Origin of the sequence: Haloactinopolyspora alba (assembly GCF_003014555.1) — a bacterium.
Taxonomy (GTDB): domain Bacteria; phylum Actinomycetota; class Actinomycetes; order Jiangellales; family Jiangellaceae; genus Haloactinopolyspora; species Haloactinopolyspora alba.
The window spans coordinates 403,453-461,123 of sequence record NZ_PYGE01000002.1 but is presented as its reverse complement, the minus strand read 5'-3'; the positions used below and the strand labels follow the sequence as shown (position 1 = coordinate 461,123).

The window sequence follows — 57,671 nt, the reverse complement described above, 5'->3', positions numbered from 1 at the left end:
GCCCGGCCGAGCGAGCGGGGCATCCTCTCCGACTTCGACCGGGCCCGGCCCCGCACCCGGTGGGCGATGCGCACGGCACAGGGCCTGGTGCTGGTCATGCTGTTGGTCGCCGCTATCGGGCCGATGCTGTGGCTGGCCAAGGCGGCAGTGACCACCACGCAGGACACGCTGCGCACTCCCCTGGCGCTGTGGCCGAACGGGATCGACTGGGCGAACCTGTCGACGGCGTGGAACGAGGCGGAGATCAGCAGGTACTTCACCAACACGGTGTGGGTCGCCCTGGGCTCGTGGTTCTGCCAGCTGCTGGTCGCGACCACCGGAGGATACGTGCTGTCCGTGCTGCGGCCGAGGTTCTCGCGGCTGCTCACCGGCGCTGTGCTGGCGACGCTGTTCGTGCCCGGTGTCGTCGTTCTCGTGCCGCTGTTCCTCACCGTGCTGGAGCTGCCGGTGCTGGGAACGTCGCTGCTCAACACCTACTGGGCGGTGTGGCTGCCCGCCGGGGCGAACGCGTTCAACCTGCTGCTGGTCAAGCGGTTCATGGACAGCCTGCCGCGGGACGTCTTCGAGGCCGCCCGGATGGACGGGGCCGGTCCGTTCCGGATGCTCGTCGCCGTGGTCCTGCCGATGTCCAAGCCGATCCTCGGCGTCGTGTCGATCTTCGCCGTGCTGAACGCGTGGAAGGACTTCCTCTGGCCGCTGATCGTACTGCCGGAGCCGACGATCCAGCCGCTGTCGGTGCGGCTGCCGATCATCCGCGACACCGTCGAGCTGGACGTGTTCCTCGCCGCGCTGCTCATCTCGATGGCACTGCCGATCGCGATCTTCCTCGCGTTCCAGCGGCTGTTCCTCCGCAACGCCGGCCTCGGCGGCGCCGTCAAAGGCTGACCCCTCCCGAAAATGATCACGTTCCGCATGGAATTCCATGCGTCACCACCCCTGCAAGCCTGGTGATGCGTGCACACGCCTCGTGATGGCCCGACCTCCGCGGCGACGGAGACGCAGGCCACTCACGGCTCGACCAGGTTCAGCCCTCGAGCAGCGCACATCACACACAGCCGTCGCCCGCCGACACATCGGCATACAACTCAGCGTCGGATATACAACTGAGCGTCGGATACCGGCACTTTCGCGGCTGTGTTCGTCGCTCAGTTGTATATCCGACGCTCATATGTACATCCAGCACGCACGTATACCTCCGGCCCACGAGCACTCGACGTTCGTCGCCACGCCGACGGTGGTCTACGGACGGCAGGCCGGACGATCCGGACGCGGCAGGCCGAACACCCAGGACGGTGGACAGGCAGATCACAAGGTCGAGGTTCATCGGTGCGACCATGGGTCCGTAGTCCCCGGAGCCAAGTGCGGACGGCCGGTGGCCGCGGTTCCGCATACCGGTTGAGCACGTCCGACTCGACGTGATCCGAGACGGCGAGATGCGTTCGCCGGTCGCGGCAAGCTGAGCCACCGCGGCCGGCGAACGCTCCACCCGGCTTACCCGGGCTACTCGTTGATGACGAGCTCGAAGGTGGACGTGGTGTTCTTGATGTCCTGGTGGTTGTCGATCAACGTCAGGTTGTCGAACACCGCCGAGCCGACAGCCGGACCCTGTCCCTGCTCGGGCATCTCGTTCACCCAGATGCCGAAGCCCGACTTCGCGTCGAACTCGTCGCCGCTCTTCCGTGCCCCACGGATGGTGACGTCGGTGAACACGGTGTCGGTCACCGGGTTCAGCGGCTGCCCACCCTCGTAGCCGGTCTGGAACATGATCCCCGAGTACGTCGGGTCGACGATGTCGACGTTGTTCACCCGGATGCCCTGGAACTCCTCCGACGCCGAGAAGATCCAGATCCCGGGGAACGTCTGGGCTCCCCAGAAGTGGCCACCGGCACGTACCACGGAGATGTTCTCGAACCGGGTGGGCGGGTCCGCTCCGAACCCGTCCATCGGGATGCCGAAGTCCAGCGAGCTGATCGTGATGCCGGAGTAGACCAGCGTGTCGGCGATGTGGATGTCGCGGAACGTGTTGCCGTAGCCGCCGTACACGGCCAGTCCCGCGGCCCGCCAGGTCAGGATCGAGGTCAGGTTCTCGTAGACGTTGCCGGTCTGGTCACCGCCGCCGCTGTCGGTGGCGGCGAACAGCGCGAAGCTGTCGTCGCCGGAAGCACGCGACTCGATGTTGGTGACCAGGTTGTTCGTGCTGCCGTTGGTCATGTTCAGCACGTCGGCGAACAGGTTCCGCGCCCGCGAGTTCTTGATCGTCATGTTGTCGGTGTTGGTGCCCCAGTACATGCAGACCATGTGCTCGACCCAGATGTCGTCGATGGTGATGTCCGAGACGTCGTGGAAGTCGAACACCTTGCCCGGGCCGTCGATGCGCGACGTGTAGTTGCCGAAGTAGGCGAACCCGGAGAACGTCGACCCGTTGACCGACGAGTCGGCGCGGAACCCCACGTCGGTGTTGTTCTGCGTGGCGGGTGCGTTGAACCGGGTGTACCAGGGGCCCGCGCCGATCACCTCGATCGGCTTGCCGTAGACCTGGAACTTCCGCCCGGTCCGGTAGTCGCCCGGCGGCAGGTAGACACCGAGCAGTTCGCCGGACGTGTCCATGCGGAACTCGTCCAGGACGTCCTGCACGTCGGCGTGGGTGAACCCGTCGGGCTCGATGTAGCGCTGCGGGTCCGGGTTCGGTTCCGGGGCGACCTGTTCGAGGCTGACGAAGTCGATCGCGTAGGTCGACGTGTTCTCCGCGTCCTTCTGCAGCCGGATGGTGCTTCCGGCGGGCACCGTGGTGTCCAGCAGGATGTTCGCCTCGTCGTAGATGTGCCGCGGCTCACCGAGGCCGGGCGAGTTGCCGGGGCTGGCCTCGTTGCCGTAGAGCCAGGCGAACCTCGAGGTCAGCGGCATCGACCGCAGATACTCGCCGTCGACGTAGACGTTCAGGGTGGCCTCGATCCCGCCGCCGCCCGCGGCGTCCGGGATGGAGAAGCGGGTGACCAGCGTGTTCGTGCTCTGCGTCGTGGTGAACTCGACGTACTCGCCGGTGCGGTCCAGCGTCACGGCCTGCCGTCCGGACGCCTCCCCCGCGAGGTCGCCGATGGTCCGGTTCGGGGCCAGCACCTGCGCCCCGCCGCCGACGACGGCGTCCTCCGCCTCGAGCATCACGTACGGCATGTCGGCGCCGCGGCCGATGAACAGCGACCGGTTCGCGGTGTTGTTGTCTTGAGCGACGGGCAGTTCGTTCGCGTCCGCGTCGGCCTCGACCGCCACCGTGAACTGCCCGTCCGCCGCGGTCCACGAGCCGACGTCGACCGGTGCGGAGCCCGCGCCCGGCTCGAGGACGCCGTCGTGCGACCCGCTCAGGGTTCGTACGACGTTCTCGGAACCGTCGGTCACGGTCAGCGTGACGCCGTGCGCACCGCTGGCGGACGCGACGGTGCCCCGGTTCTCTAGCGCGACGGTGAAATCGACGGTCTCGCCCGCAGCCGGGTTCTGCGGCGTCCATGACAACACCGGGACCAGGTCCGAGGTCGCCGCCGGCGCGACGACCAGCGCGTCCGGATGCGTCTCGGTGTTGTTGGTGTCGTCTCGTTCCACCACCGATCCAGCCGGGTCGACCTCGGCGCTCAGCTCGTACGAGGCCGCGTCGAGCGCTCCGACGTCCGCCGACACGCTGGCCGACGCGCCGGCGTCGAGCGGTCCGACCTCGGTCGATCCCACCGTGGCCGCGTCCAGCGAGAAGTCGACCGACGTCGCGGGCGCTGCCAGTTCACCGGTGTTGCGCACGGTTGCCGACAACGTCACGTCGTCGCTCGCGGACGGCGCGCCCGGGCTCCACGCCAGGTCGGCGACCACGAGGTCCGGGTTCGGCGCCGACTCGCCGATCACCTGGAACTCCGCGACCTGACCATTCGGCGCGCCGGTGTTCGCAGTGAACTCGAGGCGGAAGTCGGCCGCGGTCGCGGACACCGGGATGGTCACGGTGTTGCCGGACGCCGGGTCGAACGCGTACTCCCGCTCCGGCACGATGCTCTGGAACGAGCTCGAGCCCTGCGCACGACCGAGGACCTCCAGCGTCTGTGTCCGCGGCCCCCAGACGGGGTCCGGGTTCAGCTGCACGACGACGGCGTTGGCCTCGGCGTTCGCGCCCAGCTCGACAGTGAGTGTGCTCGGGTACGCTCCGGGCGCCCCTTCCCAGTAGGTGCCGGTGTCGTCGTCGTTGGCGTTGGCCGCGACATAGGTGTGCACGGTCGACGACGCGCTGATCGGCCGCCCGGCCGCCAGGTTCCGGCCGGGTCCGTCACCTGCGCCCTCGCGGGTGACGGCGTTGCTGTCGGGCGACTGGTTGCCCACGGCATCACGCGCCCGGACGTGGTAGGTGACTGTCTCGTGCGCGGGACGCGTGTCCGTGTACGACAACGCCGAGCCGTCGACGCTGGTCAGCAGCTCGCCGTTGGCGTACACGTCGTAGCCGGTCACGCCGACGTCGTCGCTCGCGGCGTCCCACGTCAGCTCGATCTCGTCGGCTGACGGCCGGCTGTAGGCCAGGTTCGCCGGGGCGCTCGGCGCCTCGGTGTCGCCTCCGGACGGGCCGTACACCTCGAGCTCGGACAGCTGACCGGCCGGCCACGCGGTGTTCGCGGTGAACCGGAGCCGCAGGTACCGGGCCGTGACGGCGTCGAACGTGACGGTCACGGTGTTGGAGCCCTCCGGTCGGAACGTGTACCGGTCCTCGGCGACCAGGGTGGAGAACGACGAGCCGTCGGAGCTGCCCAGAACCTCGATGGCCTGGGTGCGCGCCTCCCAGCCGCCGGTAGGCAGGCGCAGCACCAGGCTGTCGACCGGGACGGACACGCCGAGGTCGACCTGGAGCCACTCTGGGAACTCGTGGTTCGCGCTCTCCCAGTAACTGCCCGGATCGCCGTCGTTGGCGTTCGCCGCGACGTAGACGTCGGTGTGGCTGCTCGCGCTCATCGGGCGGTCCGCGGCGAGGTCGTCCCCGGCGGGGGTGGAGGCGGGGACGTGCGCGGCCTGCCCGGGCGAACTCGGCAAACCGGCCATGACCAGCACTGCCGCCGGTAGCACGGCCGTCAGGCCTCGCCCGATGCGGCGAGGGAGCGCGCTCGGTGATCTTGGAACCGACATGACGGACACCTCTTTCTTTGTGGGGACAAAGGGCAAGAGTGGATCGATCCGTCGGACTTTGCGGCGGTAACACTCCACTAGAACGTTAAACAGTTCCAGTTTTGCGTAAGTTTGCCGAGATATTACACACACGCCTCTGGGGCGTCAACGGCTCGCCCGAGTGCGTGGTCGGCACCGTTCGCAGCGCCGGACAGATGTGGCTTCACCGCACCGGCATGGACGACGTTCGTCGCGCAGCCGACATCTGTTAACGGACAATCTTCACCCACCGGACACACTGGGCAGGCTCTGCCCACTCAGAGGAGGTCCAACCAGTGTTCAGCTCCGCAACCGGCCGGGGGCGCAGACGCCGGCCGGCGTACGCACTGCTCACCGCGGTCGCGCTGGTGACGCCCGGCGTGGCCGCGTCGTCCGCCGTGTCCAGCGCCGCGCCGTCCACGACCGCCGCCCCACCGGACGTGATCGAGACCGACACGCGCACGCGTCCGGTCACCGCCGGCGTCACCGCCGAGGAGACGGAGACGATCGACGACCGGGGCTGGCAGGTCACCGATGCCGTCACGGTCGACGTCGACGAGGGCGCCTCGGTCGGCTACCTCGCGGCTGGCAGCCTCACCGACGTCGCCCCCGTCACCGAGCAGGCCGAGGCGGCCGGTGCGGTCGCGGCCGTGAACGGCGACTTCTACGACATCAACAACTCCAACGCGCCGAACGGCGCCGTCGTGCGCGACGGTGAGTTGCTCAAGTCGCCGTCCGGAGGCGACGGCCGGATCGTCGCGTTCGACGACGACAGCACCGGCCGGGTCACCGGCCTCGAGTTCACCGGCTCCGTGGACCTGCCTGGCGACGACGCCACACTCGACCGGCTGAACACCTCCACCCTGCCCGCCGACGGCATCGGCGCCTACACGCCGGCGTGGGGTGCGCACCCGCGGACCCGCGCGGTCCAGAACGCCGCGGACGTCACCGAGGTGATCGTCGCCGACGACGTGGTGCGCTCGGTCAGCGACGCCGCCGGCACGGGCACCCTGCCGGAAGGCTCCGTCGCGCTCGTCGGTCGCGGCGACGGCGCGAGCCTGCTCGGCGCGCTGGAGCCCGGCGACCCCGTCACTGTGTCGTGGGAGGCCACCACGGCCGACGGCGAGCCGGTGCACACCGCGATCGGCACCGGCGCGCTGCTGGTCGACGACGGCACGGCACGGCCGGTGAACGACAGCATCTACGCCGCGCGCACCGCGATCGGCTTCTCCGCCGACGGCTCCGAGATCACCATCCTGAGCGCCGACGGCGACAACCACAGCCACAGCCGCGGAGCCACCCTCGGCGAGATGGCTCGCCTGATGGCCGACCGCGGCGTGCACACCGCCGTGGAGATCGACGGCGGCGGCTCGTCGACGATGGTGACGCGCGAGCCGGGCACCGACACGCTCACCGTGGACAACGAGCTCAGCGACGGCGGACTGCGCAGCGTCCCGAACGGCCTGGGCGTCTTCGCCCCCGAGGCCGACGGCGCCACGGCCGGTGTCCGGGCCTCGACCGCCCTCTCGTCCGCGACCGCGCCGGGTGACGCGCCCGTGCCCGGCGGGCGGCCCGACCGGGTGTTCGCGGGGCTCGGCCGCACCATCACCGCCCGTCCGCACGACTCGTCGTTCGCCCCGGCCACCGACGATCCGCAGCTCAGCTGGGAGAGCACCAACGGGACCGTGACCGGGGACGGGACCACCGCCGTCGCGGTGCCGGACGAGCCCGGCACCGCCACCGTGACCGCGGCGGCCGGCGACGCGTCCGACGACGTCACGCTCGAGGTGCTGGAGGCGCCGGAACGGGTCACCACCACCGAGCGCTCGGTGAACGTCGCCTCGGTGGACGACACCGCCACCTTCGGCGTCATCGGACACGACGCGCACGGGAACACCGCACCGATCGAGCCGGCCGATGTCGAGCTGGACTACGACCCGGCGCTGTTCGAGGTCGTCCCGGACGGGGCCCGCGGCTTCCGGGTGGAGCCGGTCCGCGAAGGCGTCGCCGGCCGGGTCGCGGTACGGGTCGGCGGCGCCGAGACGGTCGTCGCGGTGAGCGTCGGCGTGCAACGCCACGTCCTGGACACGTTCGACGACCCGGCGGCGTGGTACGCGTACGGCACCCGCGCCACCGCGGAGGTGGCGCCCACCCCGGACGGTGAGGACGGCGCCGGACTACAGCTCTCGTACGACTTCACCCAGGCCACGGCCACCCGGCTGGGGGTCGCGTCGCTCGAGGAGCCGCTGGGCGTCGAGGGCCGGTCGCGTTCGTTCGGGCTGTCCATCCGCGGCAGCGGCCAGGGCGAGTGGACCGCGTTCACGTTCGTCGACGGTGACGGCAACACCCTGCCCGCGGTCTACGGCCCGTACGTCACCTGGGAGGGCTGGCGCACCGTGGAGCTGGCCGTGCCGGAGGGCTATCCGGACGATCTCGCGTTCAAGCGGTTGACGATCATCGAGACGAAGGCCTCCGCGCAGTACACCGGCGAGGTCGCCATCGACAACCTGTACGTCGAGGCCGCGCCGTCCGTCGAGGTGCCAGCCCCGTCCGAGCCACAGGACCCGGTGGTCGCGCAGAACGCCTCCGCCGGCGACGAGGAATGGACCTTCGCGGTCATGAGCGACGCGCAGTTCGTGGCTCGGAACCCCGACTCCGCACTGGTGCGGGGCGCGCGCCGCACGCTCCGTGAGATCAGGGCAGCCGACCCGGACTTCTTCGTCATCGCCGGCGACTTCGTCGACGAGGCGTCCGAGGCGGACTTCCGGCTCGCGCGGCGGATCCTGGACGAGGAGATCGGCGACTCCGTCCCCTACTACTACGTTCCCGGCAATCACGAGGTCATGGGCGCGGACATCGCCAACTTCGAGCAGCACTTCGGCGAGACCCATCGCGTCTTCGATCACCAGGGCACCCGGTTCGTGACCATGAACACGGCGCTGGGCACCTGGAACGGCAGCGGCTTCGACCAGATCGCGATGCTGCGCCAGGCACTGGACTCCGCCGCCGAGGACCCGGCGGTGAACTCGGTCGTCGTCATCCAGCACCACCCGCCGCGTGACCCGACGCCGTCCGACAACAGCCAGCTCGCCGACCGGCACGAAGCGGCACTCCTGGAGCAGTGGCTCGCCGAGTTCCAGCACGACACCGGCAAGGGCGTGGCCTTCGTCGGCGGGCACGTCGGACTGTTCCACGCCGAGTCGGTGGACGGCGTGCCGTACGTGATCAACGGCAACGCGGCCAAGACCCCGTCCACCGGCGCGGCCGACGGCGGGTTCAGTGGCTGGTCGATGTTCGGCGTGGACCCGGTGACACCGCCGGAGCAGGACGAGGCGGCCGCCGCCCCGCACGAGGGCGGGCCGGACTGGATCACCGCCGAGCTGCGCCCGCACGTGGACGAGCTGACGGTGTCGACGCCCGATCCACTGCCGGTCGGCGCGACGACGACGCTGACCGCCACGGTCGCCCAGGGCGGGCGCAGCGTTCCGGTCGACTACCCGGTCAGCTCCGACTGGGACCCCGCGCCCAACGTGTACGTGGGCGAGCCCGCAGACGCGGGACGACGGCACGTCGCGGCCTTCGACCCGTCGACCAGGGAGCTCACGGCGCTGCGTCCGGGGGTGGCGACGGTCCGGGTCACCGTCAACGACGCGACCGAGACCGTTCGCGTACACCTCACGCGCCGAGAGCGCTGAGCAGGGCACGGATCAGGCGCCGGAGCCGGGCGGTGGACAGCTCCTCCGTCCCGGCTCGGGCGACCTGGTCGAACAGCAGCCCGTCGACGAACGCGATGAACTCCCGTGCCCGTCGTTCGGGCTCGGCGACACCGGCGGCACCGAGCTGCGCGGCGATCATGCCGCGGACCCGTGCCCCGGTCTCGATCAGCACTTCCCGGAGCTCCGGGTGGCGGGTGGCTTCGAGGGTGAGCTCGTAGCGGGCGAGCTCGCGCTCACGTTCGACGGTGAGCCGCCGTACCAGCACCCCGGCGACGTGGTCGGCGAAGCCGTCGAGGTCCCGGTTCGCGGGTGGCAGCTCCGCCGCGTCGCGCTCGACGAGGCGCTCCAGCATGCCTTGCAGCAGTGCGTCCCGGGTGCGGAAGTAGTACGACGTCGATCCCTCGGGCAGGCCCGCGGCGCGGTCCACGGCACGGTGGGTCAGCCCGCGCATGCCGGCACGGGCGGCCGTCGTGATCGCGGCGTCGGTGATCTCGGACCGGCGCGTCATCGGCATATCCTCTACAGCTGTAGTATGTCCACTACTGATGTAGAGGAGAATACCGATGAAAGCACTCATCGTGGGCGGCGGCATCGGCGGGCTCGCGGCGGCGGTGGCATTCGATCGGCACGGCTGGCAGGTGGAGGTCCTGGAGCGCGCGGACGAGTTCACCGAGGTCGGCGCCGGCATATCGCTGTGGCCGAACGCGCTGCGCGCCCTGGACACGCTGGGTGTGGGTTCGGTGGTGCGGAGTCGGGCGCTGCTGAGCATGCAGGCCGGGATCCGCGACCGCACCGGCCGGTGGCTGTCGCGCACCGACACCGACGAGCTCGAGCGCCGGTTCGGCCAGATGGCCATGCTGCACCGCGCCGACCTGCTGGACACGCTGCGCTCGAACGTGCCGCCCGGTGCGCTGCACCCGGGCGTGACCGTGCACGAGGTGACGCCGGACGGCACCGTGCGGCACTCGGACGGCACCTCGGGCGGTGACGTCGTGGTCGGCGCCGACGGCATCGGCAGCGTGGTCCGGCGCTCGGTCGTGCCGGACGCGCCGGCACCGCGCTACGCCGGCTACACCGCCTGGCGCATGGTCACCTCACCGGTCGACCTGGAGGACGGCGGCGAGACGTGGGGACGCGGCACCCGCTTCGGGTACGCGCCGTTGCCGGACGGACGCGCCTACTGCTTCGCCACCGTGAACGCGCCGCAGGGTGGCGTGGAGGCGGACGTGAGTGCGCTGCGGACACGGTTCGCGTCGTGGCACGAGCCGATCCCGCGACTACTCGCGGCCACCGAGCCGCACGCCGTCGCGCGGCACGACATCCACCACCTGCCGCCGCTGCGGACCTTCACGGCCGGCCGCGTCGCCCTGCTCGGCGACGCCGCGCACGCGATGACCCCTGATCTCGGCCAGGGCGCCTGCCAGGCGCTCGAGGACTCGGTGGTACTCGCCGCGTCGGCGGCCGGCGGTCGCCACATGGACGACGCGCTGGCCGCCTACGATCGGTCACGGCGGCCGCGCACCCGGATGATCGCGCGGCGCGCCCGCCGGATCGGCCGGGTGGCGCAATGGTCGGCGGCGCCAGCGGTGGCGCTGCGCGACGCGGTGATGGCCCGCACGCCCCGATCGGCGCTCGTACGTTCACTCACACCGGTGCTCGACTGGACGCCTCCCGGCTGAGTCCGCATCGCCCCCGGCGGCGAGCCCTTCCACCAGCGCGACGAACCGCTCCATCGCGGCGTCCACGCCGGCGCGGTCACCGGTCGCGAGCAGGTCGAGCAGCAGTCCGCGCGCGACCGCCACGCCGAGGCGTGCCTGCGCCCGGGCGTCGTCGCCGGTCAGTCCCCAGCGCTGCATCGAGACCGCCAGCGGGTCGACCCACGCGTCGACGATGCCGTCGAGCAGCGGCGTCGCCGCCGGGTCGCCGTGCAGCGCACGCCCGTAGACCTCGAAGAACAACCGCTCGTACGGCCACAGCTGCGGATCGGACACCCTGGCCCAGGACCTGCGTGCGACCTCGCCAGGCGGCGCGTCGTCGACCTCCAGCTCGGCCAGCGAGTCGCGCTGGCGCTGCTCCATGAGCCGCACCACCTCGACGAGCAGCCCTTCCTTCGAGCCGAAGTGGTAGATCAGCATCCGATGGCTGGTGCCCAGCGCCGACGCGATCTGCCGGAGGCTGCGTTCACCCACGCCGTGCGCCGCGACGTATTCCACCGCGGTCTCGAGCAGGCGCTGCCTGCCGCCCTCCTCGGTCACCCCGACATCGTATCTGTACCATTTGGTACAACCGTTGGGGAGGTTCCACCATGGCTGTTCAGGACATCGACGTCAGCGCGACGACAGCCGCGTCGCCACACACCGTGCACGCGTTGCTGGTCGACGGCGCGACCTGGCCGACGTGGTCGCCACTGGGCTCGTTCGAGCTGGAGCGACCGGCCGACGACGGCAGCGAGGGCGCCGGCGCCATCCGGATCTTCCGGACCGGTCGGCTGCGCAACCGCGAGCGGATCGTCGAGTGCGTCCCCGGGCGCCGGTTGAGCTACGTCCTGCTCGAGGGCATGGCCGTCCGGGGCTACCGGGCCGACATCGATCTCACCGAGACGGCCGACGGCACGCGGATCCGCTGGCACTCGACGTTCCGCGCGAAGATGCCGGGCATGGGCGGCGTCTACCGCCGGAGCCTGACGACGTTCCTGCAACGCTCGGTCGACGGGCTCGCCGAGCGCGCCGCAGCGCTCGAGGGCCGCGCCGCCGGGAACGGCTGACCCCCCGTCTCCCCATGAATGTCAGGGGTGGGACGCTCACTCCACCTCGTTGCGGACCTGTGACACCGCGGCTTCGACCTGTTCGCGGACGTCCGGGTCGTTCACGTCCACTCCCGCGTCGAGCTGCGCGGACCACACGATCTTGTCGTCGGCGGTGCGGCGTCCGGTCACCCGCACGCCACGACCGCCGGTGACCGGCACGTGCCGGCTGATGAGGACGCTGGCCGTGACCTGCTCGCGGACGATGTCGACCAGCGGCCCCGGCTCCTGCAGCGCCACCCGGTGCCGGCGGCGCCCGCCCGCGGCGTCGGGCACCTCGCGCACGTCGAGCCGGTTGTCGTCACCATCCCACGAGGCCGACTCGATGCTGCTCCACTCGACCTCCTCGGAGCCTTCCGGTCCTCCGGGCAGGCGCAGGCCCCGGCTCGTGGCCACCACGTCGCCACCGTCGGTGCTCTCCGCCTTCGCGAGCAGCCGTTCGCCGGGCCGCAGCCCCTCGACATCGCGGTTTCGCCGTAGACGCACACGGCCACCATAGACGAGTGGCTCCGCCCCGTTACACGAGATAGTCGCGCAGCTCGCCCGCCCACTCGTTCCGCCGCAGCTTGGTCAGCGTGCGGTGCTCGATCTGGCGGACCCGCTCGCGGGTGACGCCGAACTCCTGGCCGACCTCCTCGAGCGTGCGCGCCCGGCCGTCGTCCAGCCCGTACCGCAGCCGCACGACCCGACGTTCGCGCTCGCTGAGGCCGTCCAGCACCTGCTCGACCTGGTCGCGTAACATCAGCCGGGCCACCAGCTCGTCCGGCGTGAGGGCGTCGTTGTCCTCGACGAAATCGCCGAACGAGGTGTCGGCGGCCTCGCCCACCGGCGACTGCAGGCTCACCGGCTCGTCGGCGTACGACAGCAGCTCGGCGACCCGCTCCGGGTCGAGCGACGTCGCCTCCGCGATCTCGTCGACGCTGAGGTCGCGTGCCTGGATCTGCGCGGCCGAACGCACCGCCCGCAGCACCCGGTTCAGCTCGTCGACCACGTGCACCGGCAGCCGGATGGTCCGCCCCTGCTCGGCCAGCGCGCGGCTGATGGCCTGGCGGATCCACCAGGTGGCGTAGGTCGAGAACTTGAAACCCTTGGCGTAGTCGAACCGTTCGACCGCGCGCATCAGGCCGACGTTGCCCTCCTGCACCAGGTCGAGCAGCGGCAGGCCACGGCGGGTGTAGCGGCGAGCGACCGAGACCACCAGCCGCAGGTTCGCCTCGACCAGCTCGGCCTTCGCCTGCCGGCCCCGGCGGACCAGCTCGACCAGGGCGTCGTGGTCGGGATCGCGTCCGTTCGACGACGACAGCCGCTCCTCGGCCAGCACGCCGACCTCGATGGCCCGCGCCAGCGCCACCTCGTCGGCCGCCGACAACAGCGGCACCCGTCCGATCTCGCGCAGGTATCGCCTGGTGAGATCGGCGCCGTCGTCACGGCCACTGCCGGCCTCGGCCGCTGCCGTCTCCGCGGCCACGGCACCCGCATGTCCACCGTGCTCGTGCCGCCCGCGTTGGGACGGCACCGCATGATCGTCCACCCTCGATCGAACCACCGGCACCACCTCGGCTCGCCACCAAGTGTGCCCTGCGGGACTGGCTCACATCTACCCTTCCGAGCCGATTCGACGATCATCGTTCACCTGAACATCGTCGCGGATGACGTGCACAGCCACGCGCACGCTCGCTCGCACGAGCATCCGCACGGCCGCCGCTCACCGAGGATCCCGCACCGAGAACGACGACGGCCGGCCGCGCGCCCCTCCTTTCGGGACGTGCGACCGGCCGCAAGCCGGGTGCGTCAGCGCATCCGCACGTTGCGCAGGTAGTCGTAGCCGACCCGCGCGGTCTGCAGCGGCGTGACGTCCGGTGTGTCGTTCTCCATGATGTACTCGAGCACCCGGTGCCCGCGGAAGATCCGCGGGAAGTCGATGTGCCCCGTGCCGAGGTCGGCCATGTCGCCGGTGTCGGCGTGCCGGTCCTTCACGTGGTACTGCAGCACCTTCTGCGGAGCGCGGCGGATGACGTCGAGCGTGAAGCCCTCCGGGTCGTCCACACCCTCGCCGCTGTTGATACCGCCGGTGACCACCCAGTAGATGTCGATCTCCAGGTGCACCAGCCCCGGGTCCAGCTCGGAGGTGAGGACGTCCCACGGCGTGCGGCCACCGCCGAGGTCGATGGTGAACTCGTGCGCGTGGTTGTGATAGCCGTACCGCAGTCCGGCGGCCTTGGCCTGCTCGGCCTCGACGTTCATCCGCTCGGCCCATGCCTGCCAGTCGCTGAGGCTCGACGAGTTCAGGTACGGGACGACCATGTAGCCCTGGCCGAGGGTGAGCGCGTTCTCGATCTTCTGGTCGAGCCCTGCCTGATCACCGCTGATGCCGTCGTGGCTGGACGTGCACTTCACGCCGATCTCGTCGTAGAACGCACGCAGCTCGGCGGCCGTACGGCCGTAATAGCCGGCCTGCTCCACCTTCGGGTAGCCGAAGTCCGCGATCGCGCGCAGTGTGGCGTCGAAGCCCGGCTCGCCGCCCAGCGCCTCGCGGACCGAGTACAGCTGGATGCTGATCAGCCCCGGCGGCACGATCGGGCGGTTCGGCGCGGGCCGGGCCGTCGCCTGCGCGGCGGCCGTTGCACCCGCACCGGCGAGCGCCACGCCACCGGCCGTGGCCGCCGCGCCCTTCAGGAAGCCGCGGCGGTCGAGGCCCCGCTCGGACAGCGACTGGCGCAGCGCGCCGTGGCCGTCATACCCGTAACACATGGTGTTCCCCTCTCCGTAGGGTGATGCGTGGATCGAGCACTGACCGACACCCCGATGATCATCGGCAGTTAGACGTCTGTATGGCCGCCAAGTGCCGATGATCATGGGGTGGGGTTGGGTGGGTCTCGGGTGGGTCGGGTCAGGAGGAGCTGAACGCGGCGTCGAAGGCCGCCTCCGGGGGCTCGAAGAAGTGCGAGCGGACGTACTGCACGGCCTCAGCCGCTCCGCGCAGCCGGTCCATGCCCGCGTCCTCCCACTCCACCGAGATCGGGCCCTCGTAGCCGATGGCGCCGAGCACGCGGAAACACTGCTCCCACGGCACGTCGCCGTGCCCGGTGGACACGAAGTCCCACCCACGGCGCGGATCGGCCCAGGCCAGGTGCGACCCGAGCCGGCCGGCCCGGCCGTTGGGCACCTGCAGCTTCGTGTCCTTGCAGTCGACGTGGTAGATCCGGTCCTGGAAGTCCCACAGGAACCCGGCCGGGTCGATGCCCTGCCACACCATGTGGCTGGGGTCCCAGTTCAGGCCGAACGTCGGACGGTGGCCGATGGCCTCCAGCGTGCGCACCGTCGTCCAGTAGTCGTAGGCGATCTCCGACGGGTGCACCTCGTGCGCGAACCGCACGCCCACCTCGTCGAACACGTCCAGGATCGGGTTCCAGCGGTCGACGAAGTCCTGGTAGCCGGCGTCGATCAGGTCCTGCGAGACCGGCGGGAACATCGCGACGTACTTCCAGATGGCCGAGCCGGTGAACCCGACCACCGTCGAGACACCGAGCCGCGCCGCCGCGCGCGCGGTCACCTTCATCTCCTCGGCGGCGCGCTGCCGGACACCCTCGGGGTCGCCGTCACCCCAGATCGCGTCCGGCAGGATCGCCCGGTGCCGCGCGTCGATGGGATCGTCGCAGACCGCCTGCCCCTTCAGGTGGTTGGAGATCGCCCACACCTTCAACCCGTACTTCTCCAGCACGTCGTGCCGGGAGCGCACGTAGGCGTCGTCCTCGGCGGCGCGCCAGACGTCCAGGTGATCACCCCAGCAGGCGATCTCCAGCCCGTCGTACCCCCACTCCGAGGCGAGCCGGGCGACCTCCTCGAACGGCAGGTCGGCCCACTGCCCCGTGAACAACGTGATCGGTCGGCTCATGCGATGTACTCCTTCCGTCACCAGGACTTCCGACGCATCACTAGGGCTGTAAGCCTGGTGACGCATGGAATTCCATGCTGAACGTGATCATTTCTTGGGTCGCGGTGGTCAGGTGGTCGTGGCGGGGACGGACACGCCGGCGAGCTCGAGCATCAGATCCCGCACGTCCGTCGCCGCCAGCCGGTCCCGTGCCGTCGACGGGTCGCTGCACAGCAGCACCGGCCCGTCGACGGGGTCGTCGGGCAGCCGGCCGTGGGTGCCTTTCACCCACCGTCCGTCCGTCGGCACGACGTTCATCGTGTACCGCAGTCCGGCCTTCTTCCGCGCCAGCGCCATGCCCGCGCGCATCTTCACCCGCGGATCGTCCGGGTCGAAGAACAGCTCGGCCGGGTCGTAGCCGGGTTTGCGGTGGATGTCGACGCCACGGGCGAAGTCCGGCGCGCGGGCGTCGTCGTGCCAGTAGTAGTAGGCGAACCACGCGCCCGGCTCGGCGACGAGCACCAGATCGCCGGCCCGTTCGTGGTCGATGCCGTAGTCGTGCTGCCCGGCCCGGTCGAGGACGAGCTCGACCCCGGGCAGCCCCTCGCACACCCGCCGGACCGCGGCCAGGTCCGCGTGCTCGGACACGTAGACGTGCGCGACCTGATGGTCGGCGACGGCGAACGCGTGCGACTTCCACGGATCGAGGTACTCCATGCCGGCCTGGGTGTAGACCTCGAGCAGGCCCTCCTCGCGCAGCGCCCGGTTGATGTGCACCGGCCTGTTCGCCGGCTGGATGCCGTACTCGCTCATCGCCAGCACCGTCGCGCCCTGCTCGCGCGCGTCGGCCAGCAACGGCGCGAGCACCCGGTCGACGTCCTGGACGGCAGCGATCGCCTCCGGACTGTCGGGGCCGTAACGCTGCAGGTCGTAGTCGAGGTGCGGGACGTAGGTCAGCGTCATGTCGGCCTGCGGCAGCAGTTTCCGCGAGGCCGCCACGATCCACTCACTCGACTTCAGCGACGCCGTCGGCCCCCAGTAGTTGAACAGCGGGAACGGGCCGAGCGCGTTGGTGAGGGCGTCGTGCAGCTCCGGCGGCCGGGTGTAGCAGTCCGGCGACTTGCGCCCGTCGGCGTGGTAGATCGGCCGCGGGGTCACCGTCCAGTCGGTGCTGGCACCCATGGCGTACCACCAGCACACGTTCGCCACCCGGTAGCCGGGCTCGGCCCTGCGCGCGGTCTCCCAGACCTTCTCGCCCTGGACCAGCTTGTTGTGCTGGCGCCACAGGTACACCTCGCCCAGGTCGCGGAAGTACCAGCCGTTGCCGACGATGCCGTGCTCGCGCGGCATCGAGCCGGTCAGGAACGTCGACTGGACCGGGCAGGTCACCGCCGGCAGCACGGTGTCCAGCCGCGCCTGCCAGCCCTGCGCGGCCACGGCCCGCAACGACGGGGCGTGTTCCAGCAGCCGCGGCGTCAAGCCCACGACGTCGAGTACGAGCAGTTTGTTCACGCTGTCTCCTCCGGGTCTTTCCTGGTCGGCGTTCACGCTCAGCCGGTGAGCGTCAGTCCGTTCTCCGTCAGCCGGTCCGCCACCCACCGCAGTTCGGCGGCGAGACCGTCGGCGAGGCCGTCCGGTCCCTCCGGCCGGCGGTTCTCCGGTAGCACCGACCAGGTGTAGGTCTCGACCTCCAGGTGATCGGTCACGGCGTGTGAACCGCCGAACAACGCACCGAGGGTCTCGTTCAGGTGGTCCTGGGTGGCCGTCAACGGCGGTTCGGGGCGCTCGTGCACCGGGACGTGGAAGTGCACCCGCCACGGCTGCCGGCCCGGCAGCGCACCGTGCCCGGCCAGGGCCTCCGGCAGGTCGTCGCGCCCGTCGATCTCGTCGCCGGGCCGATCACCCGACGGTTCGCGCACCTGGTGCAGGAACCTGTCCTCGGCGTAGGCGGCCAGCGCGGACCGGGCGGCCGGCTGTGCCGGGTCGTCGACGTGCAACGCCGCCGACGCCTGTGCCTTCACCACCGGCAGGCCCGCGCCGGCGAGCCCGCCCAGCACGGTGCCGGGCTGTTCGAACTGGACCGCCAGGTGGCAGGCGTCCACGCAGACGCCGATGTGCTTGGTGTCCACTCCGGCCATCCGCTCGACGGCGTCGGCGCCGGTCTCGACGACGCACCCCGGCTCCGGCTCGAGCCCGACGCGGATGGTGCGGCCGGTCTCGGTCTCGATCTTCGCCAGCTCGTCGGCGAGCCGGTCGAGGTGCTCACGCGACTGCCGCTGCCGGTCGGCGTCCCAGGGGCTGCGCCAGCCCAGCGGGACGCTGGAGATGCTGCCGCGGGCGGCGTCGTCGGGCAGCAGCCGCGACAGGATCCACGCGCAGTTGAGCGTGTAGTCCAGCCTGCGCGGCTCGACCCAGTCAGGATGGTAGACCGCCTTCTTCACCTCCGGGTCGTGGAACCCCTGGTAGGGGAACGCGTTCAACGTGACGACCTCGAGCCCGTTGTCGTCCAGCACCCGTCGCAGCCGCGTCAGGTCCGAGTGCGCGACCAGCCGCGCAGCCACCGGAGCCGGCAACCACAGCCCGAGTCCGAGCCGGTCGACGCCGAGGCGCGCGCGGATCCGCCCGCCGTAGGTCCCGACCTGATCGATCAGCGCCTCGACGTCCTCGGTGGGATGCACGTTCGTGCAGTACGCGAGGTGGACGACGGTGCCGTCGCCGTGCCGGAGGCGCATCCGTCACTCCTCCTGCCCGGACGGACGCTGCCCGCGCAGCACCGAGTTGCCCTCGAACGTCGCGGACGGACCGGTTTCGATGCCGGCGCCTTCGTCGTCGAGCAGCAGCCGGCCACTCTGCCCGTAGAAGGCCACCGGGTTCTGCCACAGCACGCGGTCGACGTCGTCGTCGGTGAAACCGTGCCCGAGCATGGCCCGCCCGGTGGCGATCGTCTTCAGCGGGTCGCTGTGTCCCCAGTCCGCCGCCGAGTTGACGATCATCCGGTCCAGGCCCCGATCGGCCAGAATGCGCACCATCCGGTGCTCGTCCATCTTGGTGTCCGGGTAGATCGAGAAACCCATCCAGCAGCCGGAGTCGGCGACCATGCCCACCGTCGTCTCGTTCAGGTGGTCGACGAGCACCCGCTCGGGGGGCAGCCCGCTGGCGGCGACCAGCTCGAGCGTGCGGCGGGTGCCGGCCGCCTTGTCGCGGTGCGGCGTGTGCACCAGGACCGGCAGGTCGTGCTCGCCGGCCAGGTCGAGCTGGCGGACGAAGACCTTCTCCTCGTCGTCGGTCATCGAGTCGAAGCCGACCTCGCCGACGGCGACGACACCGTCCTTGGCGAGGTAGCGCGGGAGCACGTCCAGCACCTCGACGCAGCGGGGGTCGTTCGCCTCCTTCGGGTTCAGCGCGATGGTGCAGTGGTGCCGGATGCCGTACTGGGCGGCACGGAAGCGCTCCCAGCCGAGCAGCCCGTCGAAGTAGTCGCAGAACGAGCCGACGCTGGTCCGCGGCTGACCGAGCCAGAACGCCGGCTCGGTCAGCGCCCGCACCCCGGCGGCGTACATCCGGGCGTAGTCGTCGGTGGTACGCGAGGTCATGTGGATGTGGGGGTCGAAGACGCGCATCAGTCCTCCTCGCTTTGCGCCGGTGCGGTGCTCGCGGCAGCGGGCGCCGGTAAGCGCCCCGCGACCGCGTCCGGATCGTGGTTGAGGATCCGCCAGGCGTCCGACGGCACCGAACGCCCGGCGGCGACGCGCTCGTTGCCGTAGTCGGCCACCATCCGCGCCAGCTCCGCGTCGGATCGCCGGTCCAGGTCGGCCACGGCATCCAGCGGGACGCCGACGAACAGGCACTTCAGCACGCCCTGCCGCCAGGACGGGTCGTCCAGGTGCGCGGCGGCGTAGCGGCCCATGGCCGCGGCGATCAGCCTCAGGTCGTTGGTGCGCAGCGCGTCGGCCACCGCGGACAGCCCGGCGTCGGTGATTCCGGGCACCGCCTCCAGTTCCGGCAGCGCACGCAGCACCGCGCGCTTCTCGTCGGTGTCGCCGTAGCGGTACAGCTGCGAGACCTCGTCGACCAGCCGGTGCGGCTCGGTGTGCCAGGCCTCGGCAGCCGCCACCAGCAGCGCCGTGCGGGCCTCGTCCTCCAGCCGCGGCGTGCGCAGCCCGTCCGGGTCGTCCGCGTCGCTGGGCCCGCGTGCGACCCGGCGCCCGACGGCCGGGAACAGGGTCGAGATCGCGCCCGGGTTCGCGGTCACCTCGTCCACCAGCGTACTCAGGGCGGCACGCGCCTGACCGTCCAGGTGCGGCGTCACCCGCTCGAGTGTCGCGCTCATGTCTGTGCCTCCTCTCCCCCGTTGAACTCACTGCCACCCCCGTGTCGCGTTGATCGATGGTGGGGGGTCGAACCGTCCAGGGCGGTGTCCAGGGCCGCGCGCAGGGCTCGCATCGATCGTTCCGCGACGACCGGGGCCGCATGCCCGTGCCGCGGCAGCTCCACCGCCGCGAGGCCGGTGTAGCCGACGTCCAGCAGCGCCCCGAGAGCCGCGGGCAGGTCGATCTCGCCCGCGCCGAACTCCAGGTGCTCGTGCACATCGGGCACCATGTCGTCGAGCTGCACGTTGCCCAGCAGCTCACCCGCCTGGTGCGCGCACTCGGCGACCGTGCCCTTCTCGTTGCACACGCAGTGCCCGATGTCCAGGGTCACCCGGAAGTGCTCCGGTGAGCCGAGGCGCCGGCGCAGCTCCAGGACACCGCCGACCGTGTCGACGAACATGCCCGGCTCGGGCTCGAACGCGCACACCACGCCGCGGCTGTCCGCCTCGTCGAGCACGGCGCCGACGCCGTCGACCACCCGGCGCCAGCCCTCGGCGTCGTCGACCCCGGCCGGCAGGGTGCCCGACCAGAACGACACCGCCTCCGCGCCGAGGTCGGCCGCGATGCGCACCGCCCGCCGCAGGTAGTCGACCCGGCGTTCGCGCCCGGTGTCGGAGACGAGTGTCGGCTCGTGCTTGTACCACGGGTCCATGACGTACCGCGCGCCGGTCTCGACGACGACGTCGAGTCCCAGCTCGTCGAGCCGCCGGTGCACGGCGGCGGTCCGCGCGCCCAGGTCGGTGCCGAACGGGTCGAGGTGCGGCTGGTCGACGGTCAGCGCCACGCCCTCGTAGCCGAGCTCCGCGATCACCGCGAGCGCGTCGTCCAGGCGGTGACTGCCGAACCCGTTGGTGCCGTATCCGAAGCGCAGCGTCATGTCGGCGACACCACCTTCGACGCGAGCTTGGCCAGCGGCCCCGCCGCCAGCACGCCCGCCGCGAGCGCGATCGCGCCGGTACGCGCGGTGAGCGCGGACTGCAGCGGGATCATGCCGCGGATGCCCGCGCCGGTCGCGGTGCGCACTGTCGGCGCGTCCGGCCGCCGGACGGCCGCCGCCTGCGCCCTGCCCACCGATGCCGCGTAGACGGCTGCCGCCCCCGCCGCCGCAGCGAGACGCGTTGCCTGCGCTCGGTCCGCGGTCTGGCCGGGACGCGACGCAAGACCACGGCGGGGGTGGGGGATGGCGTCCGCGGTGTGGCCGGGCGTAAAAGAGGCGCGAGGAACGAGCGCCGACCGGGCGAGGACGCCATCCCCCACCCCCGCCGAACGCCACGAGAGCCCCCGGGGCCACGCCGAAGCGACAGCAGCCGCCACCGTCGTCCCCACCGCGACCCGCGCGACTGCCGGCGACGTTCCGTGCACCTCGCCGCGGCTGAGTGTGGTGACGCCGGCGGTGTGCACGGCCATCGCGGTGACGGGCAACGCCGCCGGCCGCAACCGCCCGTCCGCGCCGAGCAGCACGTCCAGCCCGCGGGCGGCCGCCATGAACGCCGGCCCCGCGGCTGTCGGCTTGGCCAGGAGGTCGTAGCCCCACACCGTCGCCGCCAGCGGCGCGGCCACCCGCAACGCCCGCGTCCCGCCGCCGAACGCCGCGAGCCCGAGGCCCGCGCCGGTCAGCCCGCCGGCGACCGCGAGCGCCTGCCCGGGGCGGACCCGCCCGGACGGGATGGGGCGTTCCGGCCGTTCGGCGCGGTCCAGCTCGCGGTCGGCGTAGTCGTTCAGCGCCATGCCGGACCAGTACAGGCACGCCGAAGCCACCGGCATCGCCCAGGTCCGGCGGCCGTGCGGGTAACCCGCGGCGCTCGCGCCGGCGAGCACGTCGCCCGGCACGGTCAGCGCAGCGGGCAGGCGCACCAGCTCGGCCAGGTCGTGCAGCCTCATCGGGTGTCCCGCGCGCACCACTCGACCAGGCGGTCCCACTGTCCGCTGAGATCGTGGCCGCCGGCACCGGCCGGGTCCTTGAAGAAGAACCCGAGCTCCGGGACCGGACCGTACTCACCGCGCTCGTGTGCGCGCGCCACCAGCCGGACCAGGTCCAGCACCAGCGGCGCGGCCAGCGCGGAGTCGCATCCGGACCAGGTGAACTGCATGGACATCCGGGTGCCGAGGAAGCCCTCGAACGAGATCATGTCCCAGGCCGTCTTCCAGTCACCCAGGTCGGGGACGTAGTCGATGTGCAGTGGCCCGTCGACGCGGTGGCCCAGGATCTCCTCGAGGCCGTGCGCCTTGGTGGCGGTCTTGCTGGCCGCGTTCACCGGGTCGGCGAGCGTCTGCCCGTCGCCGCCGCCCAGCAGGTTCACCGACGACCACGAGCGCACCTTCAGCGCCCGCATCGCGAACATCGGTGCGAGAACGGTCTTGACCAGGGTCTCCCCGGTCTTGGCGTCCGATCCTGCCCAGGGCAGCCGCTGTCGTTCGGCGAGCTCGGCCAGGGCGGGCGGCCGCGGTCCCGGGCTCGGGGTGAACGCGACGTACGGGCAGCCCGCGCGGAACGCCGCGTACGCGTAGGCCGAGCTGCCGGGCAGCGGCGCCCCGCCGTCGTCGAGCGCGGCCTCGAGCCGGTCCAGGTCGTTCAGCGCGGGATCGTCGGCCACCGGCGGTTCGGTGCTGGACACGTCGACGACGATGACGCGGTCCAGCTCGTGCTCGTCGCGGAAGGCGCGCAGGTCGGCCTCGATGCGGCCGGTGGCCGCGCGCTGGGACACGCTCCCCGGGGGCACGCCGGGCGCCACCCGCGCGTCGACGGCGGCGAGTTCCTCGGCCACGGCGGCGACCACGGCCGGGGGCAGCACGCCACCGGCACGCAGCTCCTCGGCGCGTTTGGCCAGGCTGCCTTCGGCGACCTCGTGACCGCCGAAGACGAGCCGGTCGATGCCGGTCAGCCGCGCCGCGGACACCTCCGGCAGCTCGGAGACCATGCCGGTGTGCTCGGCCAGTCCGGCGTGCACGGCCAGCGCGCCCACCACCGTCGTCGTGGCCACGGATCCACGGGCGCCGACGAACCACACACCGGTGCGTCCGTCGGACCGGTTCGTTTCGTTGCTCATGCCTGGCTCCTTTCATCGAACCCACGCGCAGCGGGCAGGAACCAGGTGTGTGTGCCCCGGTGCCGGAACGGGGCGCCGAAACCCGGCACCGGGGCCGAGGGCCGGTCGAGACCGGCCCCCCGCCGACCATGAGAGCCCGGCCGGTGGTACCCGGGCAGGGCCGAGGTGCCCGGGCACCGGATTCCGATCCGGCGCGACGCGCCGAGCGGTTGCTGGACTCTCATGGTGACGTCTCCTCCTCAGGTGACGGTTTCTGCGTTACTCGAGACGATTGGGCGTCATCTCGACGCCGCCGACCTTCGGTGCCGGGTCGCCGGCGAGCCGGCCGGTGCCGTCGAGGGACTGTCCGCCGTTGGCGGTCACCCCCGCGCCGGCATCCGACGGGGTCGCGCCGAGCCGCCCGATCATCGCGTCGGCGTCGCGGATCAGCACGTCGCGGACCACGTCGTCCGCCACCTTGTCGTTCGCGATGTCCTTGACCTTCTCGAGCCGTTCGACGGCGCGCGTCTCCCGGCCCATGACCGCCTGCCTGGCGGCCGTGCCCAGCGTGTTCTCCAACCGCTTGGTGCTCGGCCGGTCCAGCCGCTGCTCCGACTCGAACCTGCTCACCAGCGACCGCATGTCGGCGAACGAGGTGGAGACGAAGAACGTGAACCGTTCGGTCGTGCGGTTGCCCGCTCGGTCGCGCGCCTCGACCTCGAGGTCGTGCAGGCCCAGCGGGATCTCGTGCAGGACCAGCGCACCCGGTTCGACGGGGTCGCCGTCCAGGCGCGCGACGGTCTCGCCGGCGCCCGACCCGGTGTCGCTGGAATCCCAGGCCAGCTCCAGGTCCTGGCTGTCGCCGTAGAGCACACCGTGCTCCACCCCGGACACGTCGAGCTCCGGAGCGGTGGCGTCGACGGCGATCTCGGTGCCCACCGGCTCCGAGGTGTTGCCGGCCGCGTCGGTCGCGCGGACGTCGACGACGTGCTCGCCGTCGGCCTCGACGACCACCGGCTCGGTGTAAGGCGCCCAGTCGCCGCCGTCGACGCGGTACTCGACGTCGACGGGGCCGTCCCCGTCGTCAGCGGCCTCGGCCGTGACGGTGACCGGCCCGGTCCACCATCCGTTGCTGCCGGACGGCTCGGACGGGTCGAGCGTGACGTCGACCGTGGGCGGCGTCTCGTCGACCTCGAGTTCCTTGACGTGGAAGTAGTCGAACCGGGCGGTCTTCGACGCGCCCTGCGCGCCTCCGAGCGCGAACAGGCCGGCCTTCGCGTCCGCGGCCACCGCGGAGTTGGTGACCGGTTCCGGCATGTCCGTCCAGGTCTCGCCGTCGGCGCTGTACGACCCCGTGTAGGTGTTGCCGGAGCGGGTGAGCCGCAGGTGCCAGATGGCCTGGTCGAGCTCGGTGACGCTCGGCTGCGGGGTCTGGACGGCGTCGCCGACCTCGCTGCGCAGCTCCAGGCGTGGCGACACCGGGTCGCCGGCGGCGTTGTCGACGACGTAGTCGAACTTGACGTAGTTGCCGTCGTCGCCGTACACGATCAGCCCGCCCTGCTGGTACTGCTCGTCGAACGCCGAACCGTCGACCTTCGTCTCGATCGTCCACTCGTCGCCCTCGGGCGCCGGCTGCAGGACGAAGTTCGACGGGCCGGAGTTGCCGTCCTCGTAGATGTCACCGTCGCTGGTGTCGATCTCCAGGGCGCCGTCGGCGACGCGGTAACCGGACTCGTCCGGCCGGAGCACGCTCCACCGGCAGCCGTCCAGCGCGGTGCCGTCGAACTCGTCGTTCGGCTCGGCGGCCGGCGCGGTGTCGTCGGGCGTGATCTGGAAGTGGTCGAACCGCGCCTCACCGGCCGGCTGGTCCGTTCCGGCCAGTGCGATCAGGCCGATCTTCGGGTCGGTGATGCCGTCCAGGCTCTTCGTCTGCGGCATCTCGGTGAACGTCTCACCGTCGGCGCTGTAAGCCGCCCGCAGGTTCGAGCCGTCGCTGGTGTAGCGCACCCAGACGGTGTCCGGGTAGTCCGCGCCCAGCTGGGCGGTGTTGCTGTCGCCGACCTCGTTCGGCTCGCCGTTCTCCTCGCGGATGAACTGGAAGATCCGCGCCGCCGGGTTGCTCGCGCCGGTGTCGCGGCCCTGCAGCACCATCTTGGCGTAGTTGTCGTCGTCGCCGTAGATGACCAGCCCGGCCTGCTGGTACGCCCGGTAGGCCTGCATGGTCAGCTTCGCCGTGGCCGTGAACTCGCCGTCCGGCAGGTCCTGCAGGACGATGTTCGGCGTGTCCGTGTTGTTGGTGCCGTAGATGTCGGTGCTCGTTGCCGGCAGCACCAGATGACCGTCCTGCACGGCCAGGTCCTGGTTCTCGCGGACCACCGTCGTCCAGCGGTCGCGGTCCAGAGTGTCGCCGTCGAAGGCGTCCGAGCGCCCCTTCAGGCACACCGGCGGTTCGCCGCCGTCCTGCACGTCCACCGTGACGCTCTCCGTCACCTCCGCGCCGCGCGCGTCGGTCACCGTCACCTCGGCGTCGTAGGTGCCCGCCTCGGTGTAGGTGTGCTGGGCGGTGGCGCCGGTCGCGGTGCCGCCGTCCCCGAACTGCCACGCGTACGTCAGCGGCGTGTCGCCCTCGGGATCGCTCGCCTCGGCGGCGAAGCCGACGTCCAGCGGCGCCGTGCCGCTGGCCGGGTCGGCGCTGACGGTGACGTCCGGGCGCTGGTTCTCGGTGACGCCCTTGCCGCCGAAGTCGACCCAGTTGACGTTGAGCTGCCCGGTCGTCTTCACGAAGTACAGCGGTCCGCTCGACGTCGCCGTGTCGCCGCTGACCGACGCGGTGAACTCGTCGTACACCTGCCAGTCGCCGGTGGGCTCGGTCTGGATGGTCGCCACCGTCGGGCCGTCCGGCGCACCGGTACGCACCTCCACGGTCGCGCCGATGTTGGGGGTCGCGGCCCGCAGCGTGATGTCGTCGATGGCGGTGAGGTTCATCGGGTCCCACGACCACCAGTCGCCGTCCTCGATGAACCCGACGTTCTGACCGCCGCCGGCGGTGTCGCCGGTCTCCTCGGTCTGAACACCGGGGTCGCCGCCCGCGTCGGACCCCGCCAGCCGTCCCGTCTCGTCGAAGTGCTCGGCCTGACGGCGCTTGGGCTGCAGGACCAGCACCTCCCGGCTGGTGAGCGGGCTGACACCGGGAGCACCGTCGTCGGTGTAGGTCACCGTGACGGTGCCGAAGATGTTCGCGCCGGTGTGGCCCTCGTCGCCGGGCAGTTCGAAGGTGCCCGTGCAGCCGAAGTTCTCCTCGTACTCGTGCGAGTGGTCGTTGTGCCCGAGCCCCGGCTGGGTGACGATCCGGTCGCACACGCCCTCGCCGTCCTCGGCGTCGGTGACACTGACCTCGTAGGCGATGGTGTCGCCGAACTCGAAGAACCCGCCGTCGGCGGGCGCGGTAACGGTGATCTCGGGTGCGGTGTTACCGGCCGTCACCTCGACGTTCGCGATGTCCTGCTGCCCGTCGGCGTCGGTGACCGTCAGCGCCACCGTGTAGTCGCCGGGTTCGGTGTAGGTGTGGCTGACGGTCGGTTCGGTGGAGTCGACGGTCCCGTCGCCGTCGAAGTCCCACTCGTACGTCAGCGTCGTGGCCTCCGGGTCGATCGACCCCGAGGCGTCGAAGTTCACCTCGAGCGGGGTCGGCCCGGACAACGGACCGGCATCGATGCGTGCGATCGGTGCCCGCTCACCCTGGACGTGGTCGATGCGGTAGACGCCGGAGTCGGCGTTGTCACCACCGAAGCCGCTGCCCCACTCGATCAGGTACAGCGCGCCGTCCGGGCCCCACTCCATCGCGTGCGGACGCAGGAACTGCATGTCCGGGAACAGCGCGTTGATGTCGGTGACCGCGCTGCCGGCGCCGTCGAGCTGGAAGCTGTACAGGTTGCCCTGGTTCCACTCGGCGAAGACGGCCTTGCCGTCCCAGTAGGCCGGCCACTGCCGGTCGGACTCGACGGACGGGTCGTAGCGGTAGACGCCGCCGGCCATCGGCGCGCCGCCCCCGCCGATCTCGGGGAACTGCGGGTTGGGCGAATAGCCGTACCAGACCTCCGCCTCGACCGCGGGCGGGAGCTGGGTGATGCCGGTGTTGTTCGGTGAGTCGTTCACCGGGCCGCCGGCGCAGTCGAACGCCTCGCCGGACTCGCCGGTCGCGAAGTCGTAGTCGATGTACGGCGTGTTGTCGCCGACGCAGTACGGCCAGCCGTAGAAGCCGGGCTCGTCCACGATGTTCCACTCCACCCGGCCGTCCGGGCCGCGATCGGGGTTCGCGCTGTTGGCGTCCGGGCCGTAGTCGCCGACCATCAGCTTGTCCGTCGCCGGATCGATGCCGATACGGAACGGGTTGCGGAAGCCCATCGCGTAGATCTCCGGACGGGTCTTGTCCTGCGTGTCCTCGGACTCCGGGAACAGGTTGCCCTCGGGGATCGTGTACGAGCCGTCGTCCTCCGGGTGGATCCGCAGCACCTTGCCGCTCAGGCTGTTCGAGTTCGCCGACGTGCGCTGCGCGTCCCACAGCTCGCGCCCCGGCTGCTCGTCGATGGGCGCGTACCCTTGCGACGAGAACGGGTTCGTGTTGTCCCCGGTGGCGAGGTACAGGTCACCGTTGCCGTCGAACTCCAGGGCGCCACCGGCGTGGCAGCACTCGTCCCGGTTCGTCGGGAACTCCAGAACCACCTGCTCGCTCGCCGGGTCCAGCGTCTCGCCGTTCAGCGTGAACCGGGACACCCGGTCGACGGCCTGGTCACCGGCCGGCGCGTAGGTCAGGTAAATCCAGTTGTTCGTGGCGAAGTCCGGGTCGAGCGCGATACCCGTCAGCCCGAACTCCTGACCGGTGTAGACGTCCACCGCGCCGACCGTCGTCGCGGACCCGTCGGGACGGATCAGTCGCACCTCGCCGTTGCGCTCGATGTAGAACACCCGGCCGTCGCCGGCGACCGCCAGCTCCATCGGGTTGCTCGTGGTGTCGTCCAGCGTGACCTTCTCGAAGCTGCCCGGCTGGCTCGCCGCACAGTTCGCCGGCGTCACCCCCGCCGCGGTCTCGATGCCACCCAGGATGTGCTCGAGGAACTCCGGCTCGCTGAACGAGTCGACGGTGTGCCCCATGCCGGTGTACCAGGAGCGGCCGCCGTCGAAGTTCTGGCACCAGCTGATCGGGTGGTCGCTGCCCATGGCGCCGCCACCCGCGTCGTACGACGACTCGTCCAGCGACGCGAGCACGTGCACGTCGCCGCGGGGGTTGGCCTGGTAGTTGTACCACTCGTCGAAGCGGTCCCAGGCGGGGTCGAGGTGCTGGGTCGACGGGTGCGCCGGATCCTCGACCTTCACCGTCGCGTCCTGCTGCGCCGGGTGGCCGGCGAAGTACGCGCCGACCAGGTCGCCGTACCACGCCCAGTCGTACTCGGTGTCGGACGCGGAGTGGATGCCCGCGTAGCCACCTCCGTCGGCGATGTAGCGTTCGAAGGCCGCCTGCTGGTCGGCGTTGAGCACGTCACCGGTCGTGGACAGCCACACCACGACGTCGTACTGCGCCAGGTTGTCGTCGGTGAACGCCGCGGAGTCCTCGGTCGCGTCGACCTGGAAGTCGTGCTCTGCTCCCAGCTGTTCGATGGCGGCGACCCCGTCCGGGATGGACCCGTGCCGGAACCCCTCCGTCTTCGAGAACACCAGGACCGAGTAGCCGCCGTGGCCCGGATGGGCGGTGGCGGTGGGCGCGAGAGCGGCGATACCCACAGGTACCGCGACTCCGGCAGCCAGGCTGCCGGCCACGAGTCGCCTCGCCGTCCGGCGAGCGCGTTGCGAGAGTTGTCTCACCACAGTCTCCTCACGACTGTCGGGTACGTACACGTGCGCCCCGCACCGGGGTGAACCCCCCGGGGTCTGCTCTCGGCCCTGTCGATGGTCATCGGATGTCGTCGGTGTTCCGGAGTGGCGCCCCACGTCCGGCTCGGGGTCAGGTGGGCACCTCCGTCCATACGCTCTTGCCGGCGGCGCTGGCCTCCACCGCGGCCAGCACCCGCTGCACCGCGAGACCGTCGGCGAACGACGGCCACGGGTCGGCGCCGTCGGCGATGGCCGTCACCAGGTCGACCGCCTGGTGCGTGAACGAGTGCTCGTAACCGAGCAGGTGGCCCGGCGGCCACCAGGCCGCGAGGTACGGATGGTCGGACTCGGTGACCAGCACCCGCCGGAACCCGCCTCGGGCCGGGTCCTCGGTGTGGTCGTGGACGTGCAGCACGTTCATGTCCTCGAAATCGAACGCGAGGCTGCCGGCGGACCCGTTGATCTCGATCCGGATCGAGTTCTTCCGGCCGGAGGCGAACCTGGTCGCCTCGAACGTCGCCATCGCGCCGCCGGTGAACCGCGCCAGGAACGTCGCTGCGTCGTCGACGGTGACCTGTCCGCGACCGGCCGAGGCACTCGTCGCCGCTGAGGCCGGCGACAGTTTGTCCGAAGGTGCGTCGGCCGCGCCGGACAGACTGTTCGGCGTGGACACGGAGTCCCCCTCGGCCACCGGACGCTCGGTCACGAACGTGTCGAGCATGGCGCTGACACCGGTGATGCGCTCGCCGGTGATGAACTGCGTGAGGTCGACGATGTGCGCACCGATGTCGCCGAGCGCGCCCGAACCGGCACGCTCCTTCTGCAACCGCCAGTTCAGCGGGACGTCCGGGTCGCTCGCCCAGTCCTGCAGGTACTGGGCGCGCACGTGCCGGATCTCGCCGACCGTCCCGTCCGCGACGAGCCGCCGCGCCAGCGCGATGGCCGGGACCCGGCGGTAGGTGAAGCCCACCATGCTCCGCACGCCGGACTCGGCGGCTCGGTCGGCCGCCCGCGTCATCGCCTCGGCCTCCGCGACGGTGTTCGCCAGCGGCTTCTCGCACAGCACGTGCTTGCCGGCCTCGAGCGCCGCGATAGCGATCTCGGCGTGCGTGTCGCCGGGCGTGCACACGTCGACCAGGTCGACGTCCGTGCGGTGCACCAGGCTCTGCCAGTCGGGTACGACGCTCTCCCAGCCGAACCGGGAGGCCACGTCACGCGCGGCCTGCTCGTTACGGCCGGCGAGCACTCGCAACCGCGGCACGAGCGCCACGTCGAAGAAGCTCGACGCGTCGCGCCAGGCATGGGAGTGCGCGACTCCCATGAACGAGTAGCCCACCATGCCGATCCCCAGCGCCGGCTTGCCATCTAGGGTCATGTCGATGCCTTCCGTTCGCCATCGCCGACGGTCCCGGGCGCGGCGGCCGCTGCGGAGACGGCCGCGGCCGTCCGGACAGCCGCGCCCGGGCCGACGTGGTTGATCAGGACTCGAAGCCCAGGTGCATGTACTGGTCGACGTTCTCCGCGGTCACCAGCGGAGCGTCCAGGACGATCCGCCGCGGCACGTCCTCCTGCACCAGGTCCGACATCCCCTTGTCCTGCGCCAGCAGCCGGGCGAGCCGGATGCCGTCCGCAGCCTGTGTCGGCGGGTAGAGGACCGTCGCCTCCATCTCGCCGTTCTTGATCCAGCGCATCGCGTTCGCCGAGCCGGCGCCGCCGATGAAGAAGAACTCGTCCCGCCCGGCGTTGTCGAAGGCCTGCTTGACGCCGACGCCCTGGTCGTCGTCGTGGTTCCAGATGATGTCGATCTGCGGCGCGGCCTGCAGCAGGTTCGACGCCGCGGCCTCGCCGGACTCGACCGTGAACTCGGCCGCGACCCGGTTGTCCACGGTCTGCCCGCACTTGTCCAGGGCGTCGTTGAAGCCCTGGGTGCGGTCCTGGGTCAGCGGCAGCGAGTCGATGCCGGCGATCTCGGCGATCACCGGGTCCTGGATGTCGTTCTCCTCGATCAGCTGGCACGCGTAGGTGCCGGCGGTCACGCCCATGCCGTAGTTGTCACCGAGGATCGTGGTGCGCGACGCGTCCGGGCTGGAGAACTCCCGGTCCACGTTGACCACCGGGATGCCCGCATCCATCGCCCGCGTCGCCACCTCGGTGAGCTGCGCGCCGTCACTGGGTAGCACGACGATCGCGTCGACCTCCTGGTTGATGAAGGTCTCGATCTGGCTGATCTGCAGGTTCGCGTCGTTGGTGCCCTCGGCGACCTGGAGTGTGACGTCCTCGAAACTCTCCGCCTCGGCGACCGCGGAGTCGGTGACCGCGGCCAGCCAGCCGTGGTCGGCCTCGGGGCCGGAGAAGCCGATGGTGACTTCTTCGCCGGGCTCGTTGTTGCCGCCGGCCGGTTCGGCGTTACCGCCCTCACCGCCGTCTCCGCCGGCGTTGGCCTCTTCTTCGGGTTCGTTGCTGGTGCAGCCGACCACGAGCGCGCCGGCGGCGAACACGGCTGCCGCGGACGCCAGCAATCGGCGGTGCGGCCGATTCGTCGGTGTGAACATGAGATCTCCTCGTGGTGGTCGATGTGGTGACCGAATCTGGGACGCCGCCCATGCGCGACGGACCGCGTCGTCTGGCGAGCTAGCTGGTGTCGCTACGTGCGGCGACCCGCTGCTGCAACAGGACGGCGATGACGATGATCGCGCCCTTCGCGACCGCCTGGGTGGACGTGTCGAGGTTGTTGAGGGTGAACACGTTGGTCAGCGTGCTGAAGATCAGCACGCCGAAGATCGTGCCGACGATCGTGCCTCGCCCGCCGCCCAGTAGGGTCCCCCCGATGACGACCATGGCGATGGCGTCGAGCTCGTACAGCAGACCGTGCTGCGCGCTCCCGGTGGAGGTCCGGGCGGTGAGCATCACCGCGGCGATGCCGCACGCGACGCCGACGAGGACGTACAGCAACACCGTGTGCCGATTGACCGCGATGCCGGCGAGCCGGGCCGCGGTCGCGTTGCCGCCGACGGCGATGGTGCGCCGGCCGAAGGTCGTCCGGTTCAGCAGTACCCAGGCGACGGCGCAGACCACGGCAAAGATCCACACCAGCACCGGCAGTCCCAGGAAATCGCCGCTGAAGAAGTCGCCGAACCCTTGCACGTCGACAAGTTGGGTCCGCTTGTCGGAGATCATCTCCGCGAGGCCACGGGCGGCGGCCATCATCGCCAGCGTCGCGATGAACGGCGCCATCTTCCCGTAGGCGATCAGCACTCCGTTGACGAGGCCGCAGCCGGCGCCGACCGCGATGGCCGTGAACACCATGACGATCCAGTGGAAGTCCTGGGCCATCGTCTGGGTCGCCACGGTCGTCGACCAGATCGACGCCAGCGCGACGATCGCCCCTACCGACAGGTCGAAGCCGCCGCCGGTGACGACGAACGTCATCCCGATGGCCACCACACCGATGACCGAGGCGTACCGGAGGATCGTCATGGCGTTGTCGACGTCCACGAAGAGCTGGCCCGTGGTGGCCGCGCCGACGACGCACAACACCAGCAACGCGACGACGAGCCCGACGTTCCGGCCCGCCGAGCTGCTCATGAACCGCCCGAACGCGGAGCCACGCGGTGCCCCCTCGACGGACTCGACGCGCCGGTGCTCGTCCGCCGGCGACGTGGTCGCCTGCGGAACCGGCGTCTGTTCGCTCATGCCGCGCTCCCTTCCATCACCAGGTCGAGCACCTGGTGCTCGTCGATGTCGTCGGCCTGTCCTTCGTGCACCACGTGTCCTTCGCTGAGCACCAGCACCCGGTCGGCCAGGCCGAGGACCTCGGGGATCTCGCTGCTGACGAGCACGACGGCCACACCTTCGTCGGCCAGTCGGCGCACCAGCGCGTACAGCTCACTGCGGGCGCCGACGTCGACGCCACGGGTGGGCTCGTCCAGCAGCAGCACGCGACACTCGCGCAGCAGCCAGCGCGCGAGCACGATCTTCTGCTGGTTGCCGCCGGACAGGGTGCCCGCCGTGCGCTCGACGTCCGCGGGCCGAACGTCCAGCGCGCGGACGTGCTGCTCGGCCTGCGCACGTTCGTCGCCGCGGCGCAGGAACCCGCCGCGGGCGAACCGTCCGAGCGTCGCCAGGCTGACGTTGCGGTAGATCGCCTCGTCGAGCAGCAGGCCCTGGGTCTTGCGCTCCTCCGGGCACAGGCCGACGCCGGCGTTGACCGCGGCCGCGACCGAGCCCGGGCGGATCCGCCGGCCGTCGACGGTGACGCTGCCGGACCCGGCCTTGCGAGCGCCGTAGATGGTCTCGAGGATCTCCGAGCGCCCGGAGCCCACGAGCCCGGCCAGCCCGACGATCTCGCCGCGGCGCACGCGCAGGTCGACGTCTGTGAAGTCGCCGGGCGAGCTGAGCCCCGCGACGTCCAGCACCACTGGCGCGTCCTCGGCTGTCATGCCGCGTTCGGGGAAGGCGTACTCCACGTCGCGGCCGGTCATCTCGCGGATGAGCTCGCTCGTCGGTGTGTCCGGAGCGCTGAGCCCGGTGGCGACCGTGCGGCCGTCCTTCAGGACCGTCACCCGGTCGCCGATCTCGCGGATCTCCTCCAGCCGGTGCGAGATGTAGATCACGGCAATATCGTCGGCGGTCAGGTCACGGATGACGCTGAACAGCCGGCCGACCTCCTCCTGGTCGAGCACGGCCGACGGTTCGTCCATCACGATCAGCTGGACGTCGTGCGACAGCGCCCGGGCCATGCTGACGATCTGCTGCCCGGCCGCGGGCAGCTTGCCGACCTCTTGCTGCGGGGAGATCTCCGGGTGGCCGAGCCGTTCGAGCAGCCGCCCGGCCGCGCGCTCGGTGTCGCCGTGGCGGGAGAACCCCGCGGCGGCGAGCTCGTGGCCGAGGTAGATGTTCTCGGCGACGCTGAGGCCGTCGACCAGGTCGAGCTCCTGGTAGATGGTCGCGATGCCCTGGTTCATCGCCGCCATCGGCGTGTTCAGCCGGACCCTCTCGCCCTGCCAGGTGATGGTGCCGCTGTCGGGCTGGTGCGCGCCGGAAAGCACCTTGATCAGCGTGGACTTGCCGGCGCCGTTCTGCCCCAGCAGACAGTGCACCTCGCCCTTGCGGACGTCGAGGTCGACGCCGTCCAGGGCGCGCACACCCGGGAACGTCTTCACGATGTCGCTCATCTGCAGGATCGTCTCGGCTGTCACGCCATACCTCCGGGAACTTCGGCGACGACGGCGGTCGGCGTCGCGACCGACGCCGGGTCGGTCAGCACCGCTTCGAGCGCGACGTGCGCACCCCCACGGCAGGCGGCGCGGAAGCCCAGCGACGACAGCACGATCCGGCAGCCGCCGCGGCCGGGCAGGACGACGCGCTTGTCCAGCTCGGTCTCCATCGCGTGCAGGAAGAAGTCACCCAGCACCGCGAAGTACCCGCCGAGCGCGATGACTCTCGGGTTGAGCAGGTCGACCAGGATGGCCGCCCCGAGCCCGAGCGCGGTGCCGATGGCCTCGAGCCCGCGGAGCGTGCGCCCGTCGCCCAGCTCGGCCCGGCGGCGGATCTCCGCCAGCCGGATGTCGAGGTCCACCGACGGGTCGGTGATGGTGGTGTCGTCCGGGTCGGCGACCTCGCGCAGCAGCGCGGCCAGGCCGACGGCGGTCTCCCAGCAGCCGAACCGTCCGCAGCCGCAGGGCTGGGACGGATTGCCGATGGGCATGTGCCCGATCTCGCCGCCGAAGCCCTGCGTGCCGCGCAACAGCTGGCCGTCGGCGATGACACCGCCGCCCACGCCGGTCTCGCCGGTCAGGTGCACGAGATCCGCGACACCGGCCGACGAGCCCATGACGTACTCGGCGAGGGCGCTGAGGTTGGCGTCGTTGTCCACCCGGATCGGGCACGCGACGCGGGCGGTCCCGTCGTCGCCGTCCGCCGCGGCGAGGCGGGCGGTCAGCTCGTCGGCGACCTGCACCTGCTGCCAGCCGATGTTGGGCGCGTGCCGGAGCACGCCGGGCGTGGTCTCGACCATGCCGGGCAGCGCGACGGTCACGCCGGCGACGTCACGTCCGCCGTCCCGCAGCTCCGCCACGGCGGACCGAATGGCGCGAGCGAGCTCGTCGAGCGTGCGCTGAGCTCCGAGACCGGGCACGTCGACGGGCGTCCGGCGGTAGAGGACCTCCTCGCCGCGCAGGTCGAGCACGAGCACCGCGATGTAGTCGACGTTGGCCTCGACACCGAGGCCGCAGACGCGGCCGTCGACCTCGACGGTCTGGCCCGGTCGCCCGACGCCGCCGCCGCGCTCGACCTCGCCGTCGCGGACCAGCCCGAGGTCGCTGAGCTCGGACACCAGGCTGGACACGGTGGCCTTGTTCAGGCCGGTGTCAGTGGCGATGCGCGCCCGCGAGCGCGGCCCGGACTCGCGCAGGTTGCCCAGGACCACGGCGAGGTTGTGCCTGCGCAGCGAGACGTGGTCGACGGGGACGGCACCGCGGTCGGGGAGCTGGCCGTCGCTCATTCGGGTGCCTCCCCTCTCGACTCGCCGGGACCGTGGTGACGCTGCCGTGAGCCAGGTCACGCTTGTTCGTCGGATGAACAAACAAACTAGGAACGGGCGGCATCAACGGTCAAGAGGGTTATCGGTAGTTTCTTCACCTCGCGGGAAACCGCGATACATCCGGATGGAACACGACATCCACCATCAGACGGCTCCAGGCACCGCACTGCGGACCAGAGGTGATGGTCTGACCTGCACTGATCTGTGTCGGAATCGATCACTGCGCCGCCGAGCGCGACCGGGAACGCTCGCGGGATCGATCGGGACGGCGGCGCGCGTAACGTGATTGTTATAACGGCGAGATGCGACAAGTCCCCGAAACGGCCGCATCACTTCCGCACACGGTTGGACAAAGTATGCGGCCGACCCCCGTGATAATCGGCGGTTCGCCGTCACCTGGGCGGGAACCTGCCGATGATCACGGGAGAACCGGGAGTCGCCCGTCAGCCGGCCGGCTCGAGGACCACGCGGTCCCGACCGGTCAGCGGCGGCAGCCCGTCACCGCCCGGGTCGGTGTAGGTCGCGTCGAAGACCCCGTGCAGGTCGTCGACCTCCGGGTCGTGCCCGCTGGGCTCGGTCGTCTCGATGGTTCCCGTGCAGCCGTTGGCGGTGGTCTGCGGGTGGCCGTGGTCGTTGTGACCGAGGATGTAGGTCACCGTCACCGCCTCGCAGTCGAACGGCTGGTCGTCGGTCACCTGGACCTCGTACTCGACCGTGTCGCCGAACGAGAAGGAGTCCCCGTCCGTCGGCGTGACGAACTCGACCACCGGCCGGTCGTTCCCGACGACCACCTCGACCTCGGCCGAGGCGGACTTGCGCCGGTCGCGGCCGCCGATGTCGGTGACCTTCAGGGTGGCGCGGTACAGCCCGTTCTCGCCGTAGGTGTGCGTCGGGTTCTGCTCGCGGGAGTCGACCGTGCCGTCGGCGTCGAAGTCCCACTCGTAGATCAGCCGGTCACCTTCGGCGTCCGTCGTCCCCTCACTGGAGAACTGCACAGTCAGCGGTGCCTGGCCCGCGGACGGGTCGGCCGCGGCCACCGGCTGCGGGGTGTGGTTGCCGCCGGGTCCGATGTAGTCGACCCGCGCCAGCTGCGCCCCCGGATTCTCGGCGAAGTACCCGGCTCCGTACTCCAGGATGTACAGCGCGCCGTTCGGACCGAACTCCATGTCCATCGGGTGGTTCGTGACGATCGAGGGGATCACGTCCTCGATGCTGGCGACGTCGCCGTCGTCGTCGAGATGGAACGCCTTCACGTAGTCGCGGGTCCACTCGTAGAACAAGGGGACGCCGTCGTAGTACTCCGGCCACGCCACCGGCGCCCGGCCGCGGGTGTCGCGCACGTCGAAGTCGTACGCCGGGCCGGCCATCGGGCCGATCCCGCCCGAGCCCAGCTCGGGGAACTCCGACGACTCGTCGTAGGAGTACCACACCTCCGCCGGTGTCACCGGCGGCAGTTCGGTGAGCCCGGTGTTGTGCGGCGACTCGTTCACCGGCGACGAGCAGTCGAACGGCTCACCCGACGTCTCGGTGGCGAAGTCGTAGTCGACGTACGGCAGCTCCGAGGTGATGCAGTACGGCCAGCCGTAATTCCCCGGCTCCTCCACGCTCAGCCATTTGCCGGTGCCCGCCGGCCCGCGCTCCGGGTCGGCGCTGCCGGCGTCCGGGGAGTAGTCGGCCACGTACAGGGTGTCGTCGTGCGGGTCGATCTCGATCCGGAACGGGTTACGCAGCCCCATGGCGTAGATCTCCGGGCGGGTGCCCTCGGTGCCGGGCTCGAACAGGTTGCCCTCCGGGATCGAGTACGAACCGTCCGGCTCCGGGTCGATACGCAGCACCTTGCCGCGCAGGTCGTTGGTGTTCGCGGAGCTGCGCTGCGCGTCGAACGCCGGGTTGCGGTCCGCGCGCTCGTCGATCGGTGCGTACCCGTCGGACTCGAACGGGTTGGTGTCGTCGCCGGTGGACAGGTACAGGTTCCCGTCGCTGTCGAAGACGATGTCGCCGCCCACGTGACAGCAGATGCCGCGGTCCACCGGAACGTCGAGAATCTGCTGTTCGGTCGACAGGTCCAGCTCGTCGCCGTCCAGCTCGAACCGCGACAGCCGGATCACGCCCTCGAACGGCTCGAAGTCGGCCGGTTCGCCGAACAGCGGGGCGTCGCCTTCGTTCACGTCCGGCGTCGCCGGGTCGTCCACGGGCGTGTCCATCGGCGGCGAGTAGTAGAGATAGACCCCGGTGTTGGTGGTGCCGTTGAAGCCGGGGTCGAGCGCGATGCTCTGCAGCCCCTCCTCGTCGTGCTGGTAGACGTCGAGCTCGGCGGCCAGCGTGTTCAGCCCGGTGTCCGGGTCGTGCAGCCACACCTCACCCGGGCGGGTGGTGTGCAGCACACGTCCGTCCGGCAGCACCGCGAGGTCCATCGGCTCACCGGGGGTGTCGTTCAACGTGACCTTCTGGAACTGTTCGTCCGGTGGGGGTGCCGGGCTGTCCGTGGGGCCGGCCTGCTGGGCCGTCGCGGACGGCATGGCAACGAGAGTGGACGCCACGAGCGCCCCTCCGGCCATCCCGATGAGTCTCCGCATGGGTGCCTCCGATCGCCTGGAGTTTGTATGACACACAGACAAACGGCATGTTTCAGAAGTGTCAATACATCCGGCGAAGTTTCGTCATTCTGATCACAAAGTTCGCCCACACCCCCACAAAAGCCCGCCCACCCCTGGGAATGATCACGTTCCGCATGGAATTCCATGCGGAACGTGATCATTTTCGGAGCAGGACGGGTTAGCCGGCGGCGTAGACGACGTCGCTGATCAAGGCCGCCGCGCCGACGACGCCGGCGTCGTCGCCCATCTCGCTGAGCACCACCGGCAGGTTGCCGGTCGCCAGCGGCAGCGACCGCCGATAGACGACGCCGCGGATCTCGGCGAGCAGCGGATGCCCGAGCCGGGCCACCCGGCCCCCGATGACGATCAGCCCCGGGTTGAAGAACGACACCAGGCTCGCCAGCACCCAGCCGACCCGGTGCCCGCCGTCGCGGATCAGCTGCACCGCGTACGGGTCGCCCTGAGCGACCGCGGCCGCGACGTCCGCGGCGGTCAGCTCGCCCTTCTGCTCGACCAGAGCCGCCAGCGCCGGCGAGCGCCCCGAACGCGCCGCCGCCAGCGCGTCGCGCGCCAGCGCCGCCCCGCCGAAGAACGCCTCGAGACACCCGGTGTTGCCGCACGCGCACGTCGGACCGAACTCCTCGATGCGGATGTGCCCGACGTCGCCGGCACAGCCGTCCACGCCGCGGTACAGCTGCCCGTCGACGACGATGCCGCAGCCGATACCGGTGCCGATCTTGACGAACAGGAAGTCGCGCGCCGACTTCGCCACCCCGGAGTGCTGCTCACCCAGCGCCATCGCGTTCACGTCGTTGTCCAGCAGCACCGGGCAGCCGAACTCGCGAGCCATCGCGTCGCGCACCGGATACCCGTCCCAGCCGGGCATGATCGGCGGCGACACCGGCACGCCGCCGTGGAAGTCGACCGGCCCGGGCACGCCGACGCCGACGCCGGCGGGACGTTCGATGCCCTGCTCGGCCAGCACCTTCCGGGTCAGTTCGAGCACCTCTGCCAGTACGTGCTCGGGGCCCTGACGCACGTCCAGCTCGACGTAGCGCTGGGCGAGCACCTTCAGCCGCCCGTCGGTCACGGCCACCGACGTCGCGGTCGCGCCGATGGCGACGCCCACGAACCGGACCTCGGCCGACAGGTCGACGAGGGTGGAGCGGCGCCCGCCGCGCGAAGCAGCCGGTCCGGCCGGCTCAGCCAGGCCCAGCTCCGTCAGCCGCCCGACCTCGCTGGCCATGGTGGTGCGCGACACCCCGAGCCGATCGGCCAGCTCGACGCGCGACAGCGGGCCCTCGTCGCGCAGGTACTTGAGGACCTTGGCCTGTGTCGCGGTCTCCGGTCGTCCCGCGAGCGAGTGCGTCATACATTCATCGTGCCACGCTTTCGCAGCACCGCGTCGAAAGTCGGCACGGTGCGCCCGGAGCGCGTCAGTGTTCGCTCTCCCCGCTGTTGCCGTGCGGGCCCTGTGCCTCCTCTCCGGGACGCTTCGGCAGATACACGTGGACGTGCCCGTGCCCGGCGTCGACGTTGAGCACGTCGAGCTTCGTCGACGCGACCGCCCACGCGTCCACCGCCTGCGTCCGCAGGTCCGATGCCAGCTGCTCCAGCCGGGCACGCTCGGGCTTCTGCGCGTCCAGCGCGAGGCCGTACGCGTCGACCGACGAGCCCAGCAGCTCGACGGCCAGCATCAGTCCGCTCCGTGCCGTGTTGATGTCGGTCGAGGCCGACGGAGGGTTGCCGAAGGTCGCGAGCGCGTCCTTCACCGTCGACCGCCATCGTTCGACGTCGCCGGGTGTGGCCGGCACCGGCGAGGTGCCCTCGTCGACCGGAAGCGCGGCGTTCAGCGTGTCGAGCATCGGCACCAGGTCGCCGTGCACGGACACCGCCATGTCGGTCAGGTCGACGACGACCTCGGCGTTGCGTTCCTGCTCGGCGGCGCGCAGCTCGGCCACCCGGTCGTCGATCTTCTCGGCTCGTGTCTCCTCGCCGGCGTCCGCCGTCACGACGACGGCGACGATCACCGCCGCCACCGCCACGACGACGGAGGTCGCGGTGATGATCGTGGATCCCCGGCGCCGGAGCAGGGATGCCCGCTCCGGCGCCGGGGCCGAGGACCGGCCGGCACCGGTCCCCCGTCCGCCGCGCAAGTCCGGTCTCCGGGACCCGTTGCGTTTGCCCGCCACGTTCTCAGGACTTCGGCCTCGCACGGTGACGTCTCCTTTCCCTTCGGATGACAGATGAAGCGTTACGTGGGTCGGCGCCGGCCATGGTGCGGTCGGGCATCGGCGAAGCACGAGCCGCGGGCGAGGGCGGCGCCTACCCACGCCACGATCACAGCTGCTCTCGCAGCGCCTCACCCATGTCGAGGAGCTCGGTGCGGACCTGCTCGTCCTCGACCTCCGAGGCCACGTCCGCGTACCGGTCGAGCGCCTCACCGGCCTGCTCGGTCACACCACGACCGGACAGCCGCTCGGCGACCTCGAGATGCTTCACCACCTGACGCTCCTGCCGCCGGTTCAGCGCTCCCGCCTGGTAGTAGTCGTCGACCAGGGTGGTGGCGTTGGCGAACGTGAACTCCTGAATCCGGACGTCGCGGAAGTACACGTCGTCCGCGCCGCCGTGGTTCTGGAGCCCGATGTAGCTCGGCGCGTTCATCCGGGCCGGGTCGGTGTCGGTGTAATCGTTGATCTTCACACCGTTCAGGAACACCTGGATCCGGTCGCCTTGCACGAGGAGCTCGTACGAGTTCCACTCCCCCGGCGGGTTCAGCGCTGCGTCCCGGGCTTCCTGGTCAGCGCCTTGGAACCCGTAGATCGACCCGGTGGTGTGGGTGGGATCGTCGGTCGCGTCGATCTGGATCTCGTGACCCTTGTTCACCGCCACCCACGGGTCGTCGCCCGGGTCGGGGAAGCCGACGAACACACCGGAGTTGTCGTCGCCGAGCATCTTCCAGTCGAGCTTCAGGCTGTACGACTCGAAGGCCTCGTCGTACCAGTACAGGCCCATGCCACCGTACGAGAACAGATCACACCCGGTGTAGGCGAACCCGCCGGGACCGGCCATCTGCCAGCCCTCGAGGCTGGCCTCGGTGCCGTCGAACAGGCTGCGGTAGCCCGGCTCCGGCTGAGTCGCCTCGCACTGCGGCGGCGTGTACTCCGCCATCCGGAAGTGCTCGAACGCCGCCGTCTGGCCCTCGCCGTTGAACGCCGCCAGACCGACCTTCGGGTTCGGCATCTGCGACAGCGGGCGCGGCCGGCCGAACCGTGTCCACTCCTCGCCGTCGGCCGACCAGTACGCGGTCAGCACGTGACCGTCGCTGACGATCTTGACGTGGGCGTTCTCGGTGATGCCCTCCGGCAGCTCGCCGGAGCGGTCGAGTGCGGCATCGAACACGGCTGAACCGTTGGTGGTCTGGCCGAACTCGAACCGCCACCCCACGTTCGGGATGTTGATCAGAACCGCCTTGGCGAAGTTCTGGTCACCGGAGTGCACCATCAGACCGGCCTGCTCGTAGTCGCCGCCGGCAGGCAGCGACAGCTGTGTCGACACCTCGAACCCGGCGGCCGGGTCGGCGACGTCCTGCAGGACGACGTTCTTGGCACTGGTGTTGCCACCGTGCATGTCACCCTCGAGCGCGTCGATGCGCAGCTGCCCGCCGGCAACCTCGTAGTGCGCCAGGTCCGGCCGCAGGATGCTCGACCACCGGCACCGGTCCAGACCGTCGCCGTCGAACTCGTCGTCCGGCTCGACCGGCGCGTCCGGGTCGGGGCAGGCGGCCTGCTCGGAGCTGAACCTCATCGCGTCGATGTCCATCAGCCCGCCGCCGTCACCGCGGAACACCAGGAACAGCTCGTCGGTGCCGCCCGGGTCGTCCACCGCCACCGGCGGCACCTGGACGTAGTTGTCCGGGCTGCCGGTGTGCGGCACCGGAACGGTCGCGGCCAGCGGCCCGTCCGGAGCGCCCATGCGCACCTCGACGGTGCCGCCGGGACCGCCGGCGGACACGCGCATCCCGACCGACTCGACACCGGTGAGGTTCCACGGCTCGAACGAGACCCAGTCGCCGTCGTCGATGTAGCCGATGCGGGCACCGCCCTCGGCCGCACCATGGTTGACGACCTGCACACCGCTCTGGTTCGAGAAGTGCTCGGCCTGCCGGTGCTTCGGCTGCAGGACGATCCTCGTCGACCCGGTCACCGGCGCGGAGTCGGAGTTCGGAGGCGTGTCGGTGTACTCGGCCAGGATCAGCCCGAAGATGTTGTCGTCGGTGCCGTGCGAGGCGTCCGCTCCGGTGGTCAGGGTGCCGGAGCAGCCGTTGACGGTCTCGCCGCCGTGCGTGTGCTGGTCGTGCCCCAGCGCGAACGTCACCTCGACCTTCGAGCAGTCGACGGGCATGCCGTCCGGGTCGGTGACGGACACCTCGTAGTCGATCTCGTCGCCGAACGAGAACGTCTGCCCGTTCGCCGGCTGGACGACCTCGACCACCGGCGCGGTGTTGCCGACGACGATGTGCGCCGTGGCGACGCCCTCGTTGCCGGTCTGGTCGGTGACCGTCAGCGTCGCGGTGTACTCGCCGTTCTCGGTGTAGGTGTACGACGCCGCCTGCTCGGTGGAGTCGGTGGTGCCGTCCCCGTCGAAGTCCCAGGCGTAGCTGAGCGTGTCACCCGGGTCCGGGTCGTTCGACCCCTCGGAGGTGAACTCCACCGTCAGCGGGGCCTGCCCCGAGGTCGGGCTCGCCGAGGCCATAGCCTCCGGCGAACGTGTCCCCTTGACGTAGTCGACGCGGTACAGCGCGGAGTTCTCGTCCCCGCCGAAGAACCCGGTGCCGTAGTCGAGCACGTAGAGCGAGCCCTGCGGACCGAACTCCAGGTCCATCAGCTGGGTGTTGTCCACGACGCCGTCCGAGAAGGCGCCGATGTGCTGCGGCGATCCGTCCTCGGCGACGCTGATGTTCTTGATCCACTGCCGGCCGAACTCGTAGCCGAAGAACTGCCCGTCGTAGTACTCGGGGAACTTCGTCTGCGACTCCAACTGCGGGTCGTAACGGTAGACGGGACCGCCCATCGGCGACTCGCTGCCGCTGCCGAACTCCGCCACCGATCCGCCGTTGTACGGGATCCAGGCCGGCTCCGCCGGAGGCAGCGTCGACAGGCCGGTGTTGAGCACCGAGTCGTTCGTCGGGCCGCCGGCGCAGTCGAACTTCTCCCCGATCGGATCGTTCATGCCGTCGTTCGGGTCCGGCTCGCCGGTGTTCGGGTCCTCGCCGTAGTACGCGGTGAACTCGCGTTCGACGTAGGTCTCCTCCGGGGTGTTCTTCCCGGTGCAGAACGGCCAGCCGAAGTTGCCCGGTTCGGTGATGCGGTTGAACTCGACCTGCCCGGCGGGGCCGTAGCGCCCGGCGCTGCCGGAGTCCGGCCCGTAGTCGCCGACCCAGACGTCGCCGGTCGGCTCGTCGACGCTGATGCGGAACGGGTTGCGGAAGCCCATCGCGTAGATCTCCGGACGGGTCTTGTCCTCGGTGTCCGCGGACTCCGGGAACATGTTGCCCTCGGGGACGGTGTACGAACCGTCCGCGTTCACCGAGATGCGCAGGATCTTCCCGCGCAGGTCGTTGGTGTTGCCGGAGGTGCGGCGCGCGTCGAACTGCGGCGCCCGGTCGGCGCGGTCGTCGATCGGAGAGTACCCGTTGGACTCGAACGGGTCGGAGTCGTCACCCGTCGACAGGTACAGGTTGCCGTCGGCGTCGAAGTCGATGTCGCCGCCGTGGTGACAGCAGTTGCCGCGGTCCTGCGGCACCTGCATGACGACCTGCTCGGATTCCAGGTCCAGCTGGCCGTCGACGAACTTGAACCGGGACAGGTTGTTGTGGCCCTCGTAGGCCTCCCACACGCTCGGGTCGAGGCTGCTGTGCGCCACCTCGCCCTCCGGTGTGCCGAGCACCGGCGAATAGTAGAGGTAGACCCAGCGGTTCTCCTCGAAGTTCGGATCGAGCGCGATGCCCTGCATCCCGTCCTCGCGGAAGTCGTACACCGGCACCTCTGCAGCCAGGCTGGTCTCGCCGGCGGCCGCGGTGTAGTAGACCTGACCGGAGCGCGCGGTGTGCAGCGCGCTGCCGTCGGGCAGCACGGCGACGCCCATCGGCTCGCCCATCTCCTCCTGGCCCTTCGCCAGCGTCACCTGGTCGAAGTTGGCGTCGACGGTCGCGCCGCAGTCGGCCTCGGCCTGCCCGGCGGCGGTCATGATGCCCCCGAGCACGTGCTCGGTGAACGCCGGCTCGTTGGTGAACGAGTCGGACGTGTGCCCGCCGCCGGTGTACCAGGCGCGTCCGCCGGCGTAGTCGTGACACCAGGCGATGGGATGGTCGGCCCCCATGGCTCCGTCGCCGGCGTCATAGCTCGACTCGTCGAGCTCGGCCAGCACGTGCACGTCGCCGCGCGGGTTGGTCTGGTAGTTGTACCACTCGTCGGTGCGCTCCCAGCGCCGCGGCAGGTGCGCGGTCGACGGGTGCACGGAGTCGGTGACGTCCACGGCGGCCTGCTGGATCTGCGGGTGCGAGTCGAAGTACGCGCCCACCAGCCCGTGGTACCAGGGCCAGTCGTACTCGGTGTCGGCGGCCGCGTGGATGCCGACGTACCCGCCCCCGGAGGCGATGTAGTCCTCGAACGCGGCCTGCTGCTGCTCGTTCAGGACGTCGCCGGTGGTGGACAGCCAGACGACGGCCTCGTACTGCGCCAGGTTCTCGGTCGTGAAGGCGGACGCGTCCTCGGTGGCCGTCACGCCGAAGTGGTTCGCCTCCCCCAGTGTCTCGATGGCGGCGATCCCGTCCGGAATGGACGAGTGCCGGAAGCCGGCGGTCTTGCTGAAGACCAGGACGTCGAACTCCGCGTGCATCGGCTCCACCGCCGACGTGTCGGCGTCACCGGACGCCGGTTCGTCGGCCGCGGGCAATGGCGCCGGTGCGGCGGTCGCGCTCAGACCCAGCGGGGTCAGCACGGCCGCGCCCAGGACGACAGCGGCACCACGTCGTAACGATCTCGTTCGGACCCGTCTCGGATCGTCTCTCACAACGCCTCCTCTTGTCGTGGAACTGACACGGCGCCCCTGGATCTCCCGGCCCTGTGTTGTGGTGGTCGGCAGGGGGGACCGGGCCGGCGGCGACCGCCGGACCGGCCCCGCCCCCTGCCGACCACACGACCTACAGCTGCGCCCGCAGCGCGTCCGCGACCGCGAGCAGCTGCGCTCTCACCTCCTCGTCCGCGACTCCCTCGGCCACTGCGGCGAACCTGTCGAGCGCGGCCTCGGCCTGCCGGGCCCGACGGTGTTCGGCGGTCTCCTCGGCCGCCCGCAGATGCCCGAGCATCCGGTTGGCCTCGGACGTGGTCACCAGCCCGTCGTCGTGCAGCTGCTGGACCAGCGACCGCGCCAGCTCGTAGTTCACGAAGGTCGTGAACTCGACCGTGACCTCGGTGGTGTTGCCGGCCTCGTCGGTGCCCACCGCGGTCAGCGTGTGCGCACCGGCCAGCGGCGTGACGGTGGACGGGTTGTCCACCGGCTCACCGTCGAGCCGGAGCTCGACACCGGCCACGCCGGACACCGCGTCCTCGGCCGCGGCGCCGAGCTCGACCTCGGCGCCGAGATCGTAGGATCCGCCGTCCTCGACACCGGACACCGTCACCTCGGGCGCCGTCGCGTCCAGCCGGACCGACGCCGAAACCGGCTCGGAGACGTTGCCGGCCTCGTCGGTGCCACGGAACGCCAGCTCGTGCACGCCGTCGTCGGCGACCTCGACCGGGCCGTCGTACGCCGTCCACTCGCCGTCACCGACCCGGTACTCGACGGTGACATCGCCGCCGTCGTCGGCCGCCGTCGCGGTGACGGTGACCGGGTCGACGTGCCACCCGTTCGAGCCGGTCGGCTCGGCCGGGTCGACCTGCACGTCCACGGTCGGCGGGGTGGTGTCGTCAGGGGCCACGGTGAACGACAGCGACTGCCACTGTCCGGCGTTGCCCGCCGCGTCCGTCGCCCGGTACTCGACCGTGTAGTCGCCGGGCTCGTCGAACGTGACCGGCCCGTCGTAGCTGGTCGGCTCCTCACCGGCCAACCGGTACTCGATCGAGTCCACACCCGAGCCGGAGCCGTCGTCGGCGGTCAGCTCGAGCGTCTGCGGTCCGCCCTGATCCAGGTCGGCGCAGGCGATGGGCAGCCCCGGGAACTCCGAGTCGTGCACCATGACGCCCAGCTCGACCGGACGCGCGACCCAGCTCGCCGAGCCGGATCCGACGGCGACGCCCTGGCTGTTCGCCTCCAGCTCACCCTTCGGGTCCGCCGACGACGACAGCCAGATCTCGTTCGGCGGCTCCGGCGAACCGTCCGAGTCGTGCATGTAGTGCCCGCCGCCTTCCGCGCAGGTACCGGCATGCAGGTGCGACGGGTAGGTCGACCCCGGGTCGAGGCCCTCGACGCGGACGTCCACCGCGGTGCCGTTGTCCGACGAGCGGACCATCGTCACCTCACCGGTCACGTCCAGGTCGGTGCGCCCCGGGATCTTGACCAACTCACCGGTCACCTCGCCCAGCTGCCGTGCGGTGACGGCCGGCGCCGTGGTGTCCTCGCCGCCGTCGCTGGTGACCCGGAAGTAGTCGAAGCCGACCGTGACCGGCTCCTGCTGCTGGGGTCCGATGGCCATCAGGCCGAAGGAGTCCAGCTCCGCGTCGTTGGTCACCGGCTCGCCCAGCGACGTCCAGTTCACCCCGTCGCCGCTGATCTCGGCGCTGTAGGTGGTTCCGGACTTCGTCAGGCGCAGCTGGTACTTGCCGCTCTCGGTCGACTCCGCGACGTCGAGCTGCCGGTTGCCGCCGGCGCCGAAGTCGCCGCCCTGCTCGGAGACCAGCTCGGCTCCGAGATCGGTCGCGGTGTCCGGCGTGTTCCGCGCGGCCACGTCGAACTTCACGTAGTTGTCGTCGTCGCCGTACACCATCAGGCCGGCGAGCTGCCACTGGTGCAGCATCGTCGGCGTCAGCTGGGTCTCGACGGTCCAGTCGCCCGCCGGAAGATCCTGCAGGATGAAGTTGCTCGGATCCTCGTTGGCGCCACCGTTGATGTCGCCGGGCTGGGTCTGGATGCGCAGCTGGCCGTCGGCCACGGAGACCGCCGACGAGTCGTAACGGACCACCGAGTTCCAGCGGCACCCGTCGACAGCGTCACCGTCGAACTCGTCCGACGGCGCACGAACACCATCGTCGTCGGTGTCCGGGGTGACGGTGAAGTGCTCGAACACCGCGTCGACCTCCGGCGTGCCGGTGTCGCCGGCCGCCATCAGCCCGATGGTCGCGCCATCGATGACCGACGCCGCGCCCGCCAGATCGGTCCAGGTTTCACCATCGGCGGAGTACGCCGCGGTGAGCTGCGAACCGTCACTGCTCAGACGCAGGTGTGCGGTGGACGGGAAGTCCGCCGGCAGTGTCACGTTGTCGTGCCACGTCCGCGAACCGCCCGACTCGGTCTGGAACTCCAACAGCCGGCCGCCGGACGCGTTCCTGGTGAACGCCACCTTGACGTAGTCGTCGTCGGTGCCGTGCAACAGGAGCCCGGCGTGCTGCCACTCGCGGGTGTGCTCGATCGACACCTGGGTCTCGACCGTCCACTCCCCGTCGCGGGCCGGCTGGCCCACGTAGCTGATCGGCCCGGTGGCGGCCTCGTTGATGTCGCCGTCGGTCACCGGCAGCGTCAGCGCGCCGTCGGCGACGGTGGCGGGCATCCCCTCGGCGTTGCGCACCGTGCTCCACCGGCTGGTGTCCAGCTCCGCCCCGTCGAACTGGTCGGACTGGCCCTTCTCGCAGACCGGTCCCGGCTCGGGGTCCGGGTCCGGTTCCGGTTCCGGCGTCCACACCTCGTTGGTCAGCGTGAACCCGCTGAACTGGGCACGGTTCGTCTCGGTCGAGCTGTGCGCGGTGACCGCGACGCCGATGTCCTGCGCCGACGTGGCACCGGGCAGCGTGACCGGGTCACCGATCGCGGTGAACTCCTGGCCGTCCTTGCTCCAGTACGCGGTGTACTGGTCGCCGTCGCGGACGAGGCGAACCCACGCCGGGTGCCCGTTCGTGCCCCCGCCGTCACTCGCGTCGAGCTCGCCGTTGCCGTCGGTGTCACGCAGCCACTCGAACTCGAGCCCTGCCCGCATGACCAGGGCCGCGTAGCCCGCTGACGACCCCGGCTGGGTGACGTCGTTGCGCACGATCAGCCCGGCCTTGGCCGAGTCCTCGGTCCCGGACTGGCCGTCGATGCGCACCGTCGCCGTCCACTGCTCACCGGCGGCCGCCGGCAGGTAGGCCGCACCGTACTCGTCGGTGCCCTGCCACATGTTCCCGCCGCCGGAGTTGACGATCCAGGTGTCCGTGTCCGGGCGATCGAACGTCGCACCGGCGTTGCTGTAGGTCAGCCAGTTCCCGTACAGGTCACCGACCTCGACCCGGACGATGCGCGACGTGGTGCTGTCGCCGTTGTCGTTCGTCGCCACGGCGGTGAGGTCGTAGCGCCGCTTCTCGGTGACGTCCCACGTCGTGGCGTACGGCGCGGTGTCGTCCACGCCGATCGACTCGCCGTCGGCGAAGAACTCGACCTGAGTGACCGCGTTCTCCTCGTCGCTGGCCTCGGCGGTGACCTCGATCGCGCCCGGCTCCAGCTGGTCGTCGGCCGCCGGAGAGGTGATCGCCACCTCCGGCTTGGACGTCGTCGCCGCGCCCTTGCCCTCGGCCTCGACGAAGTTCAGCCTCCGCTCGCCGGCCCCGGGGAACACCGCGTACAGCGTGAAGGAATCAGGCGTGTCCGTGCCTGTGTTGGCTACTGGCACGGTGACGTCGGTGTAGCCGGTCGGCCCGGTGGCCGGGATCTCGGCGGTCCCCAGCAGCTCACCGTCGGGAGCGCCCTTGCGCAACTCGATGGTGCCGCCGTCCGGCGCGGCGGCGCGCACCGTCAGGCCGTCGACGTTGTACAGGTTGACCGGCGCATACGACGCCCACGCACCGTCCGATCCGGTGATCGCGTCGCCGTGGCCCTCGACGTCACGCGAACTCGACGCGGTGACGCCCTGTGCCTCGTCGTAGAACTCCGCCTCCCGCTTCTTCGGGAACAGCAGCGTGGTGTCGGACCCCGTCAGCGACGGGATGTCCCCTTCGCCTCCGCTGTCGGAGTATCGGGCGTCCAGGACGTAGAACACGTTCATGTCCTCGCCGTGGCCACCGCCCAGTGAGGTCGTCGCGGTGCCGGTCCGGCCGGACAACGGAGCGCCCGAGTGAGCGTGCCCGTTGTGCCCGAGTGCCGGCTGGACGACGACGTCGGCGTCGGCGATGGACTCGTCCTCGGCGTCGGTGACGGTCAGATCCCACGGAATGTCGTCACCGAACTCGAAGAACGAGCCGTTCGGCGGCAACCCGAAGTCCACCTCCGGGCGGGTGTTGCCGACCGTGATCGGCACCGTGGTCGTCCCCGTCTTGCCGTGCGGGTCGGTGACCGTCAGCCGGGCGTCGTACACACCGTTCGCGTCGTAGGTGTGCGTCGCCGTCGTCCCGGTCGCGTCCACCGTGCCGTCACTGGTGAAGTCCCACTCGTAGGTGAGCTGCTCCTCCTCCGGGTCGGTGCTGGAGCTGCCGTCGAACGAGACCTCCAGCGGGGCGTGCCCGGAGTCCGGTGTGGCGGTGATGTTCGCCTCCGGTGATCGCGACCCGGAGACGTAGTCGATGCGGTGCAGCCCGGAGTTCGGGTTGTCGCGGCCGAAGCCGCCGCCCCAGTCGAGCACGTACATCGAGCCCTCAGGCCCGAACTCCGAGTCGATCGGCGCGAGGAACTCCTGTTCCGGCAGGAACGGGTTCACCTTCTCCAGTTCCGTGGTGTCACCGTTCGGGATGAGTGTGTACATCTTGTTGCGCGACCACTCGTAGAAGAAGGCCTTGCCGTCGTACGACTCCGGGAACTTGGTGTCGGACTCCAGCGCCGGGTCGAAGTTGTAGAACGGCCCGCCCATCGGCGCCAGGCCGCCGCCCTGCGGAATGACCTCGGGGACCGACGAACGCTGGTAGCCGTACCACATGTCGGCCGGCTTCGCCGCCGGCAGGTTGGTCAGCCCGGTGTTGCGCACCGAGTCGTTGACCGGGTTGGAGCAGTCGAACGAGTCGCCGACGGTCACCGGGTCGGTGGTGTAGTCGACGTCCTTGAACGGCTCGTTGTTGCCCATGCACAGCGGCCAGCCGTAGAAGCCGGGCTCGGTGATGAGGTTCCACTCCGCGATACCGGCGGGGCCGCGGTCCGGGTTGTCGGTGCCGTTGTCCGGCGAGTAGTCGGCCATGCCGATCGCACCGGTCTCGTCGTCGATGGTGAAACGGAACGGGTTACGGAAGCCCATCGCGTAGATCTCCGGGCGGGTCTTGTCCTGGGTGTCCTCGGACTCCGGGAACATGTTGCCCTCGGGGATCGTGTAACTGCCGTCCGGCTGCGGCGTGATCCGCAGCAGCTTGCCGCGCAGGTCGTTCGTGTTCGCCGACGTCGCGCGGGCGTCGTGGAACGTGCCCTCACGCTCGGACAGCGGGGCGTAGCCACCGGACGGCTCGGAGTGCGGGTTCACGTCGTCGCCGACGCCCAGGTAGAGGTTGCCCTGCGGGCCGAACTCCAGGCCGCCGCCGGTGTGCCCCGGCTCGTCGGGCAGCCGCCGTGCCGGCACCTCCAGCATCACGGACTCGGACGCGGGGTCGATCTGCGAGTCCGCGCCGACCGTGAACCGGGACAGCCGGTTGTAGAAGTTCGCCGGGTCGGTGTCGTCCTCGCTGGCCGGCGAGTAGTAGACGTACAGGTAGCCGTTGTCCGCGAAGTTCGGGTCCAGGGCGATGCCGAGCAGGCCGTCCTCACCGCCGGAGTACACCGGGATGGTGATGGCCGTGTCGGTGGTCCGGGTCTCCGGGTCGTACACGCGGATCTGCCCGCGAACCAGCTCGGTGAAGAACACCCGCCCGTCGGGGGCGACGTCGATCGCGAACGGCGCGCTCGTGTTCTCGTCCAGGGAGACCCGCTCGAACTGGTCCCACTTCGTACCGCCGCAGTCACCCTCGGCGATACCGGCGGCCCACTCGACACCGCCGATGATGTGCTGCACGAACGCCGGCTCCTCGGTGTAGTGCGCACCGAAGTGACCCATGGCCGTCACCCACGCGCGGCCGCCGTCGTACGGCTTGCACCACGAGATCGGGTGGTCGTAGCCCATGGCGTTGCTGCCGGGGTCGTACGTGGTCTCGTCCATGGTCGCCAGCACGTGCGCGTCACCACGGACGTTGGTGGAGAAGTTGTACCACTCGTCGGCGCGGTCCCACCGTTGCGGCAGGTGCTGGGTGGACGGGTGGGTCTGGTCCTCGACGCGGACCGTGCCGGGCTGGCCCGGGCTGGTCCCGGTGGCGGCGTGCCCGGGCATCAACGACCCGATCAGGTCGTCCCACCACTGGTAGCCACCGCGCATGTCCGCGGCGTTGTGAACCGCGACGATGCCGCCGCCGCCCTGCTGGTACCGCTCCAGGGCCGCCTTCTGGTCGGCGGTCCACGGGTCACCGGAGGCCTGGAACATGATCAGCGCGTCGAACCGGGCGAGGTCCTCGTCGTTGAAGATCGTCGAGTCCTCGGTGTGCTCGGACGTGATGCCGGCGTCGGCCAGCGACGTCTCGAGGACGGGGACGCCCTGGTTGATGGCCTCGGTGTGCCGGTACGCCGCCGTCTTCGTGAAGATCAGGACGTGGGCGTCCTCCGCGGCAGGCGGTTCCTCCTGCGCCTGCGACGGTAAGGCGTTGAGCAGTGAGAATGCGAGTGCGACGGTGAGGGCTACGGCTAACAGCCGTCCCCACCGCTGGCGTAGAGCCACGTACATCAGGGTTTCCTCCAGGGAAAGAGCATCAGCGTCTTCTCGGAGCCCCGCGGCGTGCCGGCGCCGGCGGTCGCGAACACCTACGGCTGGCCGACCACCTCCTCCACGTCCCGCAGGAACGACAGCCCGTCCACGGCGATCGCGTCCTGGTTGGCCGCGAGCGGCCGCCAGATCGACGCGGCGGTGGCGATGGTGGCGTTCTCGGCGGTGAACGACTCGATGGCCAGGGGACCCTCGTAGCCGGCCCGGTCGAGAGCGGCCAGGATGCCGGTCCAGTCCAGATGGTCCGCGCCCGGCGCCCCTCGATCGTTCGCGCAGACCTGGACATGGGCGATCCGGTCCCCTGCGCGGGTGATCGCCTCGGCGATGTCACGTTCCTCGATGTTCATGTGGTACACGTCCAGCGCCAGACCGCACGCCGCGGGCGGTAGCCCGTCCAGGGCGTCCAGACCCTGCTCGACGGTGTTGATCAGGCTGGTCTCGTATCGGTTCAACGGCTCGACGGCGACGGTCACGCCGGCGTCCGCGGCGTGCTCGACCACGGGGCCGAGACCGTCGCGCAACTCGGCGTAGCGCTGCCGGCGCTCGATGTCGTCCATCCGCCACGTCCGGCCCACCGAGGCGTACGCGGGGCCGGCGATGACCGGCGACCCCACCGCCTGCGCCACGTCCACGACATGGCGCAGGTAGTCGCGGGTGGTGGCGACCGTTCCCGGGTCCGTGGCGACCAGCTCGCGCCCCTCACCCATGACCAGCACGACGCACGCCTTCAGGCCGAGCTCGTCGAGCAGGGCGGACGCGCGCTGCGGATCCCAGTCGCCCGGGTTCTCGACCGGGAGCTCGATGACGTCGAAGCCCCAGTCCGCGATCCGCGGCGCCAGCGCCGCCAGGCTGGTGTCGGTCAGCGGTGACGTCCACACCCAGGTGTTGACGCCCAGCGCCCTGTTCATCGGCTCAGCTCCTCATCAGGTGTGTCTCCGCCCCGCCCTCGTTGATCGTGGAGTTCTTCGGCTGAGATTCGGACGAATCGCCCGCTGGAGCCGTATTTCTCCACGATCAACGAGGGACGGGAGGGGTGGTGATCGTCGGTGGTCGGGAACGAGAGGTCGGACGGGTCAGCGATCCTGCCAGGCCTCGGGGAACCCGGGAAGGTCCTCGCCGCCGAACTTCGCGTAGTGCAGGTCGGGCATGCCCTCGTTGCGGTCGAGGTACTCGTCCCGGTCCTCCTCGGTGATCGGCTCCTGCGGCAGCACCCACTCGGACGGGACCTTCTCGCCGTTCCAGATCTTCACCGCGGCCTCGATCGGGGTGCGCCACTGGAAGTTCGAGTACGCCGGAGCGATGGCCGTCATGCCGGTCTCCTTCCACTTGCGCATGAAGCCCAGCTCGTCCTCACCGACCATGACCGGGTAATCGTTGCCGGTGTCCTCGAACGCCTCGACGGCCGCGACCGCGCCGTCGCCGGCGTCCATCCAGATGCCGTCGACCTCGCCGCGCTGCAGGTACTGGGTGACGGTGTCCTTGATGGTGGCGGCGTCGCCCTCGGTGAACTCGTTGCCGAGGATCTCCAGGTCGCTGTCGGCGAAGATCTCCTGTGCCGCCGCCCACCGGTGCTCCAGCACGTCGACACCGGGCAGGATCCGCAGCGCCAGCACCTTCGAGCCCGGCTCGAGGTTCTCGACCAGGAACTCCGCGCCGTCGGCGCCGTAGGCGTAGCCGCCGATCGGGTGGATGAACGTCACCATGCAGTCGGTGTTGACGCCGCGGTCGAACACGATCACCGGGACACCGCTCTGGCACGCCGCCTCGACGGCCGGCGTGAGGGTGGCCGTGGTCGACGGCGAGATGATGATCGCGTTGCAGTCACCCGCGTCGACGAACGCCTGGATGTCGGAGATCTGCTTGTTGTCGTCGCCGCCGGCGTCAGATACGCGGAACTCGCCGATGTCGCCGCTGTCTTTGTACACCTGGACCTGCTGCTGCATCGTGATCCAGCCGGTCACCCGCCACGGGTTGGCGACCGAGGCGTTGGAGAAGCACAGCGTGTTGCCGTCCTGTGCGTACTCGGCGGTCTCGACGTATTCGGGGTCGATCGCCTGCAGCCACGGCTTGTCCGCCGGGCCCTCCGGCTCCTTGTCGCGCTGGGCGAGCTGTTTCTCGTACTCGGCCTGGACGAACCACTCGTCGCCGGAGCCTTCGGAGGACTGCCCCCCGTCGTCCGGCTGCTCGGCGGCCTGGTCCACCTCGTCGGTGGTGTCCGCCGGCTCGTCGGTCGTGCATGCCGTCAGCGCGAGCACCGCGGTAACGGCGCCGGCGGACAGAACACGAAGCTTCCGCATATGACTTTCCTTCCTCGAACGGTCCTAGGACCCCGTGGTTTCGTCGGGTCGAGCATCGGTTGCCGGTACTGCGGGACGTGACCGTTCGCGCGCGGCATAGGCCACCGCCGCGATGATGATCACGCCTTGGACCGCCGGCCGGATGGTCGACGGCAAGCTGAGCTGGTTGAACAGGGTGAACAGTGCTTCGACGGTCAGCGCACCGGCCATCGCGGCGACGACCGTGCCGCGTCCGCCGCCGAGCACCACACCGCCGAGCACCACGGCCGTGATCGCCGTGAACTCGAGCCCGTCACCCACCTGCGCCGTGACGCCCGCGTAGCCGCCGATGAGCACGCCGGCGAGACTCGCCAGCACGCTCGAGAGGACGAAGGCGGCGGTGCGCACCTGCCACACCCGCACCCCGGAGAAGGCCGCGGCCTTCTCGTTGTCGCCGGCCGCGATCAACGTCCGGCCGTACGGGCTGCGCATGAGGACGACAGCTGCGATCACCACGGCGACGAGGATGAACAGCGCCCATGGCAGCAGCCGCACCACCGACATCTCGATGCCACCGCGCCCGGCCTGGCGGAACCCCTCGGACAGCGCACCGGTCGGCGAGCCTCCGGTCCACAGCCGGATGGCGCCGTAGAGCACCAGCATCATGCCGAGCGTGGTGATCAGTGAGTGCACCTTCAGCAGGGTCGTGATCAGCCCGTTCACCAGGCCGACCACGATCCCGAAGGCGAGCATCAGCAGCATCACCGGAACGGTGCGGCTCTCCTCGCCGTCGATCAGCGCCGCTGCGATGACGACCTGCGCGCCCACCAGCGAACCGACCGACAGGTCCAGCTCGCCGGCGACGATCACGAAGTACTGCCCCACGGCCAGGATGACCAGCGGAGCGGCGTTCTTGATGAACGCCATCAACGACGGCGGCTCCATGAATCCCGGGTTGACCACGGCGATGACCGCGAAGATCACGACCAGCAGCGCGAACACGGTGGCGCTGCCTCCGCCGAACAACGCCGCGAGCAGTCCCGCGGCCCTGTTTCCGCCCTGGCGCTGTGGCGCGGGCGTCTGGGTCATGGTCATCGTCCACCCCCGTGGCCGGCCGGAACGGATTCGTCGTCGGCGGAGTCCGGGGGCGCCCCGGGGTCACGGCCCCGTCTCTCGCCGCCTCCGCCGTTACCGCGGAACCGGACCCGGGTGGCCTGCCGGTCGTGGTAGCGACGGGCGTAGATGGCGACGGCGGCGATGATGACCACGCCGCGGAGCACGTCCTTGAAGAACGGGTCCACCTGCAGGATGTTGAAGATCGTGTCCAGCTCCGCCAGGATCAGCACCCCGGCGAGCGTTCCGGCGACTCCGCCGCGCCCGCCCATCAGGAAGGTGCCGCCCAGCACCACCGCGGCGATCGAGTCGAGCTCGTAGCCGGAGTCGTAGACCAGGGCGCTACCGGTGCCGAACCGTGCCGCGATCAGCAGGCCGGCGACTCCGGCCGCGATCGAGCACAGCACGTGCGAGATGATCATCACCCGGCCGGTGCGGATCCCGGACAGCCGCGCGACGTCGTCGCTGCCGCCGACGGCGTACATGTGGTAGCCGGTCCGCGTCTTGCGCAGGTAGAGGATGCCGGCGACGACGGCGATCAGCATGACCGCGGCCGACAGCGGGACGGGCCCGATCCGGCTGTACCCGAACTGCTGGAACACGCTCGGCACCTCGCCGGCCGGGCCCTTGTACTGCGTGTCCAGGTACCCCTTGATGATCAGGCCCATGCCCAGGGTGGTGATGAACGGGTTGACCTTGAGCAGCGTGATGATCAGCCCGTTCGCCAGGCCGATGGCGCCCGCGACCAGCACGACGACGGCGATGCCCAGCGGTATCCGCGCGGCGTCGCCGGCCATGGTGGTGGCGCCGATCAGGCTGGACAGCGCCATCACGTAACCGACCGACAGGTCGAGCGAGCGGCACAGGATGACGAACGTCTGCCCGAGGGCGACGAAGCCCAGCAGGCTCGAGCGGGTCAGCATGTCGACCGTGTTGGCGGTGCTGAGCAGGTTGTCACCGCGGATGCCCACGAGCACCGCGCCGATGATCACGACGCCGAGCAGCGCCAGGTACACCAGCTCGGTCGAGCCGAGCCGGCGGCGACGCACCGGTGTCGCCGTCTGCGTGGTCACGGTCGTGCTCACGACCTCCCCCCTTCGCTCGCGTGGCCGGTGGCCAGCGCCATCACGTCCTCTTCCGGCACGCCGCCGGAGGTCTCTCCGGCGATCCGGCCGTCGCTCAGCACGACGATCCGGTCGGCCATGCCGATGACCTCCGGAAGCTCGGACGAGATCATCAGGATCGCCACCCCCTCGGCGGCGAGCTCGCGCATGAGGCTGTAGACGCGGTGCTTCGCTCCGACGTCGATGCCGCGGGTCGGCTCGTCGAGCACGATGACCGACGGCTCGGTGGCCAGCCACTTGGCCAGGACCACCTTCTGCTGGTTGCCGCCGGAGAGGAACCGCACCTCCTGGTCCTCGCCGCGCGCGACGAGATCGAGCGAGGACAGGATGCCGGGGATCCGTTTCGCGCGGCGGGTAGCGCCACGCGGGCTGACCGCGTCGAGCACCAGCCGCGCGTTCGCGGACACGGACTGGTTCAGCGCCAGCCCTTCGGCCTTGCGGTCCTCGGTGACCAGCGCGAGTCCGGCACGGACCGCCTGCCGGGCCGATCGCAGCCGCAGCCGCCGACCGTCCATGTGCACCGAGCCGCGGGTGAACCGGGCGATGCCGAACAACGCGTGCGCGATCTCGGTGCGCCCACTGCCCTGCAGCCCGGCCAGCGCGACGATCTCGCCGGAGCGCAGCTCCAGGTCGATGCCGTCGAGCTGTTCGTTCCCGCCGCCGCTGACCCGCAGCTTGACGTCGCCCACCGTCGTCCCGGGGATCTTTTCCGGGAAGAACGACGACATCGGCCGGCCGACCATCATGCGGACCAGGTCCTCGGAGTCGATCGCCGCGGTGTCGACCGTGTCGACCAGGGCGCCGTCCTTCAGCACCGTCACCCGGTCGCAGAGGTCGAAGATCTCCTTGAGCCGGTGCGAGACGTACAGGATCGCGACGCCGCGCTCACGCAGCTGGCCGACCAGCCGGTACAGCAGCTCGACCTCCTCGTCGGCCAGCGCCGCGGTCGGCTCGTCCATCGAGATGATGCGCGCGTCGTAGGACAGCGCCTTGACGATCTCGACGATCTGCTGGCCGGCGACCGACAGCGAGCGCACCGGCGCCTGCGGGGACAGCCACGTCAGCCCCAGCTCCTCGAGCAGCGAGGCGGTGTCCGCGTTCATCTTGCCGGCGTCGACCATCCCGCGGGTGCGCGGCTCGCGCCCGAGGAAGATGTTCTCGGCCACCGAGCGGTCCGGCAGCAGGTTGAACTCCTGGAAGACGGTGGAGACGCCGGCCTCCTGCGCCTGCAGGGGGTGCTCGAAGTCGACCGGCT

Annotated in this window: 34 protein-coding genes (2 of these 34 only partly in view); 4 read left to right on the top strand and 30 right to left on the bottom strand. The window is 70.6% G+C overall.

Annotated elements, in window-relative coordinates:
- Positions 1-885, top strand: partial view of a carbohydrate ABC transporter permease gene (locus tag CLV30_RS04625; protein WP_106535982.1) — the 3' portion only. It extends 99 nt beyond the left edge of the window; the window shows 885 of its 984 coding nt (coding positions 100-984); the start codon falls outside the window, past its left edge; its stop codon occupies positions 883-885.
- 615 nt (positions 886-1,500) lie between these two features.
- Here the strand turns inward: CLV30_RS04625 and CLV30_RS04620 are convergent.
- Entirely contained in the window at positions 1,501-5,058 is a 3,558-nt protein-coding gene (locus tag CLV30_RS04620) for a discoidin domain-containing protein (protein ID WP_106536086.1), read from the bottom strand.
- A 398-nt stretch (positions 5,059-5,456) separates the two neighbouring features.
- Between CLV30_RS04620 and CLV30_RS04615 the strand changes: the two genes are divergently transcribed.
- Complete coding sequence (locus CLV30_RS04615; protein ID WP_106535981.1) at positions 5,457-8,855, top strand: phosphodiester glycosidase family protein; 3,399 nt, start codon at positions 5,457-5,459, stop codon at positions 8,853-8,855.
- Here CLV30_RS04615 and CLV30_RS04610 read toward each other — a convergent pair.
- The gene (locus CLV30_RS04610; protein WP_165358429.1) at positions 8,836-9,384 is read right to left on the bottom strand and encodes a TetR/AcrR family transcriptional regulator; all 549 of its coding nucleotides are present in this window, start codon (positions 9,382-9,384) and stop codon (positions 8,836-8,838) included. The genes CLV30_RS04615 and CLV30_RS04610 overlap by 20 nt on opposite strands.
- Positions 9,385-9,439: 55 nt before the next feature.
- On the opposite strand from CLV30_RS04610, the gene CLV30_RS04605 reads away from it, so the two are divergent.
- A complete protein-coding gene (locus CLV30_RS04605) occupies positions 9,440-10,555 on the top strand; it encodes an FAD-dependent monooxygenase (protein WP_106535979.1) in 1,116 nt (371 codons plus the stop codon).
- On the opposite strand, the gene CLV30_RS04600 is transcribed toward CLV30_RS04605, so the two are convergent.
- Positions 10,517-11,131: a TetR/AcrR family transcriptional regulator gene (locus tag CLV30_RS04600; RefSeq protein ID WP_205740423.1), complete on the bottom strand. Its 615-nt coding sequence runs from the start codon at positions 11,129-11,131 to the stop codon at positions 10,517-10,519. The genes CLV30_RS04605 and CLV30_RS04600 overlap by 39 nt on opposite strands.
- A 50-nt stretch (positions 11,132-11,181) precedes the next feature.
- Here CLV30_RS04600 and CLV30_RS04595 point away from each other — a divergent pair, with 50 nt between their 5' ends.
- Positions 11,182-11,640, top strand: coding sequence for an SRPBCC family protein (locus CLV30_RS04595; RefSeq protein WP_106535978.1), 459 nt, complete (start codon positions 11,182-11,184; stop codon positions 11,638-11,640).
- A 36-nt stretch (positions 11,641-11,676) separates the two neighbouring features.
- Here CLV30_RS04595 and CLV30_RS04590 read toward each other — a convergent pair whose 3' ends face one another.
- The 27 genes from CLV30_RS04590 to CLV30_RS04460 form a co-directional block, all read right to left on the bottom strand.
- The gene (locus tag CLV30_RS04590; protein ID WP_106535977.1) at positions 11,677-12,165 is read right to left on the bottom strand and encodes a hypothetical protein; all 489 of its coding nucleotides are present in this window, start codon (positions 12,163-12,165) and stop codon (positions 11,677-11,679) included.
- Positions 12,166-12,196: 31 nt separating this feature from the next.
- Positions 12,197-13,195: a sigma-70 family RNA polymerase sigma factor gene (locus tag CLV30_RS04585; protein WP_420841954.1), complete on the bottom strand. Its 999-nt coding sequence runs from the start codon at positions 13,193-13,195 to the stop codon at positions 12,197-12,199.
- 275 nt (positions 13,196-13,470) lie between these two features.
- Positions 13,471-14,430, bottom strand: a complete 960-nt coding sequence (locus CLV30_RS04580) for a sugar phosphate isomerase/epimerase family protein (RefSeq protein ID WP_106535975.1) — start codon at positions 14,428-14,430, stop codon at positions 13,471-13,473.
- 139 nt (positions 14,431-14,569) lie between these two features.
- Complete coding sequence (locus CLV30_RS04575) at positions 14,570-15,574, bottom strand: sugar phosphate isomerase/epimerase family protein (protein WP_106535974.1); 1,005 nt, start codon at positions 15,572-15,574, stop codon at positions 14,570-14,572.
- 108 nt (positions 15,575-15,682) lie between these two features.
- Positions 15,683-17,065, bottom strand: a complete 1,383-nt coding sequence (locus CLV30_RS04570; RefSeq protein WP_106535973.1) for an alkaline phosphatase family protein — start codon at positions 17,063-17,065, stop codon at positions 15,683-15,685.
- 38 nt (positions 17,066-17,103) lie between these two features.
- Positions 17,104-18,285 (bottom strand): metabolite traffic protein EboE, encoded by a 1,182-nt coding sequence (gene eboE, locus CLV30_RS04565; RefSeq protein ID WP_106535972.1) that lies wholly within the window; start codon positions 18,283-18,285, stop codon positions 17,104-17,106.
- A 3-nt stretch (positions 18,286-18,288) separates the two neighbouring features.
- A complete protein-coding gene (locus CLV30_RS04560; protein WP_106535971.1) occupies positions 18,289-19,173 on the bottom strand; it encodes a TatD family hydrolase in 885 nt (294 codons plus the stop codon).
- Positions 19,173-19,883, bottom strand: coding sequence for an EboA domain-containing protein (locus CLV30_RS04555; RefSeq protein WP_170119627.1), 711 nt, complete (start codon positions 19,881-19,883; stop codon positions 19,173-19,175). The genes CLV30_RS04560 and CLV30_RS04555 overlap by 1 nt, the downstream gene beginning before the upstream one ends.
- A complete protein-coding gene (locus CLV30_RS04550) occupies positions 19,880-20,800 on the bottom strand; it encodes a sugar phosphate isomerase/epimerase family protein (protein ID WP_106535970.1) in 921 nt (306 codons plus the stop codon). Before CLV30_RS04550 ends, CLV30_RS04555 begins: the two co-directional genes overlap by 4 nt.
- The gene (locus CLV30_RS04545) at positions 20,797-21,804 is read right to left on the bottom strand and encodes an SCO3242 family prenyltransferase (protein WP_106536084.1); all 1,008 of its coding nucleotides are present in this window, start codon (positions 21,802-21,804) and stop codon (positions 20,797-20,799) included. Before CLV30_RS04545 ends, CLV30_RS04550 begins: the two co-directional genes overlap by 4 nt.
- Entirely contained in the window at positions 21,801-22,970 is a 1,170-nt protein-coding gene (locus CLV30_RS04540; RefSeq protein WP_106535969.1) for an inositol-3-phosphate synthase, read from the bottom strand. The genes CLV30_RS04545 and CLV30_RS04540 overlap by 4 nt, the downstream gene beginning before the upstream one ends.
- A gap of 258 nt (positions 22,971-23,228) precedes the next feature.
- Positions 23,229-28,808 carry a ThuA domain-containing protein gene (locus CLV30_RS04535; RefSeq protein ID WP_106535968.1) on the bottom strand — a complete coding sequence of 1,860 codons (5,580 nt, stop codon included), beginning with the start codon at positions 28,806-28,808 and terminating at the stop codon, positions 23,229-23,231.
- 139 nt (positions 28,809-28,947) lie between these two features.
- On the bottom strand, positions 28,948-30,192 hold the full coding sequence (locus tag CLV30_RS04530) for a Gfo/Idh/MocA family protein (protein WP_106535967.1): 1,245 nt from the start codon (positions 30,190-30,192) through the stop codon (positions 28,948-28,950).
- Between the two features lie 103 nt (positions 30,193-30,295).
- Positions 30,296-31,369, bottom strand: a complete 1,074-nt coding sequence (locus CLV30_RS04525) for a substrate-binding domain-containing protein (RefSeq protein WP_106535966.1) — start codon at positions 31,367-31,369, stop codon at positions 30,296-30,298.
- 79 nt (positions 31,370-31,448) lie between these two features.
- The gene (locus tag CLV30_RS04520; RefSeq protein WP_106535965.1) at positions 31,449-32,510 is read right to left on the bottom strand and encodes an ABC transporter permease; all 1,062 of its coding nucleotides are present in this window, start codon (positions 32,508-32,510) and stop codon (positions 31,449-31,451) included.
- Complete coding sequence (locus CLV30_RS04515; RefSeq protein WP_106536083.1) at positions 32,507-33,991, bottom strand: sugar ABC transporter ATP-binding protein; 1,485 nt, start codon at positions 33,989-33,991, stop codon at positions 32,507-32,509. The genes CLV30_RS04520 and CLV30_RS04515 overlap by 4 nt, the downstream gene beginning before the upstream one ends.
- A 20-nt stretch (positions 33,992-34,011) precedes the next feature.
- Positions 34,012-35,319, bottom strand: coding sequence for an ROK family transcriptional regulator (locus tag CLV30_RS04510; RefSeq protein ID WP_106535964.1), 1,308 nt, complete (start codon positions 35,317-35,319; stop codon positions 34,012-34,014).
- A 482-nt stretch (positions 35,320-35,801) separates the two neighbouring features.
- Positions 35,802-37,934 (bottom strand): PQQ-dependent sugar dehydrogenase, encoded by a 2,133-nt coding sequence (locus CLV30_RS04505; protein ID WP_106535963.1) that lies wholly within the window; start codon positions 37,932-37,934, stop codon positions 35,802-35,804.
- Between the two features lie 199 nt (positions 37,935-38,133).
- A complete protein-coding gene (locus CLV30_RS04500) occupies positions 38,134-39,327 on the bottom strand; it encodes an ROK family transcriptional regulator (protein WP_106535962.1) in 1,194 nt (397 codons plus the stop codon).
- Positions 39,328-39,391: 64 nt separating this feature from the next.
- Positions 39,392-40,111 carry a hypothetical protein gene (locus tag CLV30_RS04495; protein ID WP_106535961.1) on the bottom strand — a complete coding sequence of 240 codons (720 nt, stop codon included), beginning with the start codon at positions 40,109-40,111 and terminating at the stop codon, positions 39,392-39,394.
- A 184-nt stretch (positions 40,112-40,295) separates the two neighbouring features.
- On the bottom strand, positions 40,296-45,029 hold the full coding sequence (locus CLV30_RS04490; RefSeq protein ID WP_205740424.1) for a ThuA domain-containing protein: 4,734 nt from the start codon (positions 45,027-45,029) through the stop codon (positions 40,296-40,298).
- Positions 45,030-45,159: 130 nt separating this feature from the next.
- A complete protein-coding gene (locus CLV30_RS04485; protein WP_106535960.1) occupies positions 45,160-51,864 on the bottom strand; it encodes a ThuA domain-containing protein in 6,705 nt (2,234 codons plus the stop codon).
- Positions 51,865-51,941: 77 nt separating this feature from the next.
- On the bottom strand, positions 51,942-52,811 hold the full coding sequence (locus CLV30_RS04480; RefSeq protein ID WP_106535959.1) for a sugar phosphate isomerase/epimerase family protein: 870 nt from the start codon (positions 52,809-52,811) through the stop codon (positions 51,942-51,944).
- Between the two features lie 165 nt (positions 52,812-52,976).
- Positions 52,977-54,200 carry a substrate-binding domain-containing protein gene (locus CLV30_RS04475; protein WP_106535958.1) on the bottom strand — a complete coding sequence of 408 codons (1,224 nt, stop codon included), beginning with the start codon at positions 54,198-54,200 and terminating at the stop codon, positions 52,977-52,979.
- A gap of 24 nt (positions 54,201-54,224) precedes the next feature.
- Positions 54,225-55,268 carry an ABC transporter permease gene (locus CLV30_RS04470; RefSeq protein WP_205740425.1) on the bottom strand — a complete coding sequence of 348 codons (1,044 nt, stop codon included), beginning with the start codon at positions 55,266-55,268 and terminating at the stop codon, positions 54,225-54,227.
- 2 nt (positions 55,269-55,270) lie between these two features.
- Positions 55,271-56,377, bottom strand: coding sequence for an ABC transporter permease (locus CLV30_RS04465; RefSeq protein ID WP_205740426.1), 1,107 nt, complete (start codon positions 56,375-56,377; stop codon positions 55,271-55,273).
- Positions 56,374-57,671, bottom strand: partial view of a sugar ABC transporter ATP-binding protein gene (locus CLV30_RS04460; protein ID WP_106536082.1) — the 3' portion only. It continues 178 nt past the right edge of the window; the window shows 1,298 of its 1,476 coding nt (coding positions 179-1,476); its start codon lies beyond the right edge, outside the window — the gene reads right to left on this strand; it ends in the stop codon at positions 56,374-56,376. The genes CLV30_RS04465 and CLV30_RS04460 overlap by 4 nt, the downstream gene beginning before the upstream one ends.

Excerpts from the sequence above, each read along its gene's own strand:
- CLV30_RS04620 (WP_106536086.1), bottom strand. The coding sequence starts at position 5,058 with ATGGCCGGTTTGCCGAGTTCGCCCGGGCAGGCCGCGCACGTCCCCGCC.
- CLV30_RS04610 (WP_165358429.1), bottom strand. The coding sequence starts at position 9,384 with ATGACGCGCCGGTCCGAGATCACCGACGCCGCGATCACGACGGCCGCC.
- CLV30_RS04605 (WP_106535979.1), top strand. The coding sequence starts at position 9,440 with ATGAAAGCACTCATCGTGGGCGGCGGCATCGGCGGGCTCGCGGCGGCG.
- CLV30_RS04595 (WP_106535978.1), top strand. The coding sequence starts at position 11,182 with ATGGCTGTTCAGGACATCGACGTCAGCGCGACGACAGCCGCGTCGCCA.
- CLV30_RS04580 (WP_106535975.1), bottom strand. The coding sequence starts at position 14,430 with ATGTGTTACGGGTATGACGGCCACGGCGCGCTGCGCCAGTCGCTGTCC.
- CLV30_RS04575 (WP_106535974.1), bottom strand. The coding sequence starts at position 15,574 with ATGAGCCGACCGATCACGTTGTTCACGGGGCAGTGGGCCGACCTGCCG.
- eboE (WP_106535972.1), bottom strand. The coding sequence starts at position 18,285 with ATGCGCCTCCGGCACGGCGACGGCACCGTCGTCCACCTCGCGTACTGC.
- CLV30_RS04560 (WP_106535971.1), bottom strand. The coding sequence starts at position 19,173 with ATGCGCGTCTTCGACCCCCACATCCACATGACCTCGCGTACCACCGAC.
- CLV30_RS04555 (WP_170119627.1), bottom strand. The coding sequence starts at position 19,883 with ATGAGCGCGACACTCGAGCGGGTGACGCCGCACCTGGACGGTCAGGCG.
- CLV30_RS04550 (WP_106535970.1), bottom strand. The coding sequence starts at position 20,800 with ATGACGCTGCGCTTCGGATACGGCACCAACGGGTTCGGCAGTCACCGC.
- CLV30_RS04545 (WP_106536084.1), bottom strand. The coding sequence starts at position 21,804 with ATGAGGCTGCACGACCTGGCCGAGCTGGTGCGCCTGCCCGCTGCGCTG.
- CLV30_RS04540 (WP_106535969.1), bottom strand. The coding sequence starts at position 22,970 with ATGAGCAACGAAACGAACCGGTCCGACGGACGCACCGGTGTGTGGTTC.
- CLV30_RS04530 (WP_106535967.1), bottom strand. The coding sequence starts at position 30,192 with ATGACCCTAGATGGCAAGCCGGCGCTGGGGATCGGCATGGTGGGCTAC.
- CLV30_RS04525 (WP_106535966.1), bottom strand. The coding sequence starts at position 31,369 with ATGTTCACACCGACGAATCGGCCGCACCGCCGATTGCTGGCGTCCGCG.
- CLV30_RS04520 (WP_106535965.1), bottom strand. The coding sequence starts at position 32,510 with ATGAGCGAACAGACGCCGGTTCCGCAGGCGACCACGTCGCCGGCGGAC.
- CLV30_RS04515 (WP_106536083.1), bottom strand. The coding sequence starts at position 33,991 with ATGAGCGACATCGTGAAGACGTTCCCGGGTGTGCGCGCCCTGGACGGC.
- CLV30_RS04510 (WP_106535964.1), bottom strand. The coding sequence starts at position 35,319 with ATGAGCGACGGCCAGCTCCCCGACCGCGGTGCCGTCCCCGTCGACCAC.
- CLV30_RS04505 (WP_106535963.1), bottom strand. The coding sequence starts at position 37,934 with ATGCGGAGACTCATCGGGATGGCCGGAGGGGCGCTCGTGGCGTCCACT.
- CLV30_RS04500 (WP_106535962.1), bottom strand. The coding sequence starts at position 39,327 with ATGACGCACTCGCTCGCGGGACGACCGGAGACCGCGACACAGGCCAAG.
- CLV30_RS04485 (WP_106535960.1), bottom strand. The coding sequence starts at position 51,864 with ATGTACGTGGCTCTACGCCAGCGGTGGGGACGGCTGTTAGCCGTAGCC.
- CLV30_RS04480 (WP_106535959.1), bottom strand. The coding sequence starts at position 52,811 with ATGAACAGGGCGCTGGGCGTCAACACCTGGGTGTGGACGTCACCGCTG.
- CLV30_RS04475 (WP_106535958.1), bottom strand. The coding sequence starts at position 54,200 with ATGCGGAAGCTTCGTGTTCTGTCCGCCGGCGCCGTTACCGCGGTGCTC.
- CLV30_RS04470 (WP_205740425.1), bottom strand. The coding sequence starts at position 55,268 with ATGACCCAGACGCCCGCGCCACAGCGCCAGGGCGGAAACAGGGCCGCG.